56 protein-coding genes (1 of these 56 only partly in view) are annotated in these 56,043 nt (G+C 72.1%); 34 read left to right on the top strand and 22 right to left on the bottom strand.

What is annotated here, in order from left to right; genetic code table 11:
- From P3T39_RS06830 to P3T39_RS06805, 6 genes are all read right to left on the bottom strand, one after another.
- Positions 1–263, bottom strand: the start of a protein-coding gene (locus P3T39_RS06830) for an L-aspartate oxidase (protein ID WP_280696438.1). 1,399 nt of this gene lie to the left of the window's left edge; the window shows 263 of its 1,662 coding nt (coding positions 1–263); it begins with the start codon at positions 261–263; its stop codon lies off the left edge, out of view.
- Positions 264–280: 17 nt separating this feature from the next.
- Entirely contained in the window at positions 281–733 is a 453-nt protein-coding gene (gene panD, locus P3T39_RS06825) for an aspartate 1-decarboxylase (protein ID WP_280696437.1), read from the bottom strand.
- Between the two features lie 158 nt (positions 734–891).
- Complete coding sequence (panC, locus tag P3T39_RS06820) at positions 892–1,809, bottom strand: pantoate--beta-alanine ligase (RefSeq protein WP_280696436.1); 918 nt, start codon at positions 1,807–1,809, stop codon at positions 892–894.
- Positions 1,810–1,983: 174 nt separating this feature from the next.
- Complete coding sequence (locus P3T39_RS06815) at positions 1,984–2,901, bottom strand: DUF2520 domain-containing protein (RefSeq protein WP_280696617.1); 918 nt, start codon at positions 2,899–2,901, stop codon at positions 1,984–1,986.
- A gap of 181 nt (positions 2,902–3,082) precedes the next feature.
- Positions 3,083–3,772 carry a response regulator transcription factor gene (locus P3T39_RS06810; protein ID WP_280696435.1) on the bottom strand — a complete coding sequence of 230 codons (690 nt, stop codon included), beginning with the start codon at positions 3,770–3,772 and terminating at the stop codon, positions 3,083–3,085.
- 27 nt (positions 3,773–3,799) lie between these two features.
- A complete protein-coding gene (locus P3T39_RS06805; RefSeq protein WP_280696434.1) occupies positions 3,800–4,996 on the bottom strand; it encodes a sensor histidine kinase in 1,197 nt (398 codons plus the stop codon).
- Positions 4,997–5,111: 115 nt separating this feature from the next.
- On the opposite strand from P3T39_RS06805, the gene P3T39_RS06800 reads away from it, so the two are divergent.
- Both P3T39_RS06800 and P3T39_RS06795 read left to right on the top strand, forming a co-directional pair.
- Positions 5,112–6,110 carry an SAM-dependent methyltransferase gene (locus P3T39_RS06800; protein WP_280696616.1) on the top strand — a complete coding sequence of 333 codons (999 nt, stop codon included), beginning with the start codon at positions 5,112–5,114 and terminating at the stop codon, positions 6,108–6,110.
- A 10-nt stretch (positions 6,111–6,120) separates the two neighbouring features.
- The gene (locus P3T39_RS06795; protein WP_280696433.1) at positions 6,121–7,284 is read left to right on the top strand and encodes an NADH-quinone oxidoreductase subunit D; all 1,164 of its coding nucleotides are present in this window, start codon (positions 6,121–6,123) and stop codon (positions 7,282–7,284) included.
- 71 nt (positions 7,285–7,355) lie between these two features.
- Here the strand turns inward: P3T39_RS06795 and P3T39_RS06790 are convergent, their stop codons facing one another.
- Positions 7,356–8,144, bottom strand: coding sequence for a hypothetical protein (locus P3T39_RS06790; RefSeq protein WP_280696615.1), 789 nt, complete (start codon positions 8,142–8,144; stop codon positions 7,356–7,358).
- Positions 8,145–8,438: 294 nt separating this feature from the next.
- On the opposite strand from P3T39_RS06790, the gene P3T39_RS06785 reads away from it, so the two are divergent.
- The 3 genes from P3T39_RS06785 to P3T39_RS06775 all read left to right on the top strand — a co-directional run bounded on the left by P3T39_RS06785 (position 8,439) and on the right by P3T39_RS06775 (position 13,287).
- Positions 8,439–8,828 carry a hypothetical protein gene (locus P3T39_RS06785; RefSeq protein ID WP_280696432.1) on the top strand — a complete coding sequence of 130 codons (390 nt, stop codon included), beginning with the start codon at positions 8,439–8,441 and terminating at the stop codon, positions 8,826–8,828.
- Between the two features lie 161 nt (positions 8,829–8,989).
- Positions 8,990–11,977 (top strand): toxin glutamine deamidase domain-containing protein, encoded by a 2,988-nt coding sequence (locus P3T39_RS06780; RefSeq protein ID WP_280696431.1) that lies wholly within the window; start codon positions 8,990–8,992, stop codon positions 11,975–11,977.
- Entirely contained in the window at positions 11,974–13,287 is a 1,314-nt protein-coding gene (locus P3T39_RS06775; RefSeq protein WP_280696430.1) for an SUKH-4 family immunity protein, read from the top strand. The genes P3T39_RS06780 and P3T39_RS06775 overlap by 4 nt, the downstream gene beginning before the upstream one ends.
- Before the next feature lie 66 nt (positions 13,288–13,353).
- Here P3T39_RS06775 and P3T39_RS06770 read toward each other — a convergent pair whose 3' ends face one another.
- Entirely contained in the window at positions 13,354–14,112 is a 759-nt protein-coding gene (locus P3T39_RS06770; RefSeq protein ID WP_280696429.1) for an alpha/beta hydrolase, read from the bottom strand.
- Between the two features lie 199 nt (positions 14,113–14,311).
- On the opposite strand from P3T39_RS06770, the gene P3T39_RS06765 reads away from it, so the two are divergent.
- The 5 genes from P3T39_RS06765 (at position 14,312) to P3T39_RS06745 (ending at position 20,259) form a co-directional block, all read left to right on the top strand.
- The gene (locus P3T39_RS06765) at positions 14,312–15,268 is read left to right on the top strand and encodes a Ppx/GppA phosphatase family protein (protein WP_280696427.1); all 957 of its coding nucleotides are present in this window, start codon (positions 14,312–14,314) and stop codon (positions 15,266–15,268) included.
- Positions 15,269–15,936: 668 nt separating this feature from the next.
- The gene (locus P3T39_RS06760) at positions 15,937–16,740 is read left to right on the top strand and encodes a sugar phosphate isomerase/epimerase (RefSeq protein ID WP_280696614.1); all 804 of its coding nucleotides are present in this window, start codon (positions 15,937–15,939) and stop codon (positions 16,738–16,740) included.
- A 119-nt stretch (positions 16,741–16,859) separates the two neighbouring features.
- A complete protein-coding gene (locus P3T39_RS06755) occupies positions 16,860–17,630 on the top strand; it encodes a class I SAM-dependent methyltransferase (protein WP_280696426.1) in 771 nt (256 codons plus the stop codon).
- Between the two features lie 161 nt (positions 17,631–17,791).
- Positions 17,792–19,636 (top strand): dihydroxy-acid dehydratase, encoded by a 1,845-nt coding sequence (ilvD, locus tag P3T39_RS06750; RefSeq protein WP_280696425.1) that lies wholly within the window; start codon positions 17,792–17,794, stop codon positions 19,634–19,636.
- 86 nt (positions 19,637–19,722) lie between these two features.
- Positions 19,723–20,259: a hypothetical protein gene (locus P3T39_RS06745; protein ID WP_280696424.1), complete on the top strand. Its 537-nt coding sequence runs from the start codon at positions 19,723–19,725 to the stop codon at positions 20,257–20,259.
- Between the two features lie 132 nt (positions 20,260–20,391).
- Here the strand turns inward: P3T39_RS06745 and P3T39_RS06740 are convergent, their stop codons facing one another.
- The 3 genes from P3T39_RS06740 to P3T39_RS06730 form a co-directional block, all read right to left on the bottom strand.
- Positions 20,392–20,850, bottom strand: coding sequence for a hypothetical protein (locus tag P3T39_RS06740; RefSeq protein WP_280696632.1), 459 nt, complete (start codon positions 20,848–20,850; stop codon positions 20,392–20,394).
- 102 nt (positions 20,851–20,952) lie between these two features.
- Positions 20,953–21,387: a hypothetical protein gene (locus P3T39_RS06735; protein WP_280696423.1), complete on the bottom strand. Its 435-nt coding sequence runs from the start codon at positions 21,385–21,387 to the stop codon at positions 20,953–20,955.
- A 127-nt stretch (positions 21,388–21,514) separates the two neighbouring features.
- Positions 21,515–21,910, bottom strand: coding sequence for a VOC family protein (locus P3T39_RS06730; RefSeq protein ID WP_280696422.1), 396 nt, complete (start codon positions 21,908–21,910; stop codon positions 21,515–21,517).
- A gap of 212 nt (positions 21,911–22,122) precedes the next feature.
- Here P3T39_RS06730 and proC point away from each other — a divergent pair, with 212 nt between their 5' ends.
- The 9 genes from proC to P3T39_RS06685 all read left to right on the top strand — a co-directional run bounded on the left by proC (position 22,123) and on the right by P3T39_RS06685 (position 30,075).
- Entirely contained in the window at positions 22,123–22,947 is an 825-nt protein-coding gene (gene proC, locus P3T39_RS06725; protein WP_280696421.1) for a pyrroline-5-carboxylate reductase, read from the top strand.
- 24 nt (positions 22,948–22,971) lie between these two features.
- On the top strand, positions 22,972–23,625 hold the full coding sequence (locus P3T39_RS06720) for an HAD family hydrolase (protein WP_280696420.1): 654 nt from the start codon (positions 22,972–22,974) through the stop codon (positions 23,623–23,625).
- A 170-nt stretch (positions 23,626–23,795) separates the two neighbouring features.
- Positions 23,796–24,992 carry an MFS transporter gene (locus P3T39_RS06715; RefSeq protein ID WP_280696419.1) on the top strand — a complete coding sequence of 399 codons (1,197 nt, stop codon included), beginning with the start codon at positions 23,796–23,798 and terminating at the stop codon, positions 24,990–24,992.
- 155 nt (positions 24,993–25,147) lie between these two features.
- Positions 25,148–26,347 carry an acetoin utilization protein AcuC gene (locus tag P3T39_RS06710; protein WP_280696418.1) on the top strand — a complete coding sequence of 400 codons (1,200 nt, stop codon included), beginning with the start codon at positions 25,148–25,150 and terminating at the stop codon, positions 26,345–26,347.
- Entirely contained in the window at positions 26,344–27,279 is a 936-nt protein-coding gene (locus P3T39_RS06705) for a phosphatase (protein WP_280696417.1), read from the top strand. The genes P3T39_RS06710 and P3T39_RS06705 overlap by 4 nt, the downstream gene beginning before the upstream one ends.
- A gap of 84 nt (positions 27,280–27,363) precedes the next feature.
- Positions 27,364–27,573, top strand: a complete 210-nt coding sequence (locus tag P3T39_RS06700; protein ID WP_280696416.1) for a helix-turn-helix domain-containing protein — start codon at positions 27,364–27,366, stop codon at positions 27,571–27,573.
- A gap of 156 nt (positions 27,574–27,729) precedes the next feature.
- Positions 27,730–27,828, top strand: coding sequence for an AURKAIP1/COX24 domain-containing protein (locus tag P3T39_RS06695; protein ID WP_003948845.1), 99 nt, complete (start codon positions 27,730–27,732; stop codon positions 27,826–27,828).
- 146 nt (positions 27,829–27,974) lie between these two features.
- Positions 27,975–29,048: an NAD-dependent epimerase/dehydratase family protein gene (locus P3T39_RS06690; protein WP_280696415.1), complete on the top strand. Its 1,074-nt coding sequence runs from the start codon at positions 27,975–27,977 to the stop codon at positions 29,046–29,048.
- A 7-nt stretch (positions 29,049–29,055) separates the two neighbouring features.
- Positions 29,056–30,075, top strand: a complete 1,020-nt coding sequence (locus P3T39_RS06685) for a lysophospholipid acyltransferase family protein (RefSeq protein WP_280696414.1) — start codon at positions 29,056–29,058, stop codon at positions 30,073–30,075.
- Between the two features lie 135 nt (positions 30,076–30,210).
- Here the strand turns inward: P3T39_RS06685 and P3T39_RS06680 are convergent, their stop codons facing one another.
- The 3 genes from P3T39_RS06680 to P3T39_RS06670 form a co-directional block, all read right to left on the bottom strand.
- On the bottom strand, positions 30,211–31,434 hold the full coding sequence (locus tag P3T39_RS06680) for a DUF5667 domain-containing protein (RefSeq protein WP_280696413.1): 1,224 nt from the start codon (positions 31,432–31,434) through the stop codon (positions 30,211–30,213).
- A 259-nt stretch (positions 31,435–31,693) separates the two neighbouring features.
- On the bottom strand, positions 31,694–32,455 hold the full coding sequence (locus P3T39_RS06675) for an ECF subfamily RNA polymerase sigma factor, BldN family (RefSeq protein WP_280696613.1): 762 nt from the start codon (positions 32,453–32,455) through the stop codon (positions 31,694–31,696).
- 648 nt (positions 32,456–33,103) lie between these two features.
- Positions 33,104–34,081, bottom strand: a complete 978-nt coding sequence (locus P3T39_RS06670) for an HAD family phosphatase (RefSeq protein ID WP_280696412.1) — start codon at positions 34,079–34,081, stop codon at positions 33,104–33,106.
- A gap of 134 nt (positions 34,082–34,215) precedes the next feature.
- Here P3T39_RS06670 and P3T39_RS06665 point away from each other — a divergent pair, with 134 nt between their 5' ends.
- From P3T39_RS06665 to P3T39_RS06630, 8 genes are all read left to right on the top strand, one after another.
- Positions 34,216–34,500, top strand: coding sequence for a glutaredoxin family protein (locus P3T39_RS06665; RefSeq protein WP_280696411.1), 285 nt, complete (start codon positions 34,216–34,218; stop codon positions 34,498–34,500).
- Positions 34,501–34,679: 179 nt separating this feature from the next.
- Positions 34,680–35,408: a 3'-5' exonuclease gene (locus tag P3T39_RS06660; protein WP_280696410.1), complete on the top strand. Its 729-nt coding sequence runs from the start codon at positions 34,680–34,682 to the stop codon at positions 35,406–35,408.
- A 101-nt stretch (positions 35,409–35,509) separates the two neighbouring features.
- On the top strand, positions 35,510–36,424 hold the full coding sequence (locus P3T39_RS06655) for a redox-sensing transcriptional repressor Rex (RefSeq protein ID WP_280696409.1): 915 nt from the start codon (positions 35,510–35,512) through the stop codon (positions 36,422–36,424).
- 64 nt (positions 36,425–36,488) lie between these two features.
- Positions 36,489–37,952 carry a glutamyl-tRNA reductase gene (locus P3T39_RS06650; RefSeq protein WP_280696408.1) on the top strand — a complete coding sequence of 488 codons (1,464 nt, stop codon included), beginning with the start codon at positions 36,489–36,491 and terminating at the stop codon, positions 37,950–37,952.
- Between the two features lie 41 nt (positions 37,953–37,993).
- Positions 37,994–39,010, top strand: coding sequence for a hydroxymethylbilane synthase (hemC, locus tag P3T39_RS06645; protein ID WP_280696407.1), 1,017 nt, complete (start codon positions 37,994–37,996; stop codon positions 39,008–39,010).
- 73 nt (positions 39,011–39,083) lie between these two features.
- Entirely contained in the window at positions 39,084–40,745 is a 1,662-nt protein-coding gene (locus P3T39_RS06640) for a uroporphyrinogen-III synthase (RefSeq protein ID WP_280696406.1), read from the top strand.
- Positions 40,746–40,806: 61 nt separating this feature from the next.
- Positions 40,807–41,787 carry a porphobilinogen synthase gene (gene hemB, locus P3T39_RS06635; protein WP_280696405.1) on the top strand — a complete coding sequence of 327 codons (981 nt, stop codon included), beginning with the start codon at positions 40,807–40,809 and terminating at the stop codon, positions 41,785–41,787.
- A gap of 179 nt (positions 41,788–41,966) precedes the next feature.
- Positions 41,967–42,614 (top strand): hypothetical protein, encoded by a 648-nt coding sequence (locus P3T39_RS06630; RefSeq protein ID WP_280696404.1) that lies wholly within the window; start codon positions 41,967–41,969, stop codon positions 42,612–42,614.
- 270 nt (positions 42,615–42,884) lie between these two features.
- Here P3T39_RS06630 and P3T39_RS06625 read toward each other — a convergent pair whose 3' ends face one another.
- The 4 genes from P3T39_RS06625 to P3T39_RS06610 all read right to left on the bottom strand — a co-directional run bounded on the left by P3T39_RS06625 (position 42,885) and on the right by P3T39_RS06610 (position 44,602).
- On the bottom strand, positions 42,885–43,274 hold the full coding sequence (locus P3T39_RS06625) for a hypothetical protein (protein WP_280696403.1): 390 nt from the start codon (positions 43,272–43,274) through the stop codon (positions 42,885–42,887).
- A gap of 125 nt (positions 43,275–43,399) precedes the next feature.
- Positions 43,400–43,657, bottom strand: a complete 258-nt coding sequence (locus P3T39_RS06620; RefSeq protein WP_280696402.1) for a chaplin — start codon at positions 43,655–43,657, stop codon at positions 43,400–43,402.
- A gap of 92 nt (positions 43,658–43,749) precedes the next feature.
- Positions 43,750–43,992: a chaplin gene (locus P3T39_RS06615; protein ID WP_280696401.1), complete on the bottom strand. Its 243-nt coding sequence runs from the start codon at positions 43,990–43,992 to the stop codon at positions 43,750–43,752.
- Positions 43,993–44,356: 364 nt separating this feature from the next.
- Complete coding sequence (locus P3T39_RS06610) at positions 44,357–44,602, bottom strand: chaplin (protein ID WP_280696400.1); 246 nt, start codon at positions 44,600–44,602, stop codon at positions 44,357–44,359.
- 276 nt (positions 44,603–44,878) lie between these two features.
- On the opposite strand from P3T39_RS06610, the gene P3T39_RS06605 reads away from it, so the two are divergent.
- Together P3T39_RS06605 and P3T39_RS06600 are read left to right on the top strand one after the other, a co-directional pair.
- Positions 44,879–45,118 (top strand): chaplin, encoded by a 240-nt coding sequence (locus P3T39_RS06605; protein ID WP_280696399.1) that lies wholly within the window; start codon positions 44,879–44,881, stop codon positions 45,116–45,118.
- Positions 45,119–45,493: 375 nt separating this feature from the next.
- Entirely contained in the window at positions 45,494–47,152 is a 1,659-nt protein-coding gene (locus P3T39_RS06600) for an RICIN domain-containing protein (protein WP_280696398.1), read from the top strand.
- Positions 47,153–47,278: 126 nt separating this feature from the next.
- Here the strand turns inward: P3T39_RS06600 and P3T39_RS06595 are convergent, their stop codons facing one another.
- Both P3T39_RS06595 and P3T39_RS37520 read right to left on the bottom strand, forming a co-directional pair.
- On the bottom strand, positions 47,279–47,854 hold the full coding sequence (locus P3T39_RS06595; RefSeq protein WP_280696397.1) for a DUF4291 domain-containing protein: 576 nt from the start codon (positions 47,852–47,854) through the stop codon (positions 47,279–47,281).
- A 215-nt stretch (positions 47,855–48,069) separates the two neighbouring features.
- Positions 48,070–48,327 (bottom strand): hypothetical protein, encoded by a 258-nt coding sequence (locus tag P3T39_RS37520; RefSeq protein ID WP_348534311.1) that lies wholly within the window; start codon positions 48,325–48,327, stop codon positions 48,070–48,072.
- A 266-nt stretch (positions 48,328–48,593) separates the two neighbouring features.
- On the opposite strand from P3T39_RS37520, the gene P3T39_RS06585 reads away from it, so the two are divergent.
- The 4 genes from P3T39_RS06585 (at position 48,594) to P3T39_RS06570 (ending at position 51,688) form a co-directional block, all read left to right on the top strand.
- Positions 48,594–49,112, top strand: a complete 519-nt coding sequence (locus P3T39_RS06585; protein WP_280696396.1) for an Lrp/AsnC family transcriptional regulator — start codon at positions 48,594–48,596, stop codon at positions 49,110–49,112.
- Between the two features lie 241 nt (positions 49,113–49,353).
- Positions 49,354–50,616 (top strand): diaminopimelate decarboxylase, encoded by a 1,263-nt coding sequence (gene lysA / locus P3T39_RS06580; protein ID WP_280696395.1) that lies wholly within the window; start codon positions 49,354–49,356, stop codon positions 50,614–50,616.
- A 23-nt stretch (positions 50,617–50,639) separates the two neighbouring features.
- A complete protein-coding gene (locus P3T39_RS06575; protein ID WP_280696394.1) occupies positions 50,640–51,413 on the top strand; it encodes a DUF72 domain-containing protein in 774 nt (257 codons plus the stop codon).
- The gene (locus P3T39_RS06570; protein ID WP_280696393.1) at positions 51,410–51,688 is read left to right on the top strand and encodes an acylphosphatase; all 279 of its coding nucleotides are present in this window, start codon (positions 51,410–51,412) and stop codon (positions 51,686–51,688) included. The genes P3T39_RS06575 and P3T39_RS06570 overlap by 4 nt, the downstream gene beginning before the upstream one ends.
- Positions 51,689–51,697: 9 nt before the next feature.
- Here P3T39_RS06570 and P3T39_RS06565 read toward each other — a convergent pair whose 3' ends face one another.
- Both P3T39_RS06565 and P3T39_RS06560 read right to left on the bottom strand, forming a co-directional pair.
- On the bottom strand, positions 51,698–52,591 hold the full coding sequence (locus P3T39_RS06565) for a DMT family transporter (protein WP_280696392.1): 894 nt from the start codon (positions 52,589–52,591) through the stop codon (positions 51,698–51,700).
- Positions 52,592–52,651: 60 nt separating this feature from the next.
- Positions 52,652–54,847 carry an FUSC family protein gene (locus P3T39_RS06560; RefSeq protein ID WP_280696391.1) on the bottom strand — a complete coding sequence of 732 codons (2,196 nt, stop codon included), beginning with the start codon at positions 54,845–54,847 and terminating at the stop codon, positions 52,652–52,654.
- 156 nt (positions 54,848–55,003) lie between these two features.
- On the opposite strand from P3T39_RS06560, the gene P3T39_RS06555 reads away from it, so the two are divergent.
- Complete coding sequence (locus P3T39_RS06555; protein WP_280696390.1) at positions 55,004–55,543, top strand: GNAT family N-acetyltransferase; 540 nt, start codon at positions 55,004–55,006, stop codon at positions 55,541–55,543.
- Positions 55,544–56,043 lie beyond the last annotated feature (500 nt).

The following is a 56,043-nucleotide window of genomic DNA, read 5'->3' as shown; positions in this document are numbered from 1 at the left end:
CAGAGGCCGGCGCCGGCCACCAGGGTGTCGTCCAGGTGCTGCTCGGGGGTGTCGCCCTCGCCCAGGGCGGCGGCGATGCCGCCCTGGGCCCAGCGGGTGGAGCCGTCGTCCAGCATCGCCTTGGTGACCACCATGGCCCGCAGGCCGGCCTTACGGGCGTTGAGCGCGACGGTCAGACCGGCCACGCCGGAGCCGACCACGACGACGTCGGTGGTCGTGGTCCAACCGGGGGCGGGGGCGGTCAGGCGATGAGAGACGGACATGGCGTTCAGTTGCTCCTTCAGTGCGCGGCGGCGGCCTCGGCCGCGCGGTCGGCATCACCGTACGCCTGGTCGCCCCGGAGCAGACCGGAGCCCTCCGGTGCCTCGGCGGCGTCCGACCCGTAGCCGGTGATCCTGTTGTCGCCGTCCACGAAGACGACCTTGGGCAGGTACGCCTTGGCCTCGGCGGTCTCCATCTGCCCGTAGGCGATCAGGATCACCAGGTCGCCCGGGTGCACCAGGCGGGCGGCGGCGCCGTTGATGCCGATCACGCCGGAGCCGCGCGGGCCCGCGATCGTGTACGTCTCCAGGCGGGCGCCGTTGTTGATGTCGACGATATGGACCAGTTCACCGGGAAGCAGGTCGGCGGCGTCGAGCAGGTCCTCGTCCACCGTCACCGAGCCGACGTAGTGCAGGTCGGCCTGGGTGACGGTGGCGCGGTGGATCTTCGACTTGAGCATGGTTCGCAGCATGTGGTCACGCCTCCAGAGTTGAGTGCATGCCGGGAAGGATGGCCGGTCCCGCCGTCCGGCCGGACAGCGGCCGGTGATCAGAAGATGATCACTGGATCGCTGTCCGTGCCGGTCGGGACCGGTGGCTGCCGGACGGGTCCGGGCTTGTCGGTCTGTGCCTATCGAACGATGATGCGGACGTTGTCGATCAGGCGGGTCGAGCCCACCTTCGCGGCGACGGCCAGCACCGCCTCGCCCTGGAAGTCGTCCGGGGCCTCGGTGAAGTCGTCCGGGTCGATCAGGGCGAGGTAGTCGAGGGTGACGCCGTCGGCGCCGTCCAGTGCGGCGGCCGCGGCCTCGCGGACCGCCTTCGGGCCCTTCGCGGCCACGTCGCGGCCCGCGAACAGCGCCCGGGAGAGAGCAAGCGCCCGGGTGCGCTCGGCCTCCGAGAGGTAGCGGTTGCGGGAGGAGAGCGCCAGGCCGTCCTCCTCGCGCAGGGTCGGGACGCCGACCACCTCGACGTCGAAGTCCAGGTCGGCCACCATCCGCTGGACGATCGCCAGCTGCTGGGCGTCCTTCTCGCCGAAGAAGGCGAAGTCCGGGTCGGTGATGTGCAGCAGCTTGGCCACCACGGTCAGCACACCGTCGAAGTGGCCGGGGCGGGTGGCACCCTCGAAGCGCGCGCCCATCGGACCCGCGCTCAGGCGCACCTGCGGCTCGCCGTTCGGGTAGACCTCCTCGGTGGACGGCGCGAAGACCACGTCGGCGCCGTTCTCCTCGGCGAGGCGGACGTCCTCGGCCAGCGTGCGCGGGTAGCGGTCCAGGTCCTCGCCGGCGCCGAACTGCAGCGGGTTCACGAACACCGTCACCGCCACCCGGCCGTCCCGGCCGACCTGCTTGCGGGCAGCGCGGATCAGCGCGGCGTGGCCCTCGTGCAGCGCGCCCATGGTCATCACCACGGCGTTGTCCACCGGCTGCTCGTCCGGCCAGAAGGCGGCCTCGAAGTCGGCCACCGTGTGCGTCAGCGCCGCCCGGTGGATCTTGGGTGCCTTCGCGGACCTGGCCGGCTGCTTGCCGCGCTGGTTCTTGCCCGCCATTCGTTCACTCCTCTGCTGCGCCCAGCTCGGACACTGGGGAAAGCTCGAATCCGGCCGCGCGAGGCGCTGCCGCTCTGTTGCGCTCCGTCCCGTGCGGTAGCGCACCGGGCCGGGCTGGTCCGTCGTGAGCCTGCCACGGCAGCCGGGTGGGAAGCATCCCCGGCCCAGGCACGGTCACCGGTGCTGCTCCTCGTCGAGAACCGTCAGCACCGCGGCCGCGGGTTCGGCCGAGAGGGTCCCGTTGGCCACCGCCCGCTGCGCGGTGGCGCGGGCCATCGCGCGGTACGCCGCCGAGATGTCCGGGGACGCCGTACGCAGCTGCTCCAGGTGGCGGCGCACCGTCCCGGCGTCGCCACGGGCGACCGGGCCGGTCAGGGCCGCGTCGCCCGAGCGCAGGCTGTTGTCCAGGGCCGCGCCGAGCAGTGGGCCGAGCAGGCGCCCCGGCTCGCCGACACCCGCCGTACGCAGCAGTTCCAGAGCCTGGGCGACCAGGGTGACCAGGTGGTTCGCACCGTGCGCCAGCGCCGTGTGGTAAAGCGGGCGCACCTCCTCCGGCACCCACTCCGGCTCGCCGCCCATCTCCACCACCAGAGCCTCGGCCACCGGCCGCAGCTCCTCGGGCGCCGTCACCCCGAACGGGCAGCCGGCCAGCCTGGCCAGGTCCACCGAAGTGCCGGTGAAAGTCATCGCCGGATGCAGCGCCAGCGGCAGTGCACCGGCCCTGGTCGCGGGTTCGAGCACCGCGACACCGTGCGCGCCCGAGGTGTGCACCAGTATCTGCCCCGGGCGCACCGCGCCGGTCGTGGCCAGTCCGGCCACCAGATCGGCCAGCACGTCGTCCGGGACGGTGAGCAGTACGAGGTCGGCGGCCGCCAGTACCTGAGGGGGGCTCACCAGCCGTACGCCGGGCAGCAGCGCCTCGGCCCGCCGCAGGGACGCCGTCGACACCCCGGACGCGGCCACCACACGGTGGCCCGCCAACTGCAGCGCGGCCCCCAGCGCGGGCCCCACCCGTCCGGTCCCGACCACCCCGACGGCCAGGCGAGCAGGGCGGTTCCCGGGGTCGGAGGGATCGCCGAACGGGTCGGCCAGAACACCGAAATCTGCGTGGTCGGACGTGCTCACGGCTCGGCCTTCGTCCTAACTTTCCGTTCCAGTCCTCTGCGGGTACCAGACGTACCGCCCCATTCTACGGCCGTGCGGGCGGACCCCCGGGTGTCGGCTGAATCACCCGCCGCGCCCCTGGGACTGCGCCCCTGGCTCCTTGGGACGGTCAGTCGGTGGCGCCGGCGCGGATGAGGCCGGCTTCGTAGGCGAGGACGACGGCCTGGACGCGGTCGCGGAGGTTGAGCTTGGCGAGGATGCGGCCGACGTGGGTCTTCACGGTGGCCTCGGAGAGGGTCAGCTTGGTGGCGATCTCGCCGTTGGAGAGGCCCTGGGCGACGAGGAGGAAGACCTCGCGCTCGCGGTCGGTGAGGGGGGCGAGGGTGGTGCCGCCGGGGGTGGAATGCGGGGTGGGGAGCACCTCGGCGAAGCGGTCGATCATGCGGCGGGTGGTGGTCGGGGCGACCACCGCGTCACCGGCGTGCACCGCACGGATCGCGGCGACCAGTTCGGTCGGCGGCACGTCCTTGAGCAGGAACCCGCTGGCCCCCGCCTTGAGCGCGGCGAAGGCGTACTCGTCCAGGTCGAAGGTGGTCAGGATGAGAACGTGCGGCGCACCCGGCAGCGGGCTGCCGTCGGCGGCGAGGCAGATCCGGCGGGTGGCCTGGACGCCGTCCAGGCGGGGCATCCGGACGTCCATGAGGATCACGTCGACCTCGGTGGTCTCCAGGAGGGTCAGGGCCTGCTGGCCGTCGCCCGCCTCGGCGGCGATCTCGATGTCGCCCTGCGACTGCAGGATCATCCGGAAGCCCGTACGGAGCAGCTCCTGGTCGTCCACCAGCATTACCCGGATGGTCATGTCTCTCCTGTCGTCGCTGCGGTGTGGTTACTTGGCCGGCTTGAGCGGGAGAACCGCGCGGATCCGGAAGCCGCCGCCCGGCCGGGGGCCGATGTCGAGGCTGCCGCTGACCATGCCGATCCGCTCGCGCATGCCGATCAGACCATGGCCCTGCCCGTCGCTTCCACCGGCGGCCAGTTGCTCGGCGGTGGTGCCGCGTCCGTCGTCCTCGATCAGGACCTCCAGGTCGCGGTCGCGGAAGTCCACCGCGACCCTGGCCCGTGCGTCGGGACCGCCGTGCTTGCGGACGTTGGTGAGCGCCTCCTGGACGATCCGGTAGACCGTCAGCTCGACGCCGCGCGGCAGCTCGGCGGGCTCGCCGGTGGTGGAGTACTCGACCGGCAGACCGGCCGCGCGGACCTGGTCCAGCAGTTCGGGCAGTTCCTCGACGCCGGGCTGCGGCACGTACTCCTCCGCCGTGTCGGCGGTGCGCAGCACGCCCAGCAGGCGCCGCATCTCGACCAGCGCCTGCCGGCCGGTGCTGGCGATCGTGCCGAGCGCCTCCTTGGCCTGCTGGGGCGAGTTGTCCAGGACGTAGGCCGCGCCGTCGGCCTGGACGATCATCACCGAGACGTTGTGCGCGACCACGTCGTGCAGCTCACGGGCGATCCTGGCGCGCTCGGCCGCGACCGCGACCTTCGACTGGGCGTCCCGTTCGCGTTCCAGCCGGGCCGCCCGGTCCTCCAGTTCGATCAGGTAGGCGCGGCGGACCCTGGTCAGCCGGCCCCAGGCCCAGCAGAGGATGAACGGGGTGGTCATCAGCGTGGAGAGGAAGACCACCTGGAGCCACTTGGAGTTCTCACTGGGTCCGTCCTGGAACCGCCAGACCGTCAGCGGCCCGGCCGCGACCCCGGCGGCCAGCGCCAGCCGGGACGTCCAGCTGGCGCCGAAGGCGGCGCCGGTGTAGGCGAAGACCAGGTACGCCAGGCTGGAGAAGTTCGGTGGGATCTGCAGTGCGACCTGCACCAGCCCCAGGGCGACGGCGGCGACGGTGGTGATGTCCGGGTAGCGCCGCCGGAAGACCATCAGCAGGGGGAGCAGAACGGCCATCACCACGCTGCCCGCGAGCGCGCGCGACGGCTCCTGCTCGACGGCGGCGAGCAGGCTGAAGAAGAAGACCGGCAGCGCCCAGGCGGAGTCCACCACCATCGGGTGTCGGCGGAGCCAGGCGTTGAGTCGATGCACGTTTCAAGCCTAGGCAGTCGCTCTGCATGCTCAGGTCCGCCGGGAGAGCGATCCCGTCCTACTCCGCAGGGTGGAGACGACCCCGACGGACGGTAACGTCCCCGGAGTGAGTTGGATGCGGTGGCGGCCCGCCATGGAACAGGCCCTGTACGGCGAGCACGGCGGCTTCTACCGCAGGTCGGAGGGCCCGGCCGGGCATTTCAGAACCTCCGTGCACGCATCGCCCGAGTACGCCGGGGCCGTTGCCCGCCTGCTCCTTGAGGTGGACGAGGCCCTCGGCCGCCCGGCGGAGCTGGCCCTGGTCGACATCGGCGCGGGACGGGGCGAACTGCTCACCGGGGTGCTCGCGGTGGCCGATCCCGCGCTGTCGGCGCGACTGCGCCCGTACGCGGTGGAGATCGCCGACCGCCCGGCCGGACTGCCGGCGGCGGTGGAGTGGACGGACCGGATGCCCCAGGGCGTCAGCGGCCTGCTGTTCGCCAACGAGTGGCTGGACAACGTGCCGCTGGACCTTGCCGAGGTGGACGAGGACGGTGTGCTGCGCTACGTCGAGGTCGCCCCGGACGGCGAGGAGCGGCTGGGCCCCGTCCTGGAGGAGGCCGACGCCCGGTGGGCGGCCCGCTGGTGGCCGGCCGAGGAACCGGGAGAGCGGGTCGAGCTGGGCGGTCCCCGGGCCGACGCCTGGGCGGCGGTGGTCGGTGGTCTTGAACGGGGGCTCGCGGTCGCGGTGGACTATGCGCACGCGCTGGCCGGCCGGCCGCTGTTCGGTACGCTGACCGGCTTCCGGGACGGCCGCGAGGTGCGACCGGTACCGGACGGCTCCTGCGACATCACCGCGCATGTGGCCCTGGACGCGGTGGCCGCACCGGCTCTCCACAGCCTGTGGACAACCCAGCGTGAAGCCCTGCGCGCCCTGGGCGTCAGCGGCTCCCGCCCGCCGCTGGCCCTCGCGTCCGACAGCCCGGCCGAGTACCTGAGGGCACTGAGCGGTGCCGGGCAGGCCGCCGAACTGACCGACCCGGCAGGGCTCGGCGGCTTCGGCTGGCTCGTACAGACCGTCCGGATGCCGGAACCGCCCAGCCTGGCGGGTCTGGCAGGCCGGCGGACTCTGTAGCCTCTGTGCCATGAGGGAGACCACGGTCGGCATCGGCGCAGGCGCGCAGCAGCTCACGGGCGAGCTCGGCACCAGCGACATGGTGCTCAACATCGGCCCGCAGCACCCGTCCACCCACGGCGTGCTGCGCCTGAAGCTGGTGCTGGACGGCGAGCGGATCGTCGCCGCGGAGCCCGTGATCGGTTATATGCACCGGGGTGCGGAGAAGCTCTTCGAGGCCCGCGACTACCGGCAGATCATCATGCTGGCCAACCGGCACGACTGGCTCTCCGCCTTCTCCAGCGAACTGGGCGTCGTCCTTGCCGTCGAGCGGATGCTCGGCATGGAGGTGCCCGAGCGTGCGGTGTGGATCCGCACCATGCTCGCCGAGCTCAACCGGGTGCTCAACCACCTGATGTTCCTGGGCTCGTACCCCCTGGAACTCGGCGGGATCACCCCGGTCTTCCACGCCTTCCACGGCCGCGAGGAACTCCAGCACGTGTTGGAGGAGGCCAGCGGCGGGCGTATGCACTACATGTTCAACCGGGTCGGCGGCCTCAAGGAGGACCTGCCCGCCGGATGGCTCGGCCGGGTGCGCACGGCCGTTGCCACCGTCCGCTCGCAACTGCCGGTCTTCGAGGACCTGGTGCTCGGCAACGAGATCTTCCGCGGCCGGACGGCGGGTGTCGGCGTGCTCTCGCGCGAGCATGTCCACGCGTACGGGGTCAGCGGCCCGATCGCCCGGGCCAGCGGCGTCGACTTCGACCTTCGCCGGGACGAGCCGTACCTGGCGTACGCCGAACTGCAGGACGTACTGACGGTCGTCACCCGCGAGGAGGGGGACTGCCTGGCGCGCTTCGAGTGCCTGCTGGAGCAGACCGCCAACTCCCTGGACCTCGCCGACGCCTGCCTCGACCGGCTCGCCACCTTCGCACCGGGGCCGGTCAACCTCCGACTGCCGAAGGTGCTCAAGGCGCCCGAGGGGACCACCTATGCGTGGACCGAGAACCCGCTCGGGATCAACGGGTACTACCTGGTCTCGCGCGGCGAGAAGACACCGTGGCGCCTGAAGCTGCGCTCGGCGTCCTACAACAACATCCAGGCGCTCACCGAGCTGCTGCCCGGCACGCTGGTGGCCGACATGGTGGCGATCCTGGGGTCGATGTTCTTCGTCGTCGGCGACATCGACAAGTAGCCAGAACCCTTCAGGGGCGAGGGGAACTGCGCAGAGCCCCGCGCCCCTGGTGGTTGCCCGTCTGCCCCTGGTTACCTTTCGGGGTCCGCCGGGTGGGGGGCGAACTTCTTGTGGCCCTTGGTGGCGATGCGCTGCTCGCAGAGTTCGGCGAGGACTGCGTAGCCGGCCGGGCCCATCAGTTCGGTGAGCTCGGGGCGGTAGCTGACGTACACCGGGTCGGGGCCGGTGTGGGCGTCCGGGCTGCTGGTGCACCACCAGTGCAGGTCGTGGCCGCCCGGGCCCCAGCCGCGGCGGTCGTACTCGCCGATGGTGACCTGGAGGTAGCGGGTGTCGTCCGGGCGGTCGATCCAGTCGTAGGTGCGGCGGACCGGCAGCTGCCAGCAGACGTCCGGCTTGGTCTCCAGCGGTTCCTTGCCCTCCTGGAGGGCAAGGGTGTGCAGAGCGCAGCCGTGGCCGCCGGAGAAGCCCGGGCGGTTGAGGAAGATGCAGGCGCCGTCCACCCGGCGGGTCTGGCGGTCGCCGTCCTCGTCGAGCATGGTGATGCCGCCGTCGAGCCTGATCCGGCCCTTGGCGTCGGTGCCGTGCTCGAACAGCTGCCAGTTCTCGGGGGTCAGGCGGGCCGCGTGCTCGGCGATCCGCTTCTCGTCGTCCTCGTCCGAGTAGTGCGCGCCGAGCGTGCAGCAGCCGTCGGACTCGCCCCGGCCCTCGCGGATGCCCTGGCAGCCCTTGCCGAAGATGCAGGTCCAGCGGGAGGTCAGCCAGGTCAGGTCGCAGCGGAAGACCTGCTCGTCGTCGGCCGGGTCGGCGAACTCGACCCAGGCGCGCGCGAAGTCGAGCGAGACCTCGCCGACCGTGGGCATCGGGAGATCGACCGGGGTCGCGGTCCTGGTGCCGGTCGTGTCCTTGGCGCTCTTGGCCTTGCCGCTGCCGGCCTTGTCGCCGTTCTTGGGGTTCTTGGTCTTCTTGGTGCTCTTGGGAGTCTCTGCTGCCACCTGGCAAGGGTATGGCCTCCGGCCGGGTGTGAAGTTGAGGTGAGAAACGTCCAGAGGCGCTGCGGAGGGTTCGGATACGGGCCCTAGGATGGCGGCGCCGCTGGGCACGTACAGGGCGGCTCGGCAGATGTCGCGGCGCGGCGCAGGACGGGGGAGCGGCGGATGGCAGCGGGCGGATCGGACGAGTTCCGGATCAAACCGTGGGAAGTGCACGGCGAGGGGCGGGAGTTCGAGCAGCTCTCCAACGACTTCGCGCGGGCCGCGCTGGCGCTGGAGCACGGCATGGCCGGGCTCGGTGAGCCGTGGGGCAAGGACGATCCCGGTTCCGGTTTCGGCAAGGCGTACGGTGAGGCGCAGCCCGAACTGATGGCCGGGCTGAACGGCCTGGCCGACCGGCTCGGCGGGATCGGCACCGGTCTGCACACCATGGCCGACCAGGCGAGCCGGACGGAGGAGGAGGTCACCTCCGACTTCGCCAGGCAGGACCGGGGCGGGCCTGCGGGTGGCACGGCGCCCGGTGGCGGAACCGGAGCGGGTCCGCTGGTGGTCTGAGCCCGTGACGGGGCACCGCTGGTCCGAGCCGCGTCCTGCGGCCGAAGGGCCGGTGGCAGGCGAGACCGTACGCCGCACGGGCGGACGGCGCTCGGCGTTTTCGATCCGTAGCAGCCAATCCGTAGCAGCGTTCAATCCGTAGCAGGCGAAGGAGGGACCGCGTGTCCCGGAAGTTGCCCGAGGAACTGGCCCCGGTCCTGGCCAAGGTCGGCCACCACTGGCCCGAGGCCGACGAGGACGGGTTGCGTCGAGCCGGCGCGCTGTGGCGGGAGTTCGCCACCGAGGCCGAGCGGCTCAGCCGCCGGGGCGGGGAGTCCGCGCAGCGGGTCACGGGGGAGAACACCGGACGCGCGGTGGACGCCTTCGCAGAGCACTGGCAGGGCTTCGCGGGCGGCGGCCGGGGTTACCTGGACGATGCGCAGAGTGCCGCCGAGCTGGTGGCGAAGGCGTTCGACAGTGCCGCCGAGGCCACCGACACCTGCAAGGCGTCGCTCGTCGCCGCGCTCACCGAACTCGCCGAGAAGCTGAAGGCCGCACAGGCTGCCGAGGCCAAGGCGAAGGAGTCCGAGGGCGGGGGCGCGCTCGGAGCGGTCACCAAGGTGGTCGACACCGCCGTGGCCGAGGTCGGCGAGTTGGTCGAGGTCGCCGCCGCGAAGGTCAAGGTCGGCGAGCTGCTGGAGGAACTCGGCCGCGCCATGAAGCACGGCCTGGAGACCGCCCTCAAGGAACCCGCGGTCGTCGCCCTGGAGCGCATCGCACGGGCGGAGGGGCATGGTCCGAACGGCCGTTCGGCCGTGCTGGAGGAGAAGAGCGGTGCGGGTGGGCAGCTGACCGGGGCACTGGGTGGCGCGGGCGCCGGGGCTGCCGCAGTCGGCGGCGTCCGGGCCCTGAGCGTGGCCGTCGACCACAACGGCAGGGTGATCACCGACGGCTCCGGGAACCCGCTGCTGCGTGACCAGAACGGCAAGCTGGTGGCCGGTGTCGAGGGCGTCACCGTACCGGTGGGCCCCGACGGCAAGCCCCTGGTCGGTGCGGACGGCAAGGTCGCCATACTCGGCGCGGACGGCCAGCCGGTCGTCGGCCTGGCGGTCGGCGTGGACGGCAAGCCGCTCACCGACGCCCGGGGCAACCCCGTGACGGTCGCCGCCGACGGTGAACTCGGGGCCAGCGGAATGTCGGTGGCCCTCGGCCGGGACGGCAAGCCGGTGCTCGGCGCGGACGGCCGACCGGTGGTCCTCGGCCCGGACGGGCAGCCGGTGGTACGTGCGGGCGGACCGCTCGGTGTGCAGACCAGCGTGCAGACCGCCGGGCTGCACACCGATGCCGAGGTGGCACTGGACGGGCCGTCGGGGGTGGCCGGTGTCGGGCTGCGATCGGCGGCGGCCGGGGCACCTGGCGCGAGCGCCACGGTCGATGCCGGCTACGGCTCCGGCTACGGCTCCGAAAGCGGTGACGACTCGTCGTACGGGGGGTCGTCGGGCTCCTCCGCTTCGAGTGCGGGCACGGGCTCGGGCTCGGGTGGCGGAGGATACCGGCACCGGCAGGACCCGTACCGGTACGAGGACACGGGCAGCGACTACGACTACGGCAACTCGCCTGTGGTGGAACAGACTTCGGTGCGCACCGGGCCGGTCTCGGTACGGACCGACTCCGTCGTGGTCGCGCCGCAGCCGACCGGGTCGGACTACGGGACGTCCGGTGGTTACGGCTCCGGATCCGGCTATGGCTCCGGGTCCGGTTCCGGCCTCGGTGAGGCGCCCTCGGGGCCGAGCGGCTCCTCCGGTGGCGGAGGCGGCGGCTGGCACTCGGTCGACCCGTCGTCCGGGTCGGTCGGGGTGGGAACTCCGGGCGGTTACGGGCCGGTCGGCGGCAGTGCGCCGGTCGGCGGTCCGGTCGGCGGTCCGGTCGGCGGTCCGGGCGGCAGTCCGGTGACGCCGGGCCCTGTGGGCGGTCCGGTCACGCCGGGTCCGGCCGGCGGTCCGGTCACGCCGGGTCCGGTCGGCGGAGCTCCCGGCGCTTCGGGAGCTCCCGGTGCGCCGGGTGTCCCGGGTGCCTCCGCCGTGGGCGGTCCGGTGGGCGTGGGCTCCGTCGGAGCGGCCGGCCAGCCGGCCGGTGGCGTGGTCGGCATCGTCGGTACGGGAATCCCGCCGCAGGACGCCCGCTCGGGCGCCGCCGTGCCCCGGACACCTGCCGCGACGCCGCTGTTGCCCGGCGCGAACATCGGTGCGTCCGCACCCTCGCGGATGTATGCCGGATCGGGGGCCGACTTCCGCCGTCTCGAAGCTCCCCTGCTCAACGAGGGCCAGGCGGCGTCCGGTTGGACCGCGGTTCCGGCCGGTGAGCTCGGCGCCGCGTACCTGCTCGCACGGGCCTCGCGCCGTCCGGGTGGCCCACTGCCCGCCGAGCAGGCGCAGGAGCGCACCATCGCGGACAGCCGTCCGTACGGTGTACCCGGCGGTCTTGGCCCGGTGGACCCGGCGCATCAGGCCGAGGCCGAACTCCGGGTGCCCGCAACCTCCGAGGGCTTCGCCGTCCCGCACCCCGACCCGCGCACCGGGACCTGGACCGAGGTGCTCAACGGCGGCGGCTACCGCGAGCAGGGCCGCGCCAACAACTGTGTCGAACTCGCCCTCTCCGGCCTCGACACCTTCGCCGGGCACCCCACCTGCGGTGCACCCCGGCTGCCCGACGGACCGTCCGGAGAGCGCGGCGGCCGGGACCGCGCCGAACGCGAACTCGGCACCCAGTTCCGTGACCTGGGCGACGGCGAGCAGGCGCACGCCCGGCTTGCCGAGGTGCTGCTGCACGCCGGGCACGGGGCGCAGGCGGTGCTGCTCACCATGGACGAGTTCGGCCGCTCGCACACCTGGAACGCCGCCACCCACGCCGGTTCGGTCCGCTATCTCGACCACCAGACCGGCCGCCAGTGCGCCACCCCGCTCTACAGCGCGGACCACGGCCTGTGGGCGATCGCGGTGGACGGCGACTCCCGCCCGATCGACCTGACGGACATCCAACCCGCCGTGGCAGAGCCCAAGGCGGAGGTCGTCGAGGCCCCCGCTGCGCCGGAGGAGCCCGCCCCGCCGCGTTCCCGGCTGAACATCCACCGAGCCCCCGCAGGCACCAGCGCGAGGAGCGCCCACCGATGACCACCCGCGACCAGGCGATCGACGCCGCCCACCGCTGGATCAACGGCGATCTGCCGCAGGAGGCGGCCCGCCCGGTCCGCTCCCACGAGTTCGACCTGGGCTGGGTGCTCTGGCCCGAGCCGGCGCCCGTGCAGGTGGACCCGCTGAGCGGTGCGCGCCGGGCACCCGAGGAGATCGGCGCGGCCTGCGCGGTAGTGGACCGCAGGACCGGCGAGTTGAGCGTCTGGCCGTCGGTGCCGGTGCCGGAGGTGATCCGGCTCTACCGCGACAAGCTGGGAGCCGGGCTGCACGAACCGTCCCTGCCGCCCGTCACCGGTCCCGGCACCCGGGCCGAGGTGACGTACCGCGACGAGTTCGGCGAGTCGCAGACCCTGGTGCTGCACTCTGTCGCCGGCCGGGCGCACCCCGCGCTGCGCGCCTGGAGCAAGCTCCAGCAGCAGGGCGTACGGGCCGAGGACGTGGTGGCGGTCCACACCGACCTCAGCCTCGGCATGCTGCCCGGCGGGTATGTCGCACAGGAGCTCGCGGCCCAGCTGCCGACTACGCGGTTCAGCCACGAACTGCGCTACGGGCCGCACTTCGACCACCGGGCGGAAGCCGTACGGGAGCTGGTCGCACGCCTGCCCGCCACCGGACCGGACGGCAGGCTCGCGGCGCCGAGGCCCAACCGGATGCCCTTCCCGCACGCGGTGCCGCCCGTGCTGCCGGAGTCCGCGCAGGCGCTGGCCGCGCGGCTGGCGGAGCGGTTCGGCCCCGAGGGGGTGCACCGCTTCGAGGCGGGCGAGGTGCTCGCCGCGGATCTGCCCGATTCGGTGGCCGGGCCGCTGCTCGACATCGGCCTGCCCACGGCGGTGGAGGGCTTCTTCACGCTGTACCACCCGGTCGCCGACGGCGTCCTGGACGGCAGCAGGACGGCGCCGGTCCTGCCCGAGGTCGCCGGCTACCTGGCCGACCTGGGCCGGGGGGAGCGGGCCACCGGGCAGGACCGCCGCAGCCTGCTCGGCCAGCTGCTCATCGGCACCGACGGCTGGGCGCTTGTCACCGTGGACGCCGCGCAGGGCCGCGTCCGCGCGATCGACCCCGACACCGCGGCCCCCCGCTACTGCAACGCCGACCTCACCGCCTTCACCCGCTCCCTCGCCCTGCTCGCCGACTGCCTGCCGCGCCTGCGGGACCTCCCGCCGTACGCGGCGGGCCAGGTGGTGGCCGAACTGCAGTGGGGCCTGGCGGGGTTGGACCGTACGGCGTTCTCCGACCCGGAGAACTGGTGGGCCGTGGTGGTCGAGCAGCTGTGGCACGGGATGCTCTAGCCCCCTCCCGGGGGAAACCTCAGGGGCAACGGGCAGCCCCGCGCCCCTGACGGCTTTCCCGCGCCCCTAGGGTTCGCGGAGGAAGGACTCCAGGGTGGTGGCGAAGGCGAGGGGGATCTCGTACATCGGGTAGTGGCCCGAGTTGGGGAGGACTTCGAGGGTCGCTTCCGGGTAGTGGGTGAGCCAGGTGGCGCGCATGACCTCGGGGGTGAGGGCGAGGTCGTGCTCGCCGACGTAGACCTTGACCGGGAGGCGGATTCCGGTGACCTTGGCGGCGAAGTCGAGGGTGGTCCAGTCGTCCAGGTAGGCGGCGAAGGCGTCGCGGTGGGACAGGGCGAGGGACTGGGCGGTCATCCGCTCCAGCCAGGCGGCGGGTGCCCGGTGGCCGGTGACGAGGTCGAGGATGGCCCGGCGGTTGGCCGGGTTGTCGGCGGCACCGTGGAAGAGGTCGTACGCCTCGCCCTCCAGTGGGTAGGCGGACGCCGGTACGGGCGCGATGCCGACCAGTCTGCGCACCCGGTGAGGGGCCTCCACCAGGATGCGCTGCACCGCCTTGCCGCCCATCGAGTGGCCCACCAACGAGAAGCTCTCCCAGCCCAGTTGGTCGGCCAGGTCCAGGGTGTCCCCGGCGATCTCGGCAAGCGTGAAGTCGCCCGGTACATCGGCCCGTCGGCCGTAGCCCCGGTAGTCGAGGAAGGCGTAGCTGAACGCCTCGCCGTCCAGATGGTCCAGGAACGGGCCCCAGCCCGCGCTGGTGCCGAACCAGTCGTGCAGCACGATGACCCTGTGCTCGCCGGTGCCGATGATGCGGTGACTGATCGTCATATGCCACTCCCGGTGGGTGATGTGGAACCAGGTTCCTCCGGATGGTGGCCGTGGGCAACAGGTGTGCAGGAGTGGCGGGTCGGTCTGCGGGGAGGTCCGGCCGGCGATCGGGGCACGCTGCGGGCGATCTGCCCGGTGTGGGCGGCGGCTCGGCACAACACTCCAGGTCGAGGGCGGGTATCGCGTAGCGTGGAGAGTTATGCGACTCGGTGTGCTCGACGTAGGTTCCAACACCGTCCACTTCCTCGTGGTGGACGCCCACCCCGGTGCTGCCCCGCTGCCCGCGTACTCGCACAAGGCCGAGCTCCGGCTTGCCGAGCTGATCGACGCGGACGGTGCGATCACCACGGCCGGGGTGGACAAGCTGGTCGGCATGGTCGCCTCCTCGATAAGGGTGGCCGAGGACAAGGGCGTGGTGGACATGCTGCCCTTCGCCACCTCCGCCGTCCGGGAGGCCGCCAACGGTGAGGACGTGCTGCGCCGGGTCGCCGAGGAGACCGGTATCGAGCTGCAGGTGCTCTCCGGGCAGGACGAGGCCCGGCTCACCTTCCTCGCCGTCCGACGCTGGTTCGGCTGGTCCTCCGGGCGGCTGCTCAACCTCGACATCGGCGGCGGCTCGCTGGAGATCGCCTGCGGCCTGGACGAGCAGCCCGACGTCGCCTGCTCCCTCCCGCTCGGCGCCGGACGGCTGACCCTTCAGCTTCCCGGCGAGGTGGCCGACCCCGACGACGTACGGGAGCTGCGGCGCCAGATCCGGGCCGAGATCGCCCAGGTGGTCGGCGAGTTCGCCCGGCTCGGCGTTCCGGACCACGCGGTCGCCACCTCCAAGACCTTCAAGCAGCTGGCCCGGATGACCGGCGCGGCCCCGACCGATGCCGGGCTGCGGGTGCCGCGTCGGCTCAGCAGATCCGGCCTGGCCGCCTGGGTGCCCAGGCTGGCCGGGATGACCGTCGCCCAGCGCGCCCAGATCCCCGGAGTCTCCGACGGGCGGGCGCGCCAGCTGCTGGCCGGTGCGCTGGTCGCCGACGCGGCCATGGATCTCTTCGGGCTGGACGAACTCGACATCTGCCCGTGGGCCCTGCGCGAGGGCATCATCCTGCGCCGTCTGGACGCCATGGACAGCCCCGCCGACCGTCGCCCCGCCCTGATGGGGTGAACCCGGCAGGGGCGTCCCACGCCCCTGAAGGTTCACCCGTGCGCCCGAAGTTGCCGCTCGTCCCCGGAGTGGAGCGTTGCGAGGTGAGCACGCCCACACCGGGCCGAGCACGGTCCCATTCCACCGTCGCGCCGCTTACGCTGTCTCCCGTGGCGGAACCAGCGGACGAGGACGGTACGCAGGCGGGCCGCGCTGCTGGTGAGGACGCCGGGCAGCCGCGGCCGGGCAGGCCGCGCCGGGCCAGGGCGAGCGCCGTACCCGGGCGCACACCGGGGCAGACGTCCGAACAGGGCTCCGCGAAGACGGCGGGCCAGGCCGGGGAGAAGACCACCGGGCGGTCGAGGCTGGGGGAGCGGGCGGCCGACGCGGCCTCCCGAACGGCCAAGACCGTGAAGTCGGCGAAGGCAGCCAAGAGTGCGAAGGTCGCACAGGCGGTGAAGGCCGTGAAATCGGCGAAGGCCGCCAAGCCGGCCAGGCCGACGAGGTCCGTGAAGGCGGCGGAGGCCGGAACGCCCACCGCGCCCACCGCGCCCACCGCGCCCACCGCGCCCGCGAAGGCGGCGAAGGCGGCGAAGGCGGCTCGTCCCGCCCGGGCCGGGCGGAAGGCGGCCGAGCCCGCCCCGCTCCTGCGGACCACCGACCGGCTGGTGCTTCCGCCGCACCCCGAGCTGCACGTCCCGGACACCAAGGTCGTGCTCTCCACCGCCTCGGTCTACCCGGCGACCACCGCCACCGCCTTCGAACTCGCCGCCAAGCTGGGCTACGACGGTGTCGAGGTGATGGTCTGGAACGACCCCGTCAGCCAGGACATCGAGGCCCTGCGCCGCCTCTCCGACAAGCACCGGATGCCGATCCTGGCCGTCCACGCCCCCTGCCTGCTGATCACCCAGCGGGTGTGGACCACCGACCCGTGGACCAAGCTGGTCCGCGCCCGCGCCGCCGCCGAGAAGCTGGGCGCGGCCACCGTGGTCGTCCACCCGCCGTTCCGCTGGCAACGCCAGTACGCGCGGGAGTTCGTCGAGGGCATCGGCCGGATGGCGGGCGAGACCGACGTCCGCTTCGCCGTCGAGAACATGTACCCATGGCGCTACCGCGACCGTGAGGTGCTCGCTTACGCGCCCGGCTGGGACGTCACCGACGAGGAGTACCGGCACTTCACCATCGACCTGTCGCACGTCGCCACCTCGCGGATCGACGCCTTCGCCATGGTCGACCGGATGGGCAGCCGACTGGCCCATGTGCACCTTGCCGACGGTTCCGGGTCCGGCAAGGACGAGCACCTCATCCCCGGCCGCGGCAAGCAGCCCTGCGCCGAGCTGCTGGAGCGCCTGGCCCGTACCGGCTTCGACGGCCATGTGGTGCTGGAGGTCAACACCCGTCGCGCCACCTCGCCCGCCGAACGGGAGGCCGACCTCGCCGAGGCGCTCGCCTTCACCCGCCTGCACCTGGCCACCCCGGCCCGCGTCCGCTGAGGCCGCGAGGGCCGACCGCGCAGGCCGACCGCTGGGCCGGACGGCCGGGCGCCGACCGCCGAAGCCCGCGGCGTACGCTGGCCGCATACGTGCGAGACGTTCGGCAGGGGGAACGGGACATGACGGATCTTCAGCACCAGGCGCACGCCCGGTCCTTCGGCGCGGTCGCCGCGCACTACGACGCGGCCAGGCCCTCCTACCCGGACTCGCTCTTCGACGAGATCGAACGGCTCACCGGGCAGCAGCTGAAGGGCGCCACCGTGCTGGACGTCGGCGCGGGCACGGGTATCGCCACCCGGTTGCTGGCGGCGCGGGGTGCCAGGGTCACGGCGGTCGAGCCGAGCCCGGGGATGGCGGCCCGACTGCACGCGGTGAGCCCGGAGATCCCGCTGGTCAGGGCCAGTGGCGACGAGCTGCCGTGCCACGACGGCACCGCCGATCTGATCACCTACGCCCAGGCGTTCCACTGGACCGACCCGAACCGCTCGATCCCCGAGGCGATCCGGGTGCTGCGCCCCGGTGGCGCACTCGTCATGTGGTGGAACCTGAAGGACCGCGCGACCCCCTGGGTGCAGGCCCAGGAGGCCCGGCTCTCCGCCACCCTGCCCTCGTACCACTACTACGGCACGATGATCCAGGTCACCCGCCCGCTGGACGACTACGACCTGCGGCTGAGCACCGCCCGCCTGCGCTGGGAGCGCCGGATCGACCTCGACACGGTGATCGCCGACCTGCGGTCCAAGTCCTACTTCGCCGTGCTGCCCGCCGAGCAGCAGGAACCGGCGCTGGCCGCCGAACGCGCCGCGCTGCTGGCCGAGTTCCCGGACGGCGTGGTCACCGAGCCGTACCTGCTCGACGTCACGGTGGCAGTGACCCCGGAACGACGGTGACCGGGCAGGAGCGGGCGGCCGTCCGGGGCTCCGACACCTGACCGCATCCCGGACGAGCTGCCCGGGCCGTGGATCAACGGCGTACGCTCGGTAGCCACAGCGGCCCTGCACCCTCCAGCCAACACAGGCGGCCGCGCGCAGTCTCCGAAGGAGTGGAGCGAATGCCCGAGCTGAAGTCCCGTACGGTCACCCACGGTCGCAACATGGCAGGCGCCCGGGCGCTCCTTCGGGCGGCAGGCGTAGCCCGCGAGGACTTCGGCAAGCCGATCATCGCGGTGGCCAACTCCTTCACCGAGTTCGTGCCGGGGCACACCCACCTCCAGCCGGTCGGCCGGATCGTCTCCGAGGCGATCAAGGAGGCGGGCGGCATCCCGCGCGAGTTCAACACCATCGCGGTGGACGACGGCATCGCCATGGGCCACGCCGGCATGCTCTACTCGCTGCCCTCCCGCGACCTGATCGCCGACTCGGTCGAGTACATGGTCAACGCCCACTGTGCGGACGCGCTGATCTGCATCTCCAACTGCGACAAGATCACCCCCGGCATGCTGATGGCCGCACTGCGCCTCAACATCCCGACCGTCTTCGTCTCCGGCGGCCCGATGGAGGCCGGCAAGGCCACCCTGGTGGACGGCACCGTCCGCAAGCTCGACCTGGTGGACGCGATCTCGCAGGCCGTCAACGAGAACGTCTCCGACGAGGACATCGCGATCATCGAGGAGAACGCCTGCCCGACCTGCGGCTCCTGCTCGGGCATGTTCACCGCCAACTCGATGAACTGCCTCACCGAGGCGATCGGCCTGTCGCTGCCCGGCAACGGCTCGGTGCTGGCCACCCACACCGCCCGCAAGGCCCTCTACGAGCGCGCCGGGCACAACGTGGTGGAGCTGGCCGGGCGTCACTACCACCAGGACGACGCCTCCGTCCTGCCGCGCAACATCGCCACCCGGGCCGCCTTCGAGAACGCCATGGCCCTCGACATCGCCATGGGCGGCTCCACCAACACCATCCTCCACCTGCTGGCCGCCGCCCAGGAGGCCGAGGTCGACTTCGACATGCGCGACATCGACGCCGTCTCGCGTCGCGTCCCCTGCCTGTCGAAGGTCGCCCCCAACGGCAGCTACTACATGGAGGACGTCCACCGGGCCGGCGGCGTCCCCGCCATCCTCGGCGAGCTCTACCGCGCCGGGCTGCTCAACGAGGACGTCCACACCGTCCACTCCGACTCGCTCGCCGAGTGGCTCAAGACCTGGGACGTGCGCGGCGGTTCGCCCTCCGCCGAGGCCGTCGAGCTGTGGCACGCCGCCCCCGGCTGCGTCCGCTCCGCCGAGGCGTTCTCGCAGTCCGAGCGCTGGGAGTCGCTGGACACCGACGCGGCCCGCGGCTGCATCCGCGACATCGAGCACGCGTACTCCGTCGAGGGCGGCCTGGCCGTGCTGTACGGCAACATCGCCGAGGACGGCTGCGTGGTCAAGACCGCGGGCGTGGACGAGTCCATCTGGACCTTCAGCGGCCCGGCCGTGGTCGTGGAGTCCCAGGACGACGCGGTCGAGGCGATCCTGGCCAAGCGGGTCAAGGAGGGCGACGTCGTCGTCATCCGCTACGAGGGCCCCAAGGGCGGCCCCGGTATGCAGGAGATGCTCTACCCGACCTCCTTCCTCAAGGGCCGAGGCCTCGGCAAGGCCTGCGCGCTGATCACCGACGGCCGGTTCTCCGGCGGCACCTCCGGCCTGTCCATCGGCCATGTCTCGCCCGAGGCGGCCTCCGGCGGAGCCATCGCGCTGATCGAGGACGGCGACATCATCTCGATCGACATCCCCGGCCGGAAGATCAACCTGGAGCTCTCGTTCGAGGAGCTGCACGAGCGGCGCCTCAAGCTGGAGTCCGAGGGCGGCTACCGGCCCAAGGACCGTCAGCGCCACGTGAGCCAGGCGCTGCGCGCGTACGCGGCGATGGCCACCTCGGCCGACAAGGGTGCCGTCCGCGACGTGAGCAAGCTCGGCTGACACGGCTCCTCCCCGAAGGGAACCGCTCCGGGAACGGGACGGTTCCCTTCGTCGTTCCGGCGGCTCGTCGGGTCATAATCGGACCCGTGACCGAGCAGCGCACCACCCCCAGCACACCCCCGTCCCAAGGCCCCGCACCGGAGGCCATCCGCTGGTTCGGCACCAGCTGGGTGGAGCGGGGCGGCGACTACCGGGTGCGCCGGGTGCTCGTTCCGGTCGGCGCGCTGGTCTGCGCCGCCGCCGGGGCGCTGCTGCTGCGGTTCGCCGTCGCGGGCGTGAAGATCTCGGAGTCCGGCGGCTTCGTCTACGGGCTGCTGATCGCCGCCATCGCCGTCTGCTCCTGCCTCGCCGCGCTGCGCAACTGGCGGCTGCTCACTCAGGGCCGCGAATCCCTGACCGGCTGGATGGCCGAGGACAAGTCGCTCGGCGCGGTCTGGCTGATCGGCGCCGTCGGCGCGCTGGTCGCGTACTTCCTCCGCAGCCTGGTCGAGGCCCCCGGCGAGGGCCTCAAGCGGGCGGTGTACGACCAGGCACGGATGCAGTACGAGCGCCGCAAGGCCGACCGCAGCCGGCGGCCGGGCGGCAGCACCAGGCCCGGCAAGTCCGCCAAGCGCAAGGGCTGACCACCTGTTCCCCGCGGTGTGCGCGACCGGCCATGCACTGTCCGGCAGAGCCCCGCGCTCCCGGACAGTGCATGGTTACGCGAACAGTTCAAGGCAATGCAGTGCACGGCTGACCACGTACCCAGAGGCCGCCTAGCCCCGGGCGTTCCAGAGGACCGGTCGGGCGACCGGGCTGTCCGGTTGCTGCGACGGGGGCAGGGGCTCGGCCGGGCCGTCCGGCGTGACGGTCCGGGTCGGCTGGATCACCGGGGCCGGCGGGGCCGGCTTGCTGCCGGTCGCGAGCTGGAGACTGAGCAGCACCAGAGCGATGACGACCACGACGATCAGCCAGGTCTGCCAGCGTGTGCCGATCCGGGCCCGCAGCCCGCGCAGACGGCCGCGCCGACCCTGCGGACGCTGTGCCGGAGCCTGGGGCCAGGGCGGCTCGGGGGGCTCGCGCAGCCACTTGGCGGCGAGCATGCGGGCCCGGCCGGACTGCTCCTTCACGGTCGCGGATCGGACGAACTCCTCGTCCAGGACCAGGTTCTCGAACGGGTCGCCGCGCGGCGGCTCGTCCTCGGGGTGCGGGTGTGGGTCATCGACTGTCGGCACCCGGTCAGTATGTCGAGCCAGGACGGCAAACATGCCAGTGGGGCGGTCGGTTACGGAGGAACCGTGACCGCCCCGGGCGCATCCCGCGCTGCTCCTGCCGGGTCAGCCGCTGCGCCTGGCGCTCTTCACCGAGCCGACCACCCCGGCGACCACCAGCAGGATGCCCGCCGGCAGCAGCGAGGTGAAGAACGCGCCGAACAGTCCCCAACTGCCCAACAGGGTCAGCACCAGCGTGTTCAGCACCAGATAGGCGCCCGCCGCGGGCAGTGCGGACCGCCACGGATGCTCGTCCACCCAGCGGCGCAGCCGCCGGTCGCCGGTGTCGTGCCGCAGCCGGCCGCCGACGGTACCGATCAGGAAGAAGAAGAACAGTGCCAGGCCGAGGGGCCCGGCCAGGATGTCCATGGACCAGTGGCCGGTGACGAGGTCCACCCCGACCGCGGCACCGCCGATCACCACGCCGACGGCCGTAGCGGTCCGCCAGGGCCCGAGCGTCGCCGATGCGACGGCGAGCTGCCGGGTCTCACTTCGCGACAAATCTCCGTGTCCCATGCCTCCACGGTGCTCCGCGCAGTCCCCGGAAGCCAGAGCGGCGGACCCTGAGTTTCCCCGTAAGGGGTCCGGGGCGCAGCTCGTACGGCGGGGGCCGGGCCGCGGGGCAGGCTCAGCCGGCGGGCCGGCTGGTGTCGTACGGGTGGGTGAGGATCTCCATGCCGTGACCGGCCGGGTCCATGAAGTACAGCCCGCGACCGCCGTGGTGGTGGTTGATCTCGCCAGGCTGCTTCAGGTGCGGATCGGCGTAGTAGGTGATTCCGGCCTGCCGGATGCGCTCGAACGCCGCGTCGAACTCCTCATCGGAGATCAGGAAGGCGTAGTGCTGCGGGGTGATCGACTCGGCGGGGGCGGTGGCGAAGTCCAGGGTGACGCCGTTGGCGGTGGCCACCGGTATGAACGGGCCCCACTCGTCCCCGACTTCAAGGCCCAGGATGTCCGCCAGGAACTTGGCGGAGTCCCGGTTGTCCCGGGAGTGGACGATGGTGTGATTCAACTCGACTGACATTTCGAATGCCTCCGTAAGGCATTTCGCGGCCACCTCCATGCCTCACCCAGCCGGTGACCGACACGCGATGCCGCACTTGCGATCCTAAACAGCGCGGCGGACCGCCGTCGAGGCCTTGCGCACGCCCACGCCCGCGCCCACAAGGTGGACGCAGCGCCACCGCCGGGCAGCGGAGTGCAAGGATGGCTGCACAGCGTACGTAAGGAGCGGCCATGAGCAGCAGCGCACACGGACAGAGGATCGCCTTCCTCGGCACCGGCAAGATCGGGGAGGCACTGCTCTCGGGCCTGCTGCGTGCGGGCAAGGACCCGGCCGATGTCCTGGTCACCGCCCGGCGCCCGGAGCGTGCGGCGGAACTCGCCGACCGGTACGGGGTCACGGCCGTCTCCAACACCGAGGCCGCCAAGCTCGCGGACACCCTGATCCTGGCCGTGAAGCCGCAGGACATGGGCACCCTGCTGGACGAACTCGCCCCGCACGTCGGCGCCGACCGCCTGGTCATCTCGGCCGCCGCCGGTATCCCGACCGCCTGGTTCGAGGCCCGGCTGGCGGCCGGCACGCCGGTGGTCCGGGTGATGCCCAACACGCCCGTCCTGGTGGACGAGGGCATGAGCGTGATCTCGGGCGGCTCGCACGCCGAGGAGGTGCATCTGGAGCGGGCGGAGGAGATCTTCCGCTCGGTCGGCAAGGCGCTGCGGCTGCCGGAGTCCCAGCAGGACGCGGCCACCGCGCTCTCCGGCTCCGGCCCGGCGTACTTCTACTTCCTGGTCGAGGCGATGACCGACGCCGGCATCCTGCTCGGTCTGCCCCGGCAGGTGGCCCACGATCTGATCGTCCAGTCCGCGATCGGCGCCTCGGTGATGCTGCGCGACTCCGGCGAGCACCCGGTCAAGCTGCGCGAGGCGGTCACCTCCCCGGCGGGGACGACCATCGCCGCCATCCGCGAACTGGAGAACCACGGGGTCCGGGCCGCGCTGCTCGGCGCGCTGGAGGCGGCCCGCGACCGCTCCCGCGAACTGGCGGGCGGCGGCAGGTAAACGGCGGCGGTTAGGCTCGACCGGGTGAACTACGACCTGGTGATCTTCGACAATGACGGCGTACTCGTGGACAGCGAGCCGATCTCCAACCGGGTGCTGGCCGAGTACCTGACCGAACTCGGCTACCCCACAAGCGTCGAGGACTCGTACCGGGACTTCATGGGCTGCGCCCCGCACACCGTGCACGACGTGATCGGCGAACGGTACGGTGCGCGGCTGCCCGAGGGCTTCGACGAGCTCTTCCACGACCGTGTCTTCGCCGCCTTCCGGCTCGAACTCACCGCCGTGCGCGGTGCCGAGCAGGTGCTCAAGACCCTTCAGCAGCAAGGGATCCCGTACTGCCTGGCCTCCTCCGCGCACCACGAGTGGATCCGCACCGCCCTCGACCTCACCGGCCTGCGCGGCCACCATGCCGAAGAGCGGATCTTCAGCGCCCAGGACGTCGGCATCGGCAAGCCCGCCCCCGACCTGTTCCTGCACGCGGCCCGCACCCTCGGCGCGGACCCGTCCCGCTGCCTGGTGGTCGAGGACAGCCGCAACGGCGTTCTCGCCGCCCGCGCCGCCGGAATGGACGTGTACGGCTACGCGGCCCTCACCGACCCCGCCAAGCTCACCGGCGCAGGGGCGACCGGGCTGCTCACCGAACTCCCCGACCTGCTGGCGCACTTCCAGAGGTGAAGACCGCGAGGGACGCGGGGGAGCCCCTCCAGGGCGACGGTGAACTCCCCAGGGCCTCGCGTCCCTCGACCAATCCCTGCCGACCCCCTCCCGCAACGGCGGCGGAGGACCTACGCTCGCGGCCAACATCTTTCGTACCGGCCGGTAGCGTCGGGGGAGCGAGGTCGGCCATGCGGCAACCCGTGGACGGGAGACTGCGCCGGGCGCGCGCGGCGCTGGCGGTCGGCTTCCTGCTGCAGGGCACCACCTTCGCGCTGCTGGTGACCTGCATACCCGAGCTCCAGCACCGCTACGGGCTGAGCGACTCGCTGCTGCCGGTGTTCCTGGCGGCGGTGCCGATCCTGGCCGGGGTCGGCTCGGTCGGCTCCGAGCACCTGGTCAGGCGCAGCAGCGCGCGGACGGTGCTGCGGATCGTCCAGCCCGCCGTCTGCCTGACCCTCGCAGGGGCGGGGTTCGGTCACCGGTTGTGGCAACTGGCCCTCGCGCTCGGCCTGTTCGGACTGCTGGTCGGTGCGCTGGACGCGAGTATGAACATGCTCGGAGTCGGTCTGCAACGCCGCTACGGGCGCAGCATCATGCTCGGCTTCCACGCGGCGTTCAGCCTCGGCGGCATCCTCGGCGCTGCGATCGCCTGGTTCGGCGCTCATGACGGCTCCGGGCTGTTCACGCTGTTCGGAAGCAGTGCGGTGGTGCTCGTTCCGCTCGCCCTGCTGATCGGCACCCGGTTCCCCGGTCGGGCCGAACTCGGCGACGCCGTAAGGGAAGCCGCCGAGGCGGCGGCCCGCTCCATCCCGTGGCGGCCGCTGCTGCCGCTCTGCCTGGCGATGGCCGCCGCCTACATCGCGGACGCCTCGGTCTCCAACTACAGCGTCAAGTACCTCATCGACGGGCTGCACAGCGCCGACGACGTGGCCAAGCTGTCCTACCTCGGCTACATGATCGCCATGCTGCTCGGCCGCGCCCTCGGAGACCGGGGCGTGCAGCGGTGGGGTGCGGTGGTGGTGGTCCGGACGGGGGCGGTGGTGGCCGCGCTGGGGTTCGCCATCGCGGCGGCGGCGCCGGGGCCCGAGGTCGGGATCGCCGGGTTCACCCTGCTGGGGCTGGGCATCTGCGCGATCATCCCGCAGGTCTTCGCGGCGGGCGGCCGGCTCTTCCCGGCCGACTCGGACGCGGCGGTGGCCCGGCTCAACCTCTTCAACTACGTGGGCTTCCTGATCGGTTCCCCCCTCGTCGGCGCCCTGGCCGACGCCGCCTCGTACCGGCTGGCCCTGCTCGCCCCGATGGCCCTGATCCTCCTGATCGTCCCCCTGGCCACCCACTTCGCTCCCACCCACCACACCCCCAGGAGCCAAGGGGTGACCCGGTAGAGCCCCGCGCCCCTACCGGTTGCCCCTTGCTCAATGGTTGCCCCGGTGCCGCTGCTGGTTGCCCCGCGCCCCTGATCGGTTGCCCGGAGGTGCCCCTGGGTGGTGGCCCGGGGCGCCTCGCGGTTGCCGGTGGGCGACGCACTACCGTTGGGGGCATGTCCGAAGCCGAGCGTGACACCCCCTGCGGCCTGCACCTCTACTGGGACGAGGCCGTCACCGCCTACGACTTCGGCCCCGGCCACCCGATGGACCCGACCCGGCTGGCGCTCACCATGCGACTGGTCGAGTCCTTCGGCCTGACCACCGCCCCCGGCGTGACGGTACGCGCCGCGCCGCCCGCCGGTGACTCCACGCTGCGCCTGGTGCACAGCGGCGAGTACGTCGAGGCGGTCAAGCGGATCGCGGCCGATCCGAGCCTCACCGACCGGCAGCACGGCCTCGGCACCGAGGACAACTGGGCCTTCCCCACCCAGCACACGGCCTCCGCGCTGATCGCCGGGCAGTCGGTGGCCGCCGCCGAGGCGGTCTGGCGCGGCGAGACCCGACACGCCGTCAACTTCGCCGGTGGCCTGCACCATGCCATGCCGGGCCGCGCCTCGGGCTTCTGCGTGTACAACGACCCGGCGCTGGCCATCGCCCGCCTGCTGGAACTGGGCGCCGAGCGGGTCGCGTACGTGGATGTGGACGTGCATCACGGAGACGGCGTGCAGCGGGCGTTCTGGAACGACCCCAGGGTGCTGACGATCTCCATCCACGAGCACCCGGCCACCCTCTTCCCGGAGACCGGCTGGTCCACCGAGACCGGAGGCCCGGACGCCCCGGGGTCGGCGGCCAACCTGCCCCTGCACGCGGGCACCGGCGACAGCGGCTGGCTGCGCGCCTTCCACGCGCTCGTCCCCGAACTGCTCGCCGCCTTCCGCCCGCAGGTGCTGGTGAGCCAGCACGGAGCCGACACCCATGTCGAGGACCCGCTGGCCCACCTGGCGGTGACGGTGGACGCCCAGCGCCTGATCGCCGAGTCGATGCACGACCTCGCCCACCAGTACGCGGACGGCCGCTGGGTCGCCCTCGGCGGGGGCGGATACGCCGTGGTGGACGTCGTCCCCAGGGCCTGGACCCACCTGGTCGCCACCGCCGCCGGACACCCCCTCGACCCCACCACCGAGACGCCGGAGGGCTGGCGCGCCGAGGTCTACCGCCGGACCAGGCAGCAGGCCCCGCTGCGGATGACCGATGGCGCCAAGCCGGACTGGCGGGACTTCCACGACCACGGCTACGACCCCGGCGACCGACTCGACCAGGCGATCCTGGCCGCCCGCCGCGCGGTCTACCCGCACCACGGCCTCCTCCCATGAGCGGCCCGGAGCCGGGCGCCCCGGAACCGGGTGATTCCGAGCCCCGCGAGCGCCTGCGCGCACACCTGCTCCGCCACCGCCTGGCAGGTCCGCAGATCCCGACTCCCCGCCAGAAGAACCTCCGCAGCTACCGCCTCTTCGGCCAGGGGGACCCGCAGGCCCTGATGGGCCTGGACCCGGAGCGCCGCTGGGGCCCGGGCGCGGTCCTGGACCTGATGGCCGAGCGCTGCGGTGTCCGTCCGGAGTTCTCGTACGGGCACGGCCCCGACACCATCGACCCCGAGCGCACCCTGGACGCCCTGGACCGGCTCGCCGCGCTGCTGCGTCGTACCGCCCGCCGCCGCGGGAGGGTCCTGGCGGGTACCGGGCACCCGACGAAGCTTCCGGGCTTCCACGGGGCGCTCGCACGGGCTCTGGAGGCATCCGGATGCGCCGTGCTCACGCCTGCGCGGGGTGCGCGCTTCCGTGAGCCCACCCCGGACGGCAGCCGTACCTGCACCCTGGACTACCTCGGTCCGGTGGCGGTCGTCAGATCCCTTGACGCCGGGCCCGCGCGAAGCGGAAGAATCACCCCCGGCAGCATCTCCCGCACCACCACCGGCCTTCTGCACACCCACTCGGCGCAGCCCGTACGGCTTGCGCTGGGCGCGCTGGCAGCGGCCGGGGAGGCGCTGCCCGACCTGGTGCTGGGGGACCACGGCTGGCTTTGCGGGGCCGGGCGCCTGGGGATCCCGGCGGGCGGGCTCGCCGACTCCAACGACCCGGCGCCGTTCGTCGGCGAGGCCGAGGGCACGGTCGCGGTGGCCGTTCCGGTCGACGACGGTGCGCACCCGGACTGCTACAGAGCGCTGAGCGACTACGTACTGCAACGGGCGGATCTCGCACCGTACAAGGACTGGGCTTCCCCCTCTTCCCACTGGTACCACCCATAACTACTCTGGGGATACACGTGTGCCGGTGGAGTCACCGGAGGGGAAGCCGGTGCCTTGCACACGGGTAAGGGTCGGGTGAGGGTCATGAGTTCCGGCGAACGCCCCCTGCAGGAGGTCGTCTTCCTGACCGTGGCGGAGGTTGCCTCGGTGATGCGGGTGTCGAAGATGACGGTCTACCGCCTCGTGCACAGCGGAGAGCTTCCGGCCATCCGGGTCGGCCGCTCCTTCCGGGTGCCCGAACAGGCGGTCCACGAGTACCTGAAGGAGTCCTACGTGCGGCTTGAGAGCGCGTAGGCACGAGCCGCTTCGGCAGGGCCGTTCGCCGGAGATTCACCGCTCGTCCGGGACACGATTACAGTGCTGGGCGCGTGGAATGTAGGCTAGGCCCTCCGTCAGTCGTATGGACTCCGTCTCTCACGGGCGAGAGTCTGAGTGAGCGAGGGTTGTTCCGTGGGCTCTGTCATCAAGAAGCGTCGCAAGCGTATGGCCAAGAAGAAGCACCGCAAGCTTCTGAAGAGGACTCGCGTTCAGCGTCGCAACAAGAAGTAATACCTCCGGGACGCCCCGCGCACCAGGTGGATCCACCGCCCGCCCAGACGAATTCCGTCCGGGCGGGCGGTGGCGTTTGCGGCGCCGGAACAGCCGCACGGTACGGTGCAGGAAGGGCTGGACCCCGACAAGGAGGACGCGAGGCAGTGGGCAAGGTCGTGCTCGTCACCGGCGTGGCACGCCACCTCGGTGCCCGCTTCGCCGCGGAGGTCAGCCGGAGCCCCGACGTGGACCTGGTGGTCGGTGTGGACGTCCGGGAGCCGTACCGCGAGCTGCCGTCCGGCTGCCGCTTCGTCCAGGTCGACCTGCGCCGCCCCGCGATCGCGCGGGTGATAGCCGAGCACGAAGTCGACACCGTGGTCCACCTCACCGTCAGTGCCACCGGGCCGGGCGGCCGGGCCGCGGTGAAGGAGACCAACGTCATCGGCACCATGCAGCTGCTCGGCGCCTGCCAGAAGGCCCCGGGCCTGCGCCGCCTGGTGGTGAAGTCCACCACCGGCGTGTACGGCTCCGCGCCCCGCGACCCGGCGGTCTTCGGCGAGCGGATGCAGCCCAAGGACCTGCCGCGCGGCGGCTTCGCCAAGGATGCCGCCGAGGTCGAGGGCTACGTCCGCGGCTTCGCCCGCCGCCGGCCCGACGTGGCCGTCACCGTGCTGCGCTTCGCCAACATCGTCGGCCCGGCCGGGGACACCCCCCTCACCGAGTACTTCTCGCTGCCCGTGCTGCCGACCGCGCTCGGCCACGACCCGCGCCTGCAGTTCATCCACGAGGACGACGCCATCGAGGTGCTCGGGCTGGCTGCGGGCGAACCCCGGCCGGGCACCACCAACACCGGCACCTTCAACGTGGCGGGAGAGGGCGTGCTGCTGCTCTCCCAGTGCGCCCGGCGCCTGGGCAGGCCGACCGTCCCGCTGCTGCTGCCCGCGCTCGGCCTGGTCGCGGGCGTGGTCCGGCAGGCCAGGGTCGCCGACTTCTCTCCGGAGCAGATCCGCCTGCTCACCCACGGCCGGGTGGTGGACATCACCCAGTTGCGCGAAACCTTCGGGTACGTACCGAAGTTCACCACGCCGGAGGCCTTCGCCGACTTCGCCGCTGCGCAGTCGGCCGGCCTGCTGCCGCCCGAACGCCTCACCGCCGTCACCGACCGGCTGGCCGGGCTGCTGCACACCGAGCCGCCGGCCGGGTTCAACGCCGGACCGACCAACGCCCCGAGGAGCTGAGGCTGCGATGACTGCCGCGAGAGAGTACGCGAGGGGCGAGGCCAAGGTGATCCCGATCGAGTCCGCGCCGAGCTGGCACGGCGACCGGTCCCCGGACGCGGCGGAACGATTCGCCGACCGGGTCGCCGAGGCCGTCGGCGGTGCCCTGGCCGGAAAGCTCGGCCCGGCCGCCACCCGGGCCTTCGGCAAGGACTGGGAGGACCGGGCCGCCAACGGCCTCGCCTTCCTGCGCCGTCGGATCACCGGCGACTACGAGGTGGACGAGTTCGGCTTCGACCGCGAACTCACCGAGGAGGTCTTCCTCTCGCTGCTGCGCCCGCTCGCGGAGAAGTACTTCCGCGTCGAGGTGCGCGGCATCGAGAACATCCCGACCGAGGGCGGCGTGCTGATCGTCGCCAACCACTCCGGCACCATCCCGCTGGACGCCCTGATGACCCAGGTGGCGATCCACGACCACCACCCCGCCCGACGGCACCTGCGGATGCTCGCCGCGGACCTGGTCTTCGTCCTGCCGGTGGTCAATGAACTGGCCAGGAAGGCCGGTCACACCCTGGCCTGCAACGAGGACGCCCAGGCGCTGCTGGAACGCGGCGAGGTGGTCGGCGTCTGGCCCGAGGGCTTCAAGGGGATCGGCAAGCCCTTCGCCGAGCGGTACAAGCTTCAGCGCTTCGGACGCGGCGGCTTCGTGGCCTCGGCGCTGCGGGCCCGGGTGCCGATCGTGCCGTGCTCGATCGTCGGGGCCGAGGAGACCTACCCGATGATCGGCAACGCCAAGACGCTGGCCCGGCTGCTCGGACTGCCGTATGTGCCGATCACGCCGACCTTCCCGTGGCTCGGGCCGCTCGGGGCGGTGCCGCTGCCCACCAAGTGGACCATCCAGTTCGGCGAGCCGATCGCGACCGACAGCCACCCGCCGGAGGCGGCGGACGACCCGATGCTGGTGTTCAACCTGACCGACCAGGTCCGCGAGACCATCCAGCACACGCTCTACAAGCTGCTGGTGCAGCGGCGCTCGGTGTTCTTCTGAGGCACGCCTGCGGCGGGCCCCCGGGCACGTGACCAGCCCCGCGCCCCCGGACAGTGCATGGCCGCTGCGTGTGCGCAAACGTGTGCGGGTGGCCGTGAGTACGCCAACTCACGGCCACCCGCACGTTTTCTGGCCTCAGCCCAGTGTCAGCCCCGGCAGCAGGCCGGGGACGAGCGGCGGGAGGTTGATGCCCTTGCCGTCGGCGGCGCTGCTGGGCGACTGCGAAGGCGCTGGCGTACCGGCCGACTTGTCGGGCCGGCCGGGGGCGGTACCGGAGGAGCCGTGGCCGGTGAGCCCGTTGGTCAGCTCGTCCACCAGACCGCCGACTGCTCCGGGTGCCGTGCTCGGCTTCGAACCGCCGTTGCCCGTACCGGTGTTGGAGCTGCCGGGCGAGTTCGGCCGGTTGGCCGAGCCCTGCGGGGTGCCGCCCGAGGCAGGATCGGCCGCAGAGCTGCCGGGGGCCTGCCGGCCCCAGCCGTCCGGGCTGCCGGAACCGGAGCCGGCGGTGCCGTTGGCGGACTGCGGCTCCAGGTGCAGGGGTGCGACGTCCTCGCTCATCGCGTTGAAGAGTTCGTCCACCTTGCTCGCCTGGGAGGTGAGCTGCTGCGGCAGCCTGCCCTGGAGGGCGGCCCAGCGTCCGTCCTCGCCGTCCGCAAAGATGGCCAGTGTGCGCATCGGGGCCAGCGAGCCGTTGCTCCGGTAGACCGAGCGCAGCAACTCCCGCCCCCGGATGGCCTCGGCGTGCATGTCGTCCAGTGCCCGGCGGAGCTGGTCGACCGTGCCGGGGCTCAGTGCGGACGACGGACTTGTCCGCCCGAGCAGGCTCTGCGCCTCCTCCAGCCGGGCGGACGCCTGGTCGAGCAGCAGTGAACCGCGCTCGGCGTCCGAGCCGGCCCAGTCCAGCCGAAGACCCTCCAGGCCGCGCTTCATCCCGTAGAGAGCGTCTCCCGGAAGTGCGTTGGAACTGGCGGCGGCCACGCCGGCGAAGCTGCCGACCGCGACCCCGGCGACCAGCCCGCCGATCGCGAGCCGCCTCCCCCAGCGGCTGCCCCGGATGGCCCTGACCGCCCGGTGGCGGCGCTGCTGCGGCACCCGCGCAGCCGGACCACCGCTCTGCGCCGTACCGCCGGCCCACTCCCGCTCGAACGCGGCCATCAGCTGCGTACGTTGGAGCGTACGGGCCTCACTGCTCAGCTCGGGCGTGGGCAGTGAGCCGAGCGCCTCCGCCATGCTGAGCAGCTCCGCCATTGCGGTGGAACCACGTTCAGGGCTGCTGTCTGCTCTGGTCTCTGCCTGGCGGGCCTCCAGCGCCTCGGCGAAGGCCCTCGCCCGCCGGTGCTCCAGCACGTTTGCCGTCACGGGCCACACCTCCCTTCGTCGTTGTCGACACCCCGGCCTGCCGGACGGTTGCCGCGGCGGGCCAAAACCACTCCAACGGGTGACGGGGTCTGAACTTGCTTGACCGTGGGCCCGGTGGGGGTTTGCACGCTGGCCAACGAGCAGTGCCGGGAGTCGGTTACGCGCGACTGATCATGTGACCGCCCATTCACCCGGACGTGTCCGGAGCGCCGCACCCAAGGTGACGGTCGGTCGGATATGCCGGATGAATCGGCGGGGGTCACCGCGCGTCGGGTGGCAGCAGTCTGGCGAGCGTGCGCACCGCGCGGTACTGGAGGGTCTTGATGGCTCCCTCGTTCTTGCCCATGATCCTGGCCGTCTCCGCGACCGAAAGCCCTTGCAGGAAACGGAGCGTGACGCACTCCTGCTGCTGCGGGTTGAGCCGTCGGACGGCGTCCAGCAGGGCGGCGTTGGAGAGCGACTCCAGCACCGAGTCCTCGGGGCTGCGCTCGCACTCGTTGGAGTCGAGCATCTCGCCGGTGGTGACTTCGAGCCGGAACCGGCTGGACTTGAAGTGGTCGGCCACCAGGTTGCGGGCGATGGTCACCAGCCAGGCGCCGAAGTCCCGGCCCTGCCAGGTGAAGGTGCCGATCCGGCGCAGTGCGCGCAGGAAGGTCTCGCTGGTGAGGTCCTCGGCGGTGGCCCGGCTGCCGACCCGGTAGTAGATGTACCGGTAGACGGTGTCGGCGTAGTGGTCGTACAGCTGCCCGAACGCCTCGCTCTCGCCGTTCTGGGCCCGTTCGACCAGGTCCATGATCGGGTTGTGCTCGGTCTCGATGCCGGGGGCGGGCGCCGTCCTGGTGCGGCTGCGGCTGGTGCCGCCGACGGTGGTGCGGCTGCGGGTACCGGGGCTGCTGGTCGTGGTGGAGCGCAGCAGCATGCCGGGCCGCTGGGCGGGCGCGGCGAAGGCCGCTCCGGCCGAGGTGGCCAACGCGGGCCCGACGGCCGCCGGTTGGGGCAGATAGTGCTCGAACTCGCGGATCGCGGCCCAGAGTTGATCGAGGTGCCTGCTGTGCCTGCTCTGCCTGCCGTGTGTATCGGTGCCGCGGTCGAGGCCGGGGCGCAGGGGGGCGGACGACGGGCAGGAGGTGGCAGGCGCGTCGTTCCGGACGGGTGGGTACACGGGACTCCCAGAGGCAGAACTGTGGACGGATCACCTCCGCCTGCGCGGAGCGCACGCTCCCGGGGCCCCCGTCACGGGGACGCGTGGGTGGCGTGCATCCAGGAGAGAATAACGCTTTGTGCAATGACAGCTACACCCTGTGGTCGAAGTGGTCGTTTGAGATCCGCTTCTCATGCATATTCAGCTGGAAGTGACCGGACGTGCCGTCAGCCATCCGGCTCAATGTGATCGACCGTGCGCATGACGTGACCGATTTGGCGGCGGCGGACGGGGTTTCCCTGCCTTCGGCTCCAGCAATCCCAGACTTTCCCAAGTCGTCGAACGATCGGATCCGGTCACGTCCGAACCCGATCGAAGGCTGCGGTGGGTGACCGGAGTTCGCCCGTAAGCGTGACCGCCCGGACGTGCGAACTCTCAGGATGACGCCTGGGGGTGACACTCCGGAGGGGACCTGGCCGTCGCCGTGCTGACGGAGCGTCACACTCAGGTGTCGTCGGGGCCCGTTCCTCAGGCGCGCTGCTTGCGCCGGACGGCGACGGCTGCGGCGGCCGCGCCCGCCAGTACGCCGAGCCCGGCGGCGGCCGGGAGGCCGATCCGAGCCGCGCGGCGGCCGCGCCTGAAGTCCCTTACCCGCCAGCCCCTGGCGCGGGCGTGCCTGAGCAGCGCGGCGTCCGGGTTCACCACGTACGGGTGGCCGACCAGGGTCAGCATCGGGATGTCGTTGGCCGAGTCGCTGAACGCCGCGCAGCGGGCCAGGTCGAGACCCTCGCGGCGGGCCAGCGCGCCGACCGCCGCCGCCTTGGCCGGTCCGTGCAGCAGACCGCCCACCAGGCGGCCGGTGTAGACGCCGTCCACGGTCTCGGCGACCGTGCCCAGCGCGCCGGTCATACCGAGGCGCCGGGCGATGATCCGGGCCACCTCCTGCGGGGCGGCGGTGACCAGCCAGACCTGCTGGCCGGCGTCCAGGTGCATCTGCACCAGCGCGCGGGTGCCCGGCCAGATCTTCTCCGCGATGACCGGCTCGAAGATCTCCTCGCAGATCTGCTCCAGGTCGGCCGTGTGCATCCCGGCGACCAGGGCGAGGGCGGTGTCCTGGGCGTCCGAGATATGGGTCGGGTCCTCGGTGCCGTGCAGCCGGAACCACGCCTGCTGCCAGGCGAAGCGAGCCACGTCGCGCCGGGTGAAGAACCTGCGCCGGTACAGGCCGAGGCCCAGATAGAAGATCGCGGCACCGCGCAGGATGGTGTTGTCGCAGTCGAAGAAGGCGGCGGCCTGCGGATCGCCCGGGGTCGGGGTGTGGTCCTCGACGGGAGCCTTGGGCGGCCTGGGCCGCTTCGGCTCCCCGGTCGCGCCTCTGCCCTCTCCCGGGGCGACGGCCCGCCGGTTGAGGTCGGCGGCTGCCGCGTCGGCGGCGGCCTCGCCCGCCAGTGCGGTCCGCTCGGTGGAGGTACGCCCTGCCTGGTGGAGCCTTCGAAGCGCGGCCATGCCACCGAGCATAGTCAGCCGGGTCGCTTCTCCCTGTGACTGCGGTGTGCAGGCGGGGTTAACTCCGCACATCTGCCGTATCGCCTCCCGGAAACAGGCACGGAGTTGCCCTCCCGGCGGGGCGCGGGAGCACAATGGGCCGGGTGAGCCCACTGCTGCGACGTGCCCCGAAGAACCCGGCCGACCGTACCGTCACCCTGATCGGCAAGCCCGACTGCCATCTGTGCGACGACGCCCGCGAGACGATCCTCAAGATCACCGGCGAACTGGGCGCCGCCTTCGAGGAGAAGGACATCACGAAGGACGAGGGCCTCTACCGCAAGTACTGGGAGCAGATCCCCGTCACCCTCATCGACGGCCGCCAGCACGACTTCTGGCGCGTGGACGAACGCCGCCTCCGCACCGCCCTCACCACCTGAGCCGGCACGGGGCCGCGCGCCGCCAGCCCCGGCCCCTGGACAGTGCATGTTCGGGTCCGTTGCGACTCCGAGGCGGTGCGTGGCTGGCAAAATGGAGATCGTCATATGACCAACTCGTTTTGTCGGCTTACGATCGAGTGGTTTTGTCCGTCGGGGGCTGAAGACGGAGGAGAGCTCGCATGCTTCTCGGCCGACAGGCCCCCGGGAGGTGCGGTTATGCCGTGGTCGACGTCGAGGCCACCGGCCGCAGCCCTTGGCGCCACCGGGTGGTGGAGGTCGCCGTGGTGCTGCTCGACCGGCAGCTCCGCGTCGAGGGCGAGTTCTCCACCCTGATAGACCCGGTGGGTCCGGTCGGCCCGACCCATGTGCACCACATCAGTCAGGACGACGTGGCCGGTGCCCCCCGTTTTCGCGAGGTCGCCCCGTACCTGCTGGAGCTGCTGGCCGGGCGCGTGCTGGTCGGCCACCACGTGAGCTGCGACCAGGCCTTCCTGGAGCGCGAGTTCGCCCGGATCGGCGTCTCGCTGCCGCCGGTACCCCTGCTCTGCACCATGAGCCTGGCCCGCGGCCACCTCCCGAACGCGGCCGGCCACGGCCTCGCCGCCTGCGTGGAGGCGGCGGGCCTGGGCTGGTACCCGGCACACTCCGCCCTCGGCGACGCCCGAGCCACCGCCGACCTGCTGCGTCACTGCATCCGTACGCCGTCCTGTGCTCTCACCGAATGGGCCGGACCGCTGCGCGAGGCTGCCGGGGTGCCGTGGCCGAGGCTGAAGCAGGCGCTGTCGCGCCGCCGTGCGGAGCAGGTGCCGCTGATCCTCAGGGAAGCGCCGTTCGGCCCGTGGCCGCTGGGTGGGGAGTCGCCGGGTCTGGTCCTCACGGCCCTGGGCGGTGAGCGATGTCCGGCGTGATGCGCGTCACTGTGCGGGGACAAATCGGACACCATCTTTGTGCACACGTTCACAAACGCATAGCCTGGCTGCCAAAGCCCAGCTTCACCCACAGGAGCACCGTGGCAATCGGCCGATCCACCCAGAGCAGTTCGCAGACGCCCGACCAGGGCGCCGCGCGCCGACCCTCGCGTGCCCGGGGTATCCCGGAGGCGACGGTCGCCAGGCTCCCGCTCTATCTGCGGGCGCTGACCGCGCTCTCCGAGCGTTCGGTGCCGACCGTCTCCTCCGAGGAGCTGGCCGCCGCCGCCGGGGTCAACTCGGCCAAGCTGCGCAAGGACTTCTCCTACCTCGGCTCGTACGGCACCCGCGGGGTCGGCTACGACGTCGAGTACCTCGTCTACCAGATCTCCCGTGAGCTGGGCCTCACCCAGGACTGGCCGGTCGTCATCGTCGGTATCGGAAACCTGGGTCACGCCCTCGCCAACTACGGCGGCTTCGCCTCCCGTGGGTTCCGGGTGGCGGCCCTGCTGGACGCCGACCCGACCGTGGTGGGGAGCAGCGCCGCCGGGCTGCCGGTGCGGCACATGGACGAACTCGAAGCCATCGTGGAGAGCCAGCAGGTCTCCATCGGTGTGATCACCACCCCGCCGGGTGCCGCCCAGCAGGTCTGCGACCGGCTGGTCGAGGCGGGTGTCACCAGCATCCTGAACTTCGCGCCGACCGTGCTGACCGTCCCGGACGGCGTGGACGTGCGCAAGGTGGACCTCTCCATAGAGCTCCAGATCCTGGCCTTCCACGAGCAGCGCAAGGCCGGCGAGGAGCCCTCGCACAGCGATTCCGTGCTGGACCGGGCCCCCGGCCCGGTGCGCGCCGCCGCGGCCAAGCTCCGCCGCGCCGCGAGCGGTTCCGCCAAGGCCGAACGCAGCGGCCAGGCCGAGCGGCCCGACCGTACGGACAAGTCGGAGCCCGCCAAGAGCGGCAAGGCAGCCGCCAAGGGCGCCGACGGCGACCTCTCCGCGGTGATGCCGGCATGAGCGGCGTGGACACCCGTGGCAGCGCCATCAACAGCCGTGGCACTCGCATGCACAAGGGGCGAGCATGAGTCTTCTCGTCGTTGGGCTGAGCCACCGGACGGCCCCGGTCGGGGTGCTGGAGCGCGCCGCGCTCACCGGTGACGTCCCCACCCGGCTGCTGCACGACGCCGCCGCGTCCGCGACGGTCGGCGAGGCCGCCCTGGTCAACACCTGCAACCGGATCGAGCTCTACGCGGACGTGGACAAGTTCCACGCCGGTGTCGCCGAGCTCTCCCTGCTGCTTGCCCACCACAGCGGCGTGGACCTGGACGAGCTGACCGCCCACCTGTACGTCCACTACGAGGACCGCGCAGTCCACCACCTCTTCTCGGTGGCCTGCGGCCTGGACTCGATGGTCGTCGGCGAGGGTCAGATCCTCGGCCAGCTTCGTGACGCGCTGGCCCGCGCCCAGGAGGAGCACACCGCGGGGCGCGGCCTCAACGAGCTGTTCCAGCAGGCCCTGCGGGTCGGCAAGCGCGCCCACAGCGAGACCGGCATCGACAAGGCCGGGCAGTCGCTGGTCACCTTCGGTCTGGAGCAGATCGCCGCGGGTGCCGGTGAGATCGCGGGCAAGCGGGCCCTGGTGGTCGGTGCGGGCTCGATGAGTTCGCTGGCCGCCGCCACCCTGGTGCGGGCCGGAGTCACCGACCTCGTGATCGCCAACCGCACCCCCGAGCGCGCCGAGCGCCTGGCCGCCAACCTCGGTGCCCGCACCCTGGACTTCGCCAAGGTGCCCGAGGCGCTGGCCGACGTCGATCTGGTGATCTCCTGCACCGGCGCCGCCGGGGTGGTCATCCCGGCCGCCGTGGTCGAGGCCGCCGTCGCCGCCCGCCGCAGCAAGCGAGCCGAAGGGCGCGCCGGTGCCGGAGCGAGGAGTGTCGGCGCCGGGTGCGAGCGCCCGGAGGCGAGCGGAGCCATAGGGAGAGGCCCGCTGGCCTTCCTCGACCTGGCCATGCCGCGCGACGTGGACCACGCGGTGCACGAACTGCCCGGCGCCCTGCTGGTCGACCTGGAGAGCCTCTCCCACGCCCACGCCGCCACTCCCGGCGCGGGGGACGTGAACGCCGTCACCACCATCGTCTCCGACGAGGTGACCGCTTTCGGTGCCGCCCAGCGCGCCGCCCGGATCGCCCCCACCGTGGTCGCCCTGCGGGCCATGGCCTCCGACGTGGTGAGCAGCGAACTCGCCCGCCTGGACGCCAGGTTGCCCGATCTGGACGATCGCTCCCGCGCCGAGATCGCGCAGTCGGTGCGCCGCGTGGTGGACAAGCTGCTGCACGCACCGACCGTACGGGTCAAGCAGCTTGCCGCCGAGCCCGGCGGCGCCGGCTACGCCGACGCACTGCGCGAGCTGTTCGACCTGGACCCGGCGGCGGTGCACGCTGTCTCCGGCACCCCGATCGGGACGCAGGCCGGAGCCAGTGTCCCGGCAGGCGGCATCGCCGCCGCACAGGCCGGCATCACTCCGTCCGACGGAGCGCCAAGATGAACCCCAAGCCAGCCCATCAGCACGACCGGGACGATCACCTCATGAATGGTCAACTGAGTACCACTCAGGGCGAGTCGACGCAGCCACTGCGCCTCGGCACCCGCCGCAGCGCCCTCGCCATGGCCCAGTCCGGCATGGTCGCCCGCGAGGTGACCCGGATCACCGGGCGCCCCGTGGAGCTGGTCGAGATCACCACCTACGGCGACACCTCGCGCGAGTCGCTCGCCCAGATCGGCGGCACCGGCGTCTTCGTCTCCGCCCTGCGCGACGCCCTCCTGGAGGGCCGGATCGACTTCGCCGTGCACTCGCTCAAGGACCTGCCCACCGCGGCTCCCGAGGGCCTGATCCTCGCGGCCGTTCCCGAGCGCGAGGACGTCCGCGACGCCCTGGTGGCCCGCGACGGCCTGGGCCTGGCCGAACTGGTCGAGAAGCTCGCCGGCCGCACCGCCCGCATCGGCACCGGCTCCCCGCGCCGGATGGCCCAGCTCAACGCCTGGGCCGCAGCCCGCGGCGCAGCGCTGGAGACCGTCCCGATCCGCGGCAATGTGGACACCCGGATCGGCTTCGTCGCCGACGGCGCACTGGATGCCGTGGTGCTCGCCACCGCCGGGCTCAACCGCCTCGGCCGCGCAGGCGAGATCACCGAGCACCTCGACACCGGGCTGATGGTCCCGGCCCCCGGCCAGGGCGCCCTCGCCATCGAGTGCGTGGACCCGGCCCTGGCCGCCGTCCTCGGCGCGCTCGACCATGCCCCCACCCGGGCCGCCGTGGTCGCCGAGCGCGCCCTGCTGGCGACCCTGGAAGCCGGCTGCTCCGCCCCGGTCGCCGCACTCGCGACCTGGAGCCCCGCCGCAGGGCCGGAAGAAATCACTGCCGAACTGCTGCTGGAGGGCGTGGTCGGCACCGCCGACGGCGCCACCCTGCTGAGAATGACCGCCAACGGTCCGCTCGTCCTCGACGAGACGGCCGAGCGGCAGGCGACGGCCCTCGGCCGTGCCCTAGCCGCCCGGCTGCTCGACGCGGGAGCGGCCAACCTGATGGGGGAGCGAGCCCGATGAGCGAGCGGAGCGAGCGACCAATGAACGCGGTGCCTGGCGAAGCCACCGTACGAGCGAAGCGAAGGGCGGGAGCATGAGCCCCAACGCCGCCACCAGTCCGTCCACGGGACCGGCCACCGCCGCCCCGGCTGCCCTGACCGGCCGCTGCACCTTCCTCGGTGCGGGCCCCGGCGACCCCGGGCTGCTCACCCTGCGCGCGGTCGACGAGCTGGCCTCCGCCGACATCCTGATCGCCGACCCGCTCACCGCCGCCGCCGTGCGTACCCACTGCCCGGCGGGCGTGACGGTGCACAACCCGGCCGAGGAGAACGACCTCGACGTGGCCAAGCTGGTCGCCGAGGCCGTCCGGGCCGGGAAGCACGTGGTCCGCACCGTCGACGGCGACCCCGGCCTGGACGGCTGCGCCGCCGAGGAGATGCTCTGCTGCGCCCAGGCCGAGATCCCCTTCGAGGTGATCCCGGGTGTCGCCCAGTCGGTCGGCGTCCCGGCGTACGCGGGTGTGCCGCTCCGTGGCCGTCAGGGCGCGGACGTCCGCTTCGTGGACGGCGCCGCCCTGCTGGCCGGTGGCCCGGTGGACCTCGGTTCCCCGGAGACCACCCTGGTGGTGCGCACCACCCTGGGCCAGCTGCCCGCCACCGCGAACGCCCTGGTGGCAGGCGGCCGCAAGGCCGAGTCGGCGCTCTCCGCGACGCTCTCGGGCACCACCACCCGCCAGCGCACCTTCACCTCCACCCTGGCGACCATCGCCGCCGAGCTGAAGGCGGCCCGGGTGCTGCCCTCCCCGGTGTCGGCCCCGGTCGACCCGGCGACCTCGGTCATAGCCGTGGTGGGCGAGCAGGTCGCGCACCGCTCCTCGCACTCCTGGTTCGAGACCAAGCCGCTGTTCGGCTGGAACGTTCTCGTCCCGCGTACCAAGGAGCAGGCGCACGGCCTCTCCGAGCAGCTGCGCTCGTACGGCGCGGTGCCGCAGGAGGTGCCCACCATCGCGGTGGAGCCGCCGCGCACCCCGCAGCAGATGGAGCGCGCCATCAAGGGCCTGGTGACGGGCCGTTACGAGTGGATCGCCTTCACCTCGGTGAACGCGGTGCGGGCGGTGCGCGAGAAGTTCGAGGAGTACGGGCTGGACGCCCGCGCCTTCGCCGGGATCAAGGTCGCCGCCGTCGGCGAGACCACCGCCCAGGCGCTGGTGGACTTCGGCGTGAAGCCCGACCTGGTGCCGAGCGGCGAGCAGTCCGCCGCCGGTCTGCTGGAGGACTGGCCGCCGTACGACCCGGTCTTCGACCCGATCGACCGTGTCCTGCTGCCGCGCGCCGACATCGCCACCGAGACGCTGGTGGCCGGTCTGGTCGAACTCGGCTGGGAGGTGGACGACGTGACGGCGTACCGGACGGTGCGCGCCTCGCCGCCGCCGGCCGAGACCCGTGAGGCGATCAAGGGTGGCGGCTTCGACGCGGTGCTCTTCACCTCGTCCTCGACCGTGCGCAACCTGGTCGGCATCGCCGGCAAGCCGCACAACGTCACGATCATCGCCTGTATCGGTCCCGCCACCGCCAAGACCGCCGAGGAGCACGGCCTGCGGGTGGATGTGATGGCGCCCGCGCCATCGGCCACCGCGCTGGCCCAGGCCCTGGCCGAGTTCGGCGCCGGTCGCCGGGACTCCGCCCTCGCCGCCGGCGAGCCGGTCTACCGTCCCAGCGAGCGTCGCCCGGGCTCCCGCCGCAAGGCCGCCCGCTGAACCCTTGCCCGGGAAGGCACTTCGCCTTCCCGGGCTTTCCGCACCCGTTCGGAGATGCCCAGTGTCCGCTGAATTCCCGTACGTACGCCCGCGCCGGCTGCGCTCGACCCCGGCGATGCGCCGCCTGGTCGCCGAGACCCGCCTGCACCCGGCCGAGCTGATCCTGCCCGCCTTCGTCCGCGAGGGCATCGCCGAGCCGAAGCCGATCACCTCGATGCCCGGCGTCGTCCAGCACACCAGGGACACCCTGCGGAAGGCCGCCGTCGAGGCGGCGGAGGCGGGCCTGGGCGGCATCATGCTGTTCGGCGTCCCCGAGGTGCAGGACGCCGTCGGCAGCGAGGGCACCAACCCGGACGGCATCCTGCAGCAGGCGATTGGGGACGTGGTCTCCGAGGTCGGCGACGCCCTGGTGGTGATGTCCGACCTGTGCCTGGACGAGTACACCGACCACGGCCACTGCGGGGTGCTCGCCGAGGACGGCAGCGTCGACAACGACGCCACCCTGGAGCGGTACCGGGAGATGGCCCTGGTCCAGGCCGAGGCCGGGGTCCACCTGGTCGGCCCGTCCGGGATGATGGACGGTCAGGTCGGCGTGATCCGCCGGGCCCTGGACGAGGCGGGCCACCAGGACGTCGGCATCCTCGCCTACACCGCCAAGTACGCCTCCGCCTTCTACGGTCCGTTCCGCGAGGCCGTCGGCTCCTCGCTCAAGGGCGACCGCAAGAGCTACCAGCAGGACCCGGCCAATGCGCGCGAGTCGCTGCGCGAACTGGCCCAGGACCTCGCCGAGGGCGCCGACATGGTGATGGTCAAGCCCGCCATGGCTTACCTGGACATCCTGCGGCAGGTCGCCGACGCCTCCCCGGTGCCGGTCTCCGCGTACCAGGTCTCCGGCGAGTACGCGATGATCGAGGCCGCCGCCGCCAACGGCTGGGTGGACCGGGAGCGGATCATCATGGAGACGCTCACCTCGATCCGCCGCGCGGGCGCCGAGTCCATCCTCACCTACTGGGCCGTCGAGGCCGCCCGGATGCTCAAGTAGCACGGCGCAGACGGCGGAAGGCCGGACCGCGGGTACACCGCGGTCCGGCCTTCCGCCGTACGACCTGATGCCGGGCGGTCGGATTATTAGGCCGTACCGGTTGACTCGCGCATTCCAGGACGGGCGTGGTTCGTTTAGACAGACTGCAGCGATGATCCCCAGACAGAACGGTGAATAGCATGAAGCTCTCGAAGCGGGCCGGTGCACTCCTGCTGGCGGCCGGCGCGGGTGTCCTGGCGGCCCAGGGTGCCGCCGCCGCAGCGCCGATGACGCAAAGTCAGGTCGCGGATCTGGAGGACCGACTGGCCAGCCAGGAGGTGCCCTTCGAGATCCCGCTCGGCACGGACGCCGGCCAGCTTCCGCTGTTGCCCGAGGGCGGCAGGATCAGCGGTGGCATCCCGATCTCGCCGGTGATGGCGCCCGTCCCCGGCAAGCAGGCCGACCGTCAGGTGTTTCCGGACGAGGTCCTCCCCTCGCTCACCGCCGGCAAGGTCGGTCCTTCCGCCCGCGCGGATCTGCCGCTGCCGGTCGTCGACCGCAGCACCAGGCTCGGCGACCTGAGGGTGGACGTCCCGGCTGCCCCGATCAAGGCCGCAGGACCGGCCCTCGCGCTCGGCCAGCCGGTCTCCTATGTCGAGGGCAACGGCGCGATGGAGTTCGGTGAGATCAAGCCGCAGCTGATCACCAAGCCGATCCAGACCGTCCCGGGCGCCGAGGTCACCCTCGGCGGGCAGGACGACCGCGTCTCGGCCACCGAATCGGTGGAGAGGCTGGCGGCTACCATGGCGGGCGCCGGAACCGGTGTCCTGGACCGGACCCAAGCCTAGGCCGCCCTGGGCGGGCCCCATCTCGGGGACAACCTCCCAGAGACCGGGGAGAACCAGCAGGAGCTGGGGCCCGTCCTGGTCGACTGCGTGCGCGAGACGGAAGCCGTCCTTGCCCACCGGGCCCGGCTGAACGCGGTCTCCTTGCGCTTCGTACAGTTCCTCGCACCCCGGTGGGCTCCCCAGCCGCCCGGCGGGAGCTGGCACCCGCACCGCCGTGACACGGAGCCCGGCACCACCCGCTAGGGGGTGCCGGGCTCCGTGGTTGCCGGTTCAGCCGGGTAGTACGCCGAGCAGCGGGCCGACCTGCGGCAAGTCCCGAGCGCCGCCTCCGTCGCTCAGCGGCTTGGTGAGCACGGAGCTGCTGATGGGCTTGAGGCCGTTGTCCGGCTCGATCGAGACGCTGTTGTCGAGTACATCGGCGGAGGACCGCGCGAACGGGTCGAGTCGCATCTCCTTGGCGGGCTTCACGGCATGGCCGAGTGCGCCGGTGGCCCCGCTCAAGGCGGGGGCCACCTCGACGTTCTGCAGCCTGGCGGACGGATCCGGCAGCGTGGCGCCGCCCGTCTCAGAGGCGGCGGAAGCGGCCGGCGCCGCGGTGCCCAGCAGCAGTGCCGCGCCCAGCGCAGTCAACAGTCCGGTGCCGCCGGTGATTCGAGGCATGGGGCGAATCCTTCGGTTCGGTGGGTCGGTCGCCGCGGTTCGGCCGTTGCGGTGGCTGTACCGAAGCGAGCTGCCCCCCGGTCGAGGACCGAGGGGCAGCTGGTACATGGCTGAGGCCGGGCGTCTCAGCAGTTGCTGGCCGAGTCCGGGTTGGTGCAGCCGTTGCCGGCCGCCTGGTTCAGCAGGCCGATCACGTCGACGGTGTTGCCGCACGCGTTGACCGGGGTGTGCACCGGGGCCTGGACCAGGTTGCCGGAGAGGATGCCGGCCGAGCCGGAGGCGACACCGGTGGCCGCGGTGCTCGCGTTGGCGACACCGGCACCGGCGAGCACCAGGGAGGCGGCGGCGCCGGCGAGGGCGGCGGCCTTCTTCACGTTCTGCATGGGAGTTGATCTCCTGGATCGCGTGGGGAGGGGTGCCGCGTCCGGCAGGAGCCGGATGCGGCGCGGACGCAGCTGTGTCAGCCGACCTTGTTTCAGCCGGCGTTGCCGCAGGAGTTGCCGGTCGCCGGGCTCAGCAGGCCGATCACGTTGACGGTGTTGCCGCACGCGTTGACCGGGGTGTGCACCGGGGCCTGGACCAGGTTGCCGGAGAGGATGCCGCCGGAGCCGGTGGCCAAACCGTCCGCACCGGCGCTGGCGCTGGCGGCACCGGCGGAGCCCAGGACCAGACCGGCGGCGGCGATCGAAAGGACGGCGACCTTCTTGGTGTTGCGCATGTGGATCTCCTTCGTGTTGTCTGTCCGACAGCTGGCGGTCGGGGACCGGCGAATCGGATTCATCGCCCGTCGGTTTTCGAATGAGCCGTGGTCTCGTGTACACGCGGTTATCTCGTGCACGCGGCCGAGGATGTGCGGTCGCCCGTGGCTTGGGCGGTGCCTGGCCGCTCTGTTCAGTACCCCGTCGCCATTTCTCGCACGGCCGGGAAACGGTCGAACTGCGGGGTATGCCAGAGGAGTTTCCGCAGCGGACAGCGGGTCCGGTGCGAATCCGGCTCCCCTGGGGTTCATGGGCGGAGCCGACCGCAGCCTCGCATGGCCTCGTCGGAAGCAGGCGAGGTCTGCGATCGGCAGTCGTCCTCGATCAGGAGCCGTTGGTGCAGCCGTTGCCGGCCGCCTGGTTCAGCAGGCCGATCACGTCGACGGTGTCGCCGCACGCGTTGACCGGGACGTGCACCGGGGCGTGGGCCAGGTTGCCGGAGAGCACACCCGCGGAGTCGGTGGCAGTACCCGTCGCCGACGCGCCGGTCGCGGAGGCGGCGGCGGCGGCGCCGAGCAGCAGGGCCGCGGCAGCCGCGGAGCCGAACGCGCCGTAGGCGAGCTTGCGCATGATGTCTCTCATTTCTTGCCGATTGGGTGGAGCGTGTTCCGCCAGGAAGAACGACGCGGTGCGCGGCGGGAAACGGGCGGATTTCACGATCACCCGAATGCCGTGCATCAAGTGCAAACGGGTGAATGAGTGCCCCGGATGCGCAACCGGTCCGCAGGGGTGTCGTTGGGAAGGACGCACGCCCGTGCGCTTCCTGATAAGCCGACGCCTCTTCCTGCGGTTGGCAGGCAGATCGCAGCGGCACATGGAAGATCGGATTCAACGAGGAGACTTGATATGAGCATCAGGCAGGCCGCCGCTGTCGGCGTCGCTGTCGTCGGCATTGTGGCGGCCGGGACGGGCACTGCCATGGCGAGCGCCGGCGCCGGCGCCGTTGCGGCCAACTCCGGCGGTGTCGCGTCCGGCAACAACATCCAGATCCCGGTGCACGTCCCGGTCACCGTCTGCGGCAACTCGGTCAGCGTCGTCGGTTTGATGAACCCGGTCGTTGGCAGTTCCTGCTCGAACACCGGCTGACTTTCGCCGTCCGGCGCCCGGCGCAGCAGCGCCTGACGCCCCGGGAGCCAGTGCTTCCTCCAGTCGATTCGTCACATAGAGCCGCCACCCTCCGCCTCTCTCCTCCTGAGGCGCAGGGTGGCGGCTCTGCTGTGGCGACCAACTCGCCCACTGTGGCCGACTTCTGACCCGTCCGGGCCGGACTGCCCCCGGTATCAAAGTCCGTTCTGACCCTTGTTGAGTTACTTGTCAGTACCTAACATGTGAGGCTGGCTCACCTTTTGCCGCCCGCCGGGACCCTGGTACGCCCCCAGGTCCCCGGGCGGCGAAGCACGCTCCATGCTCCGCGCCGTCCGGCGCACGTCGGACGGCCCCCCACCCTCCAAGGAGTCATGCGTGACCAGGTCACACCTGTCAGGTGCGCGCAGATATCGGCCGGCGGCCCTGCTGGCCGCCGCCGGGCTGATCGCGACCTTCACCCTCGCGGGTGCCCCGGGCGCCCTCGCCGCCGCCACGCCCACGGCCCCGCACACCGACAAGCCCGCCGCCATCGTCGCCCTCGGCGACAGCGCCATCTCCGGGGAGGGGGCGGGCACCGACACCGGTGACGCCTACATCCCAGGGACTGACACCCCCACCGACTACTGCCACCGGCACGACAAGTCGGAGATCTTCGTCACCGGCCTGCCCGGCGTCACCCCGATCGACCTGGCCTGCTCCGGAGCCCAGACCGGAGACCTGGTCAGCGACCCGGAGCTGGCCAAGATCACCGGCGGCGGCAGCGGCGACTTCGGCGAGCCCAAGCAGAGCGTCCAACTCGCCGACGTGGCAGGCAAGTACGACGTCAAGATGGTCGTCGTCACGATCGGTGCCAACGACGACTTCGACTTCAGCGGCATCATGCTGAGCTGCCTGGCCCAGTACTTCCCGATCCCCAAGTCCCAGGGCTGCCGCGACACCATCGGCAGCGACGCCATCCGCCAGCGCGCGGTGAAGGTCATCCCCAAGGTGGTCGCCGCCCTGACCAGCGTCCGCAACACCATGCGCAATGCGGGGTACCAGGACTCCTCGTACCAGCTGGTCTACCAGTCGTACTTCACTCCCATCACCCCCGACATCCGCCGCAACGACTACGTCGGCAAGATCGCCGACGGCTGCCCGGCCTTCCCGGAGGACCTCGCCTGGGGCCACAACTGGGTGGTGCCGCAGCTCAGCGACGCCCTGCGGCAGGCCGCCTCCCAGGTGCCCGGCGTGCGCTACCTGGACCAGCGGCGGGTCAGCTACGGCCATGAAGTCTGCGCCGAGTGGACCAGCTCGCCGTACGAGTACGCCAACGGTGATGTCATCGACCTCTCGGAGAAGACCCGCAACGGCTGCGACCACGAGATCGGCATCCCCGGCGTCTGCATGAACATGGTGCGCCAGTCGTACCACCTGCGGGTCGCCGGGTACGCGGGCGAGGCGCGTTGCCTGGCGCAGTTCTACCAACTGCCCGACCAGAAAGAGGCGTTCTGCACACTCAACCAGCAGAACACCACCTCGATCGAACCACTGACACCGGGTCAGCCCTTCCCCGACAAGCCGGAGGACGGCGCCTGGTACCAGCTCACCAACGCGGCCAACGGCCAGGCGCTGGACCTCTCGGGCGGTGGCACCTACGGCGACAGCACCAACGGCCGCAGCGCGATCACCTACCAGGCCACCGGGGGGCTGAACCAGTCCTTCGTCCTGGAGAGCAAGTCCGGCGGCAGCTACGAGCTGGACTTCAGCGGCAACCGCAACATGTGCCTGGATGCAACCGGTGCGTCCACAGCCGTCGGTACCCGCCTTGAGCAGTGGGGCTGCAACGGCGGCGGCAACCAGCACTGGATCTTCGAGCCGGGCTCGGGCGGCACCTACAAGCTGGCGGACTCCCAGGACCCGACCAAGGTCGCCACCGCGTCCGGCCAGCTGGACGCCCAGGGCAACCCGCTGGTCACGCTGGCCGACGACACCGGCGCCGCCAACCAGCTCTGGCAGCTCACCAAGCTGGGCATCGTCTACCTGCACAGCTGACGCGGCGAGCTGCGCAGCGTTCTTCAGGGGCGCGGGGAACTGCGCGAATAGCCACTGCGGAGGTGCACGGTTGCTCGCGCAGTTCCCCGCGCCCCTAAAAGATTGCGCAGTTCCCCGCGCCCCCGCTTACCCCGCTCCGATCCGCGCCGCGAGGCTGTCCGGCAGGGGGTACGGGCGCTCCGCCGGCAGCAGGGAGGCGTCCCGCTCGCGGCGCAGCCGTTCGGCGAGGGCGGTCACATCCGCGATCGAGGTGATCCACCCGTCGAGGTACCGGTGCACCGCCTCGCCGCGCAGTCCGACCTGGAGCGAACGCCAGGGCAGCGGCTGCAGGCCGAGATTGCGCTCCGGGTCCCACTGCACCCGCACCGGACGGTGCCGCACCTCGCGCCGCCACTGGTCGCGCGAGCGGTGCAGCCGGGAGTCGTACGAGCTCAGCGCGGAGTTGGCGAGTGCCCACTCGAAGCCGTCCCGTCGGATGCCGATCGCCAGCACCCGCTCCTGCCCGGCGCTGCGGGCCCAGTCGCTGCGGTGCATCAGCCACAGGAAGGACGGTTTGATCCAGGTCATCCGCTCGGTGCTGAACGCCTCGGGGAAGCGTCCGGCTTCGGCCGCAGGCTCGGCGATCTCGGGTGGGAACGCCTGGTAGACGGTGATTGTCTCCTCGGTCCAGGTGGCTCGGATCTGACGGCTGGGCGTGGGCATACCCCCGATCCTGCCGCACACCCCGGCCGCTCTCACGGTGTTTTACCCATCCCTGGCGCGTCCGAGGGCCTCGACCGCCCCGATCCGTCAGGTCCGCATCACCGCACCTCCCCGCGCCCGAGAGCCAGCTCCTCGGCGACGACGGCAGGCAGTCACTCGGACACCTTCGAGAAGCCGTAACCGAGCTCGACGGCACGGGAGTTGTCCATGTCGTATTAGTGCCCGAAGGAGAACGGCGAGAGCTCGCCGTCCCCGCCCCTGCGGTATCCGGGCGTCCGCCCCTCCTGTCGTGCGATCAGCTCGCACAGCTCGGTGACCTCCGGCTCGCCGTGCGAGCAGGCGTTGACCGGGCCGGTGAACTCCCGGTCCGCCGTCCAGACCAGGAAGTCGGCGGTCTCCTCGCAGCCGATGAACGAGGACGGCCTGCTGCCGTGGTGGGCGGCGATTTCCTCGCCCGCCCGGATCCGGGCCACGTAGTGCGCCAGTCGTCCGGTGAAGTCCGCCGCCCCGCCGCCCAGCGACCAGGTGCTCGACGCCCGTCGGAGGCGGGGCCGAGGCCCGGTTGACCACGGTGACCCGCACGCGCGAGTCCCGCAGCCGCGTGATCAGCCGCCGGCCGAAGTAGCGGCTGCCGCCGATGATCAGGACCTCGTCCATCACGCTTCTCCTCGCTGTTCGTATCAACTTCTCTTGCTGCTATAAGTGTTTCGGCTGAGTGTCGATCACTGAAGGGGGAGTCATGGGAAGTTGGGCCGTTCCGCCGAAAGAACAACGCAACCAGCGCGGTCTCGCCGGTGATTCGTCGGTCGGCCTCGATACGGTCGATCTTCAGCTGCTCGAACTGGTCCAGACCGAGGGGCGGATCACCCTCAGTGAGCTCGGACGGCGGGTCCGGATGAGCCCGGCAGCCGTCGGCGAGCGGATCCGCCGGCTGGAGGCCAACGGCACCATCACCGGGTACACGGCGGTGGTCGCTCCCGAGCGGCTCGGCTACGGCATCCAGGCCTTCGTCCGGGTCTCCCCGCACGCAGGCATCACGCTCTGCCACTTCCGCAGCCAGGATCTGATCAACCGGCCGGAGATCCTGGAGGTCCACCATGTGATCGGCGAGGACTGCTGGATCCTCAAGATCGCCGTACGCAACACCGCGCACCTGGAGGAGCTGCTGGAGAAGATCTCCTCCGTCGGCCGCACCACCACCTCGATCGTGCTCTCCTCACCGGTCGAGCGGCGCATTCTTCGCCCTGCCGCCGGTTAGGCCCCGTGCCGCCGAACAGGCCCTGATTTTCAGGGGCGTGGCGACAGACGCGGGAAACCCTGCGCCGCCGTGGAGCAGTGGCCGCAAGGTTTCCCGCACCCCCTCCGAGCTGGGAAGACCGCCCGTCCCGACCCCCGGTCGCCGGGTTTCCGAGGCGTGGACAGGCCTGCGATCAGCGGGTCCTCTCCAGCAGGATCTGGGGTGCAGCAACTCCCACCGGCGCGAAGGACGGACCCGGACCATGACCCCTGCCCCCGGCTTCCCCGGAGCCCTCGACGGTCCCCGGCTCGCCCGGATCGCCGAGGAGTACGGCACCCCGTCCTGGGTCTACGACGCCGAGCCGATCCGCGCCCAGATCGCCAGGCTCCGGGCCTTCGACCAGATCCGCTTCGCGCAGAAGGCATGCTCCAACATCCATATCCTGCGGCTGATGCGCGAACAGGGCGTCGCCGTGGACGCCGTCTCGCTCGGCGAGGTGGAACGCGCCCTCGCCGCCGGGTTCCAGCCGGACGAGCCGGACGAGCCGATCGTCTTCACCGCCGACCTGCTCGACCGCCCGACCCTGTGCCGGGTCGTCGAACTCGGCATCCCGGTCAACGCGGGTTCGCCCCAGATGCTCGACCAGATCGGCCGCGCCGCCCCCGGCCATCCGGTCTGGATCCGGATCAACCCCGGCTTCGGCCACGGTCACAGCCGCAAGACCAACACCGGTGGCGAGCAGAGCAAGCACGGGATCTGGCACGAGCACCTCGCCGAGAGCCTCGCACTGGTCGAGAGCCACGGCCTCGACCTGATCGGCTTCCATATGCACATCGGCTCCGGGGTGGACTACGGCCACCTGGAGGCGGTCTGCGAGACGATGGTCAAGCAGGTCAGGCTGGCCGGTCACGACATCCGCGCCATCTCGGCGGGCGGCGGCCTCTCCGTGCCGTACGCGCCGGGCCAGCCGGAGGTCGACACCGAGCGCTACTTCCGCCTGTGGGACGGTGCCCGCCGGGAGCTCGCCGCCGAACTCGGCCACCCCGTCCGCCTGGAGATCGAACCCGGCCGCTTCCTGGTGGCCGGTTCCGGCGTCCTGGTCAGCGAGGTACGAGCGCAGAAGCCGGTCGGCGCCAACCACTTCGTCCTGGTCGACGCCGGTTTCAACGACCTGATGCGGCCCGCGATGTACGGCAGCAGCCACCGCATCAGCGTCCTCGACCCGTCCGGCGGCCCTCGGCTCGCCGAGCCGCGCGAGACCGTCCTGGCCGGGCCGCTGTGCGAGTCCGGCGACGTGTTCACCCAGGCGCCCGACGGCGATGTCGTACCCGTCCCGATGCCGGGTACCGAGATCGGCGACCTGGTCGTCTTCCACGACACCGGTGCCTACGGCGCCAGCATGTCCTCCACCTACAACTCCCGTCCGCTGATCCCCGAGATCCTGGCCGACGGCTCCGTAACCCGGCTCATCCGCCGCCGTCAGAGCATCGGCGACCTCCTCGCCCTGGAGACCGACCTCCCCTGACCGGCCCGTGCTTCCATGGAGGCATGGCCCTGTTCGTCGGCACCTCGGGCTGGCAGTACGAGGACTGGCGCGGCCCCCTGTACCGGGAGACGCCGCGCCGGCTCTGGCTGGAGGAGTACGCCAGGCACTTCGCCACGGTGGAGAACAACAACGCCTTCTACCGCCTTCCGTCCGCCGAGACCTTCGCCGACTGGCGCCGCCGCACCCCCGAGGACTTCGTGATGGCGGTCAAGGCGAGCCGCTACCTCACCCACCTCAAACGGCTGCACGACCCGCAGGAGCCCGTCCGGCGCCTGTGCACCGCCGCCGAGGGCCTCGGCCCCAGGCTGGGTCCCGTCCTGCTCCAACTCCCGCCCACGCTGCGGGCCGACGCCACGCTCCTCGGCGACTGCCTGGGCTGCTTCCCCGCCGGAGTGCGGGTGGCCGTGGAGATGCGACACGCCTCCTGGTGGACTCCCGAGATCCGGACCGTCCTCGAACACCACCGCGCCGCCCTGTGCTGGGCCGATCGCGAAGCCCGTCCACAGAGTCCGCTCTGGCGCACCGCCGACTGGGGCTATCTGCGCTTCCACGCCGGTCTCGCCCACCCTGCGCCCCGCTACGGCCGCCAGTGCCTGGCCCACTGGGCCGACCGCATCGCCGCCGCCTGGCCGGACGGGGCCGAGGTCTACGTCTACTTCAACAACGACCTCGGCGGTGCGGCCGTCCTCGACGCGACGGCCTTCGCCGATCTCGCCGCCAGGTCCGGCCGTACCGTGACCCGAACCCCGCACCCGATTCCAGCGAGGCATCCGTGATCCGCAACCGAGTGATCGTCTCCGGCCAGGTCCAGGGCGTGTTCTTCCGCGACACCTGCCGCCGTGTCGCCGAGGAACACGGCGTGACCGGCTGGGTCCGCAACCTCCCGGACGGCACCGTCGAGGCGGTCTTCGAAGGCACCCCCACAGCCGTCGGCAGCCTGCTTTCCTGGGCCCACGAAGGCCCGGACCTGGCCGTCGTCGACGAGGTCCGCCGGCACGAGGAACCGCCTGAGGGCCTCACCGCCTTCGAGATCCGCCCGACCCCGTGGTGACCGCAGGGGTCAGCCCTGCGCCCGGGCCGTGGACGGTGGTGGCGCGGCCATGAAGGTGGCGAGCGGAACCCGGGCCAGTGCGACCGCCCCGAACGCGACCAGGGCCGTCCCGAGCAGCTCCGGGACCAGCCACCAGCCGCCGCGGACCCGCTCCTCGTACAGCGTGATGCCGAGGGCCAGGCTGACCAGGGCGTCCCCGAGGGTGAGCGCGGGCTGCGAGGCGACCAGCGGCCCGGCCTGCATCGCGTTCTCCAGCAGGAACAGCGCGCACACGCCCACCGCCGCGAAGGCGTAGGTCTGCCAGACCAGGAAGAACGCCACCAGGCCGTCCCGGGCCAGGGTGTGCATCGCCGACTTCATCAGCGCCGCCGTCAGCGCGTACGCGATCGCCGCCGCCGCGCCGAGAGCGCCGGCCCTGAACCGGCCCTCCGGGCGCCGCAGCGCGCCGGCCGACAGCAGCACGATCGCCCCTCCGCAGCCGGCCAGTGCGGGCACCCACCGGACCAACGGCGCCTGGGTGACCCCGGCCGTTGGGGAGGCCGCCCCCATGGCCGCCCCCAGACCGACCACCACGCATGCCACGGCGACCCAGCCACGCGGTGGCATCCGACGGTGCAGCACACGTGAGCCGATCACCAGCGCCAGCGGCAGCTCGACGACGAACAGCGGCTGGACGACCGACATCGCCCCACCGGCGAGCGCGGCCGCCTGGAACACGGCGGCGCCGATCACCGCCAGCATGCCGCCCAGCCAGGCCGGACGCCGCAGCAGATCCAGCATCAAGCCCACCCGGAACCGGTCCGAGCGGGGCACCGAGAGCGCAGCCACCCGCTGCAGCACCACGGCGATCCCGTTGCTCAGGGCGGCGCACAGGGCGAAGACGACGGGCAGCACGACCTGCATGGTCCCGTTGTCCCCTCGGCCACCCGTTCCCGCAACCCGGCCGCGCGCCCGCCGCGCGGCTCACACCGGCGGCGTGGTGGCGATCCGCCGCAGATCGAGTGCCAGGCCCTGCAACCAGACCCCGGTGTCGAACAGCAGCAGCCGCTCGGCCGCGGCGCTGCCCGCATCCCCCTCGAACCGGCCTGCCACCGCCTGCGGACGGCCGTACGGATCCGTCTTCGCCTCCCGGCCGGTGTCCTCCAGCCGCTCGGCCAGGGACAGGTACTCGCCCGCCAGGCGCCCCGCAGCCTCGTACAGTCCGCCGATACCGTGCTCGCCGGGCGCCGCGTCGGCCGTCCTGGAGCCGAGCAGCCGACGCGATCCGCGCAGCGCGTGCTGACCCGCGATGAGGGCGGCCTGCCAGTCGATCCGGTCGGCTCGCAGATCGTCCGGCTCGCTCTGGCACTGGGCGAACGACGCCTCCGCCAGGCTGAGGACGTGGACGGCCCAGCTCTGGGGGAAGCCGGGTCCGTCCTGGCGGCCGGTCAGTACGAGCACGGTGCCGGTGATCGTCGAGGCGATGCCCCGCAGGACGGCGGCGATGTCGCGCCGGAGCTGGCCGTGCGCTCCGTGCGGCCAGGCGAAGAGCCCGCACAGCAGGCCGATGAGGCTGCCGGTGAGGACGTCCAGGAGCCTGGCTTCGGCCAGTTGCCAGCTCGCCGGTGCCAGCTGGGCGAACACCGTGGCCACCACCAGCGTGAACAGCCCCTGTGCCCACCCGACCCCCAGGAGCGGCCCGAACAGAAAGGCCGCGAGCATCACCACGGGCAGCGCCACGGCGTACGCACCCGGGCGCTGCCCGGCGGCGACCAGCAGCACGGCCGCCGCCATGGCCCCGGCGACCGTGCCGATGAGCGCCCGGCGGACCGTCGTCCTGGTCTGGGCCGTACTGGTCCGGGTCAGGGTCAGGGCGGCGAGCATCACCCAGAAGCCGTGGGGCAGGGCGACGACTCCGGTGACCGCCCGGGCGGCCGCGAGGCCGATGCTGGTCCGGACGGCGTTCTGGAAGTACACCGACCGGCCGCTGAGGTTGCGGGTCAGCCGCACCAGCCACAGCCGGTGGGTCGGCAGCCGCGCGAACCAGAGCGGCCCGTCGGTCAGATCCCCGGGCAGTTCCTCCGCCGGCCCGGTACGGCCCGTCGCGACGGTGACCGACCCCAGCAGTGTGCGCGCGGCCTCACCGGCCTCCAGCAGCGAGGCCTGGCGAAGCATCGCCGCCCGCACGCCGGTACGCCCGGCGAGGTTCCGGGCGCCGCCGATCCGGCTGCGGCGGAACTGCTCCAGCGCGCCGTCCAGCGCGGTGGCGGCCGGTGGCCCGAGCCGCCTGTCCCCGAGCGCCGCGGCGGCTCGGCCCACGGTCTCGCCGATGCTGCTCAGCAAGCGCTGCTCGGCCTCCTCCTGGTGGCCGGTGGACGGGGGCGGCGGCAGCGCCGACAGCCGGGCCAGGAGCTGGCGCACGGCCCCACCGGCATGGGCCAGCGCCCGGTCGTGCCGCCCGGGGCCCGCCGGCCGCTCGGCGGGCGGAAGCGCGGCGGGGCTCAGCGCCTCGCCCGCGTCGTGCGCTCTTCGGAGTTCCTCGGGACCGAGCCCCTGCGCGCCGTCGGCCAGTTTGACGGCGCAGCTGCCCGCGATCCGGGTCGCACCGGCCAGCAGCGCCCGGTAGCCCACCGGCGGCGGCTCGCGGAACAGCAGCGCCTCGGCAGCCGCGAGCAGTGCCACGCCCAGCGTCGTCCCGATGAGCCGCTGCCCCAGCGTCGCCGGGGCGAACGGCGGGAAGCAGGGCAGGATGTACAGCAGGTGCAGGCCCGGCACCGCCCCGGCCGGCCGCGGCCCGGCCACCGCCGCGAAGGCCAGCACGAAGCTGATCGCCAGCATCCCCGCAGCGGCGGCCCAGGTACTGACCGCCAGCACCGTCCCGGCTGCCACCAGCACCCACCCGATCGGCAGGGCCCGCAGGATCACCGCCGCCCGCTGGCGCCCGGTGCCCGGGATCCGCGACAACGCCCCCATGGCGACCGCCGAGAACAGCGCGTACGTCGCGGTCACCGGTTGGTGCAGGCCGTACAGACAGGGGTAGAACCCGGCGCAGGCCGCAACCGTCACCCGCCCCGCCCGTCGCGCGACGGGCCCGGTGTCCGGGTTGCGGTCGAGCAGTCGGCGAACCGGGCCGGAACCCGGCTTCGGTCCAGGACCACGGCCACCGGGCGAGGTCTCCATGGGCTCATCCGCCCTCCGTCATCCCCGCGATCCAGCATCGCACCGCCCCAATTCCCCCGCACACGGGCCCGGGACTCAGCGGCGCAGGCCCTGTGTTGCATGATCGGGAGAGCGGCCGTCGGGGCGTCCGCTCCCGAGATCGCAGAAGAGGGCTGAATGTACGTCATCACCACCGAGCGCCTCCGGCTGCGGCCGCTCACCACCGCCGGCGCCGACTGGTGGGTGAGCCTGCATGCCGACGGCGAGGTCAACCGTTTCGTCGGCACCTACACCCACGAGCAGGCCGCCGCCCGGCTGCGCGCCATCGAGGACCAGTGGACCCGGCGCGGCCACGGCCTGTGCGCGGTCGAACTGACCGCCACCGGCGAGCCGATCGGCCGTTCGGGACTGTTCTGGTGGGAACAGTTCGACGAGACCGAGGCCGGCTGGACCTTCGCCCGCGCGCACTGGGGCCAGGGCTACGCGACGGAGGCCGCCCGCGCCGTCCTCGGCTGGGGTTTCGGGGCGCTCGGGCTGCAACAGATCACCGCGATGATCCACCACGGCAACACCGGCTCCACCGCCGTCGCCCGCCGGCTCGGTTTCACCCCCCTGCGCGAGGACGAACTCCTCGGCCGTCCCCTCACCGTCCACTCCCTGCACCGGGACGACCACCACCCCGCGGTGACCGCTGCCCGGGCGGCCGGGACGCTTTGACGGCACATCGGCCGGACGGCGCGTCCGGAACCGCTCCACCCGCAGGCCCTGATGCTCTGCCGCCGAGCCGCGCGATGGACTGCTCGGGTGGACCCTCAGGGGCGAGACGTCCGAAGCGCCGTCACGGCCACACCAGGCAGTACAGCTGGTGCCCCGCGTCGTGCAGCCGGTTGGCGAAGTCCTGCCACTTGTGCAGCTATTGACCACCGTGACTCCATGACCTGCGACTTTGCCGCCAAAGTGCCGCTGACCAGGCAAACTAGCTTCGGTAGTTCGCACTGGTTAGCGGCATGCGCGTGGAGATCACGTGGCGTCGGGCCTGCCGCAGTGTGCGGCGGTGTGACGTCGCCTGATGGGACGCGACGGCTCGCTGGTGCGGTCACCTATGCGAATCCAAGCCAGCACGCCGTTACAGTTGGCACGCGATCGAGTGCTCTGCGTATTGAGGGTGATGGGTGATGGTCCGGTGGACGGTCGGGCGGTTGGCCCGGTGGAGTTCA

It is taken from the genome of Kitasatospora sp. GP82 (assembly GCF_029892105.1).
In the GTDB taxonomy this organism is placed as follows: Bacteria; Actinomycetota; Actinomycetes; order Streptomycetales; family Streptomycetaceae; genus Kitasatospora.
This window is presented reverse-complemented; position numbering and strand designations above follow the sequence as displayed.

Bases quoted from the DNA above. Each gene is read 5' to 3' on its own strand.
- panD (WP_280696437.1), bottom strand. From the start codon at position 733: ATGCTGCGAACCATGCTCAAGTCGAAGATCCACCGCGCCACCGTCACC.
- panC (WP_280696436.1), bottom strand. From the start codon at position 1,809: ATGGCGGGCAAGAACCAGCGCGGCAAGCAGCCGGCCAGGTCCGCGAAG.
- P3T39_RS06810 (WP_280696435.1), bottom strand. From the start codon at position 3,772: ATGACCATCCGGGTAATGCTGGTGGACGACCAGGAGCTGCTCCGTACG.
- P3T39_RS06800 (WP_280696616.1), top strand. From the start codon at position 5,112: ATGCGGTGGCGGCCCGCCATGGAACAGGCCCTGTACGGCGAGCACGGC.
- P3T39_RS06795 (WP_280696433.1), top strand. From the start codon at position 6,121: ATGAGGGAGACCACGGTCGGCATCGGCGCAGGCGCGCAGCAGCTCACG.
- P3T39_RS06790 (WP_280696615.1), bottom strand. From the start codon at position 8,144: ATGCCCACGGTCGGCGAGGTCTCGCTCGACTTCGCGCGCGCCTGGGTC.
- P3T39_RS06785 (WP_280696432.1), top strand. From the start codon at position 8,439: ATGGCAGCGGGCGGATCGGACGAGTTCCGGATCAAACCGTGGGAAGTG.
- P3T39_RS06775 (WP_280696430.1), top strand. From the start codon at position 11,974: ATGACCACCCGCGACCAGGCGATCGACGCCGCCCACCGCTGGATCAAC.
- P3T39_RS06770 (WP_280696429.1), bottom strand. From the start codon at position 14,112: ATGACGATCAGTCACCGCATCATCGGCACCGGCGAGCACAGGGTCATC.
- P3T39_RS06765 (WP_280696427.1), top strand. From the start codon at position 14,312: ATGCGACTCGGTGTGCTCGACGTAGGTTCCAACACCGTCCACTTCCTC.
- P3T39_RS06755 (WP_280696426.1), top strand. From the start codon at position 16,860: ATGACGGATCTTCAGCACCAGGCGCACGCCCGGTCCTTCGGCGCGGTC.
- ilvD (WP_280696425.1), top strand. From the start codon at position 17,792: ATGCCCGAGCTGAAGTCCCGTACGGTCACCCACGGTCGCAACATGGCA.
- P3T39_RS06730 (WP_280696422.1), bottom strand. From the start codon at position 21,910: ATGTCAGTCGAGTTGAATCACACCATCGTCCACTCCCGGGACAACCGG.
- proC (WP_280696421.1), top strand. From the start codon at position 22,123: ATGAGCAGCAGCGCACACGGACAGAGGATCGCCTTCCTCGGCACCGGC.
- P3T39_RS06715 (WP_280696419.1), top strand. From the start codon at position 23,796: ATGCGGCAACCCGTGGACGGGAGACTGCGCCGGGCGCGCGCGGCGCTG.
- P3T39_RS06710 (WP_280696418.1), top strand. From the start codon at position 25,148: ATGTCCGAAGCCGAGCGTGACACCCCCTGCGGCCTGCACCTCTACTGG.
- P3T39_RS06705 (WP_280696417.1), top strand. From the start codon at position 26,344: ATGAGCGGCCCGGAGCCGGGCGCCCCGGAACCGGGTGATTCCGAGCCC.
- P3T39_RS06700 (WP_280696416.1), top strand. From the start codon at position 27,364: ATGAGTTCCGGCGAACGCCCCCTGCAGGAGGTCGTCTTCCTGACCGTG.
- P3T39_RS06685 (WP_280696414.1), top strand. From the start codon at position 29,056: ATGACTGCCGCGAGAGAGTACGCGAGGGGCGAGGCCAAGGTGATCCCG.
- P3T39_RS06670 (WP_280696412.1), bottom strand. From the start codon at position 34,081: ATGGCCGCGCTTCGAAGGCTCCACCAGGCAGGGCGTACCTCCACCGAG.
- P3T39_RS06665 (WP_280696411.1), top strand. From the start codon at position 34,216: ATGGGCCGGGTGAGCCCACTGCTGCGACGTGCCCCGAAGAACCCGGCC.
- P3T39_RS06660 (WP_280696410.1), top strand. From the start codon at position 34,680: ATGCTTCTCGGCCGACAGGCCCCCGGGAGGTGCGGTTATGCCGTGGTC.
- P3T39_RS06650 (WP_280696408.1), top strand. From the start codon at position 36,489: ATGAGTCTTCTCGTCGTTGGGCTGAGCCACCGGACGGCCCCGGTCGGG.
- hemC (WP_280696407.1), top strand. From the start codon at position 37,994: ATGAATGGTCAACTGAGTACCACTCAGGGCGAGTCGACGCAGCCACTG.
- P3T39_RS06640 (WP_280696406.1), top strand. From the start codon at position 39,084: ATGAGCCCCAACGCCGCCACCAGTCCGTCCACGGGACCGGCCACCGCC.
- P3T39_RS06630 (WP_280696404.1), top strand. From the start codon at position 41,967: ATGAAGCTCTCGAAGCGGGCCGGTGCACTCCTGCTGGCGGCCGGCGCG.
- P3T39_RS06625 (WP_280696403.1), bottom strand. From the start codon at position 43,274: ATGCCTCGAATCACCGGCGGCACCGGACTGTTGACTGCGCTGGGCGCG.
- P3T39_RS06620 (WP_280696402.1), bottom strand. From the start codon at position 43,657: ATGCAGAACGTGAAGAAGGCCGCCGCCCTCGCCGGCGCCGCCGCCTCC.
- P3T39_RS06615 (WP_280696401.1), bottom strand. From the start codon at position 43,992: ATGCGCAACACCAAGAAGGTCGCCGTCCTTTCGATCGCCGCCGCCGGT.
- P3T39_RS06610 (WP_280696400.1), bottom strand. From the start codon at position 44,602: ATGCGCAAGCTCGCCTACGGCGCGTTCGGCTCCGCGGCTGCCGCGGCC.
- P3T39_RS06605 (WP_280696399.1), top strand. From the start codon at position 44,879: ATGAGCATCAGGCAGGCCGCCGCTGTCGGCGTCGCTGTCGTCGGCATT.
- P3T39_RS06595 (WP_280696397.1), bottom strand. From the start codon at position 47,854: ATGCCCACGCCCAGCCGTCAGATCCGAGCCACCTGGACCGAGGAGACA.
- P3T39_RS06585 (WP_280696396.1), top strand. From the start codon at position 48,594: ATGGGAAGTTGGGCCGTTCCGCCGAAAGAACAACGCAACCAGCGCGGT.
- lysA (WP_280696395.1), top strand. From the start codon at position 49,354: ATGACCCCTGCCCCCGGCTTCCCCGGAGCCCTCGACGGTCCCCGGCTC.
- P3T39_RS06575 (WP_280696394.1), top strand. From the start codon at position 50,640: ATGGCCCTGTTCGTCGGCACCTCGGGCTGGCAGTACGAGGACTGGCGC.
- P3T39_RS06565 (WP_280696392.1), bottom strand. From the start codon at position 52,591: ATGCAGGTCGTGCTGCCCGTCGTCTTCGCCCTGTGCGCCGCCCTGAGC.
- P3T39_RS06560 (WP_280696391.1), bottom strand. From the start codon at position 54,847: ATGGAGACCTCGCCCGGTGGCCGTGGTCCTGGACCGAAGCCGGGTTCC.
- P3T39_RS06555 (WP_280696390.1), top strand. From the start codon at position 55,004: ATGTACGTCATCACCACCGAGCGCCTCCGGCTGCGGCCGCTCACCACC.